This window comes from Pedobacter aquae (assembly GCF_008195825.1).
Taxonomy (GTDB): Bacteria; Bacteroidota; Bacteroidia; order Sphingobacteriales; family Sphingobacteriaceae; genus Pseudopedobacter; species Pseudopedobacter aquae.
Window position 1 is genome coordinate 3747608 of sequence record NZ_CP043329.1, and the last position, 57671, is coordinate 3805278.

General features: G+C 35.2%; 45 protein-coding genes, 2 tRNA genes and 1 pseudogene (2 of these 48 running past the window's edge). 31 read left to right on the forward strand and 17 right to left on the reverse strand.

The window, feature by feature from the left end; all coding sequences use genetic code 11:
• On the reverse strand, window positions 1-3836 hold the 5' portion of the coding sequence (locus FYC62_RS16540) for a two-component regulator propeller domain-containing protein (protein WP_168199468.1). It extends 253 nt beyond the left edge of the window; the window shows 3836 of its 4089 coding nt (coding positions 1-3836); its start codon is at window positions 3834-3836; its stop codon lies beyond the left edge, outside the window.
• Window positions 3837-4259: 423 nt separating this feature from the next.
• Between FYC62_RS16540 and FYC62_RS16545 the strand changes: the two genes are divergently transcribed.
• From FYC62_RS16545 to FYC62_RS16555, 3 genes are read left to right on the forward strand one after another with little or no spacing between them, the layout of a single operon-like run.
• Entirely contained in the window at window positions 4260-5507 is a 1248-nt protein-coding gene (locus tag FYC62_RS16545; RefSeq protein WP_149075743.1) for a sialate O-acetylesterase, read from the forward strand.
• The gene (locus FYC62_RS16550) at window positions 5504-5749 is read left to right on the forward strand and encodes a hypothetical protein (RefSeq protein WP_149075744.1); all 246 of its coding nucleotides are present in this window, start codon (window positions 5504-5506) and stop codon (window positions 5747-5749) included. Before FYC62_RS16545 ends, FYC62_RS16550 begins: the two co-directional genes overlap by 4 nt.
• Before the next feature lie 59 nt (window positions 5750-5808).
• Entirely contained in the window at window positions 5809-7185 is a 1377-nt protein-coding gene (locus FYC62_RS16555; RefSeq protein WP_149075745.1) for a sulfatase-like hydrolase/transferase, read from the forward strand.
• A gap of 310 nt (window positions 7186-7495) precedes the next feature.
• Here FYC62_RS16555 and FYC62_RS16560 read toward each other — a convergent pair whose 3' ends face one another.
• The 3 genes and pseudogenes from FYC62_RS16560 to FYC62_RS16565 form a co-directional block, all read right to left on the reverse strand.
• Window positions 7496-9658, reverse strand: a complete 2163-nt coding sequence (locus FYC62_RS16560; protein WP_394348908.1) for a glycoside hydrolase family 2 TIM barrel-domain containing protein — start codon at window positions 9656-9658, stop codon at window positions 7496-7498.
• A pseudogene (locus FYC62_RS18225) lies at window positions 9650-10470 on the reverse strand (sugar-binding domain-containing protein); the annotation flags it as partial. The pseudogene FYC62_RS18225 and the gene FYC62_RS16560, both read right to left, overlap by 9 nt.
• Window positions 10471-10802: 332 nt before the next feature.
• Window positions 10803-13601 (reverse strand): hybrid sensor histidine kinase/response regulator transcription factor, encoded by a 2799-nt coding sequence (locus tag FYC62_RS16565; RefSeq protein WP_149075746.1) that lies wholly within the window; start codon window positions 13599-13601, stop codon window positions 10803-10805.
• Window positions 13602-14144: 543 nt separating this feature from the next.
• Between FYC62_RS16565 and FYC62_RS16570 the strand changes: the two genes are divergently transcribed.
• From FYC62_RS16570 to FYC62_RS16610, 9 genes are all read left to right on the forward strand, one after another.
• The gene (locus FYC62_RS16570; RefSeq protein WP_149075747.1) at window positions 14145-15467 is read left to right on the forward strand and encodes a sugar porter family MFS transporter; all 1323 of its coding nucleotides are present in this window, start codon (window positions 14145-14147) and stop codon (window positions 15465-15467) included.
• Between the two features lie 17 nt (window positions 15468-15484).
• Entirely contained in the window at window positions 15485-16411 is a 927-nt protein-coding gene (locus FYC62_RS16575; RefSeq protein WP_149075748.1) for a carbohydrate kinase family protein, read from the forward strand.
• Between the two features lie 13 nt (window positions 16412-16424).
• A complete protein-coding gene (locus FYC62_RS16580) occupies window positions 16425-19499 on the forward strand; it encodes a SusC/RagA family TonB-linked outer membrane protein (RefSeq protein WP_149075749.1) in 3075 nt (1024 codons plus the stop codon).
• A 12-nt stretch (window positions 19500-19511) separates the two neighbouring features.
• Window positions 19512-21221, forward strand: coding sequence for a RagB/SusD family nutrient uptake outer membrane protein (locus FYC62_RS16585; protein WP_149075750.1), 1710 nt, complete (start codon window positions 19512-19514; stop codon window positions 21219-21221).
• Between the two features lie 23 nt (window positions 21222-21244).
• Window positions 21245-22642, forward strand: a complete 1398-nt coding sequence (locus FYC62_RS16590; RefSeq protein ID WP_149075751.1) for a DUF4960 domain-containing protein — start codon at window positions 21245-21247, stop codon at window positions 22640-22642.
• A gap of 64 nt (window positions 22643-22706) precedes the next feature.
• A complete protein-coding gene (locus FYC62_RS16595) occupies window positions 22707-24251 on the forward strand; it encodes a glycoside hydrolase family 32 protein (RefSeq protein ID WP_149075752.1) in 1545 nt (514 codons plus the stop codon).
• A 5-nt stretch (window positions 24252-24256) separates the two neighbouring features.
• Window positions 24257-26227: a glycoside hydrolase family 32 protein gene (locus FYC62_RS16600; protein ID WP_149075753.1), complete on the forward strand. Its 1971-nt coding sequence runs from the start codon at window positions 24257-24259 to the stop codon at window positions 26225-26227.
• A 73-nt stretch (window positions 26228-26300) separates the two neighbouring features.
• Complete coding sequence (locus FYC62_RS16605; RefSeq protein WP_149075754.1) at window positions 26301-27827, forward strand: glycoside hydrolase family 32 protein; 1527 nt, start codon at window positions 26301-26303, stop codon at window positions 27825-27827.
• Between the two features lie 66 nt (window positions 27828-27893).
• Window positions 27894-28382: a TlpA family protein disulfide reductase gene (locus tag FYC62_RS16610; protein WP_149075755.1), complete on the forward strand. Its 489-nt coding sequence runs from the start codon at window positions 27894-27896 to the stop codon at window positions 28380-28382.
• Between the two features lie 31 nt (window positions 28383-28413).
• Here the strand turns inward: FYC62_RS16610 and FYC62_RS16615 are convergent, their stop codons facing one another.
• The 3 genes from FYC62_RS16615 to FYC62_RS16625 all read right to left on the reverse strand — a co-directional run bounded on the left by FYC62_RS16615 (window position 28414) and on the right by FYC62_RS16625 (window position 31899).
• A complete protein-coding gene (locus FYC62_RS16615; protein WP_149075756.1) occupies window positions 28414-31293 on the reverse strand; it encodes a class I SAM-dependent DNA methyltransferase in 2880 nt (959 codons plus the stop codon).
• Between the two features lie 152 nt (window positions 31294-31445).
• Window positions 31446-31532: transfer RNA gene (locus tag FYC62_RS16620), tRNA-Ser, on the reverse strand.
• A gap of 1 nt (window position 31533) precedes the next feature.
• Window positions 31534-31899 carry a GIY-YIG nuclease family protein gene (locus tag FYC62_RS16625; protein ID WP_240534768.1) on the reverse strand — a complete coding sequence of 122 codons (366 nt, stop codon included), beginning with the start codon at window positions 31897-31899 and terminating at the stop codon, window positions 31534-31536.
• A 115-nt stretch (window positions 31900-32014) separates the two neighbouring features.
• On the opposite strand from FYC62_RS16625, the gene FYC62_RS16630 reads away from it, so the two are divergent.
• The 4 genes from FYC62_RS16630 (at window position 32015) to araA (ending at window position 36888) form a co-directional block, all read left to right on the forward strand.
• Window positions 32015-32662, forward strand: a complete 648-nt coding sequence (locus FYC62_RS16630) for an HAD family hydrolase (protein ID WP_149075757.1) — start codon at window positions 32015-32017, stop codon at window positions 32660-32662.
• 116 nt (window positions 32663-32778) lie between these two features.
• The gene (locus FYC62_RS16635; protein WP_149075758.1) at window positions 32779-34446 is read left to right on the forward strand and encodes a ribulokinase; all 1668 of its coding nucleotides are present in this window, start codon (window positions 32779-32781) and stop codon (window positions 34444-34446) included.
• Between the two features lie 26 nt (window positions 34447-34472).
• Window positions 34473-35171 (forward strand): L-ribulose-5-phosphate 4-epimerase, encoded by a 699-nt coding sequence (locus FYC62_RS16640; RefSeq protein ID WP_149075759.1) that lies wholly within the window; start codon window positions 34473-34475, stop codon window positions 35169-35171.
• Between the two features lie 226 nt (window positions 35172-35397).
• On the forward strand, window positions 35398-36888 hold the full coding sequence (araA, locus tag FYC62_RS16645) for an L-arabinose isomerase (protein ID WP_149075760.1): 1491 nt from the start codon (window positions 35398-35400) through the stop codon (window positions 36886-36888).
• 65 nt (window positions 36889-36953) lie between these two features.
• Here araA and FYC62_RS17360 read toward each other — a convergent pair whose 3' ends face one another.
• The 5 genes from FYC62_RS17360 to FYC62_RS16665 form a co-directional block, all read right to left on the reverse strand.
• Window positions 36954-37490, reverse strand: a complete 537-nt coding sequence (locus FYC62_RS17360; RefSeq protein WP_205943740.1) for a class I SAM-dependent methyltransferase — start codon at window positions 37488-37490, stop codon at window positions 36954-36956.
• Window positions 37409-38011 (reverse strand): methyltransferase domain-containing protein, encoded by a 603-nt coding sequence (locus FYC62_RS17365; RefSeq protein WP_205943741.1) that lies wholly within the window; start codon window positions 38009-38011, stop codon window positions 37409-37411. Before FYC62_RS17365 ends, FYC62_RS17360 begins: the two co-directional genes overlap by 82 nt.
• A 32-nt stretch (window positions 38012-38043) precedes the next feature.
• Complete coding sequence (gene arsS, locus FYC62_RS16655; protein ID WP_149075761.1) at window positions 38044-39114, reverse strand: arsenosugar biosynthesis radical SAM (seleno)protein ArsS; 1071 nt, start codon at window positions 39112-39114, stop codon at window positions 38044-38046.
• Between the two features lie 2 nt (window positions 39115-39116).
• Window positions 39117-39452 (reverse strand): arsenosugar biosynthesis-associated peroxidase-like protein, encoded by a 336-nt coding sequence (locus FYC62_RS16660; protein WP_039448244.1) that lies wholly within the window; start codon window positions 39450-39452, stop codon window positions 39117-39119.
• Between the two features lie 138 nt (window positions 39453-39590).
• On the reverse strand, window positions 39591-40247 hold the full coding sequence (locus FYC62_RS16665) for a TIGR04282 family arsenosugar biosynthesis glycosyltransferase (protein ID WP_149075762.1): 657 nt from the start codon (window positions 40245-40247) through the stop codon (window positions 39591-39593).
• A gap of 130 nt (window positions 40248-40377) precedes the next feature.
• On the opposite strand from FYC62_RS16665, the gene FYC62_RS17165 reads away from it, so the two are divergent.
• Window positions 40378-40554 carry a hypothetical protein gene (locus FYC62_RS17165; protein ID WP_168199469.1) on the forward strand — a complete coding sequence of 59 codons (177 nt, stop codon included), beginning with the start codon at window positions 40378-40380 and terminating at the stop codon, window positions 40552-40554.
• Window positions 40541-40837 (forward strand): thioredoxin, encoded by a 297-nt coding sequence (gene trxA, locus FYC62_RS16670; RefSeq protein WP_039448250.1) that lies wholly within the window; start codon window positions 40541-40543, stop codon window positions 40835-40837. Before FYC62_RS17165 ends, trxA begins: the two co-directional genes overlap by 14 nt.
• 141 nt (window positions 40838-40978) lie before the next feature.
• Here trxA and trhO read toward each other — a convergent pair whose 3' ends face one another.
• Window positions 40979-41932: an oxygen-dependent tRNA uridine(34) hydroxylase TrhO gene (gene trhO / locus FYC62_RS16675; RefSeq protein WP_149075763.1), complete on the reverse strand. Its 954-nt coding sequence runs from the start codon at window positions 41930-41932 to the stop codon at window positions 40979-40981.
• 106 nt (window positions 41933-42038) lie between these two features.
• The gene (locus FYC62_RS16680) at window positions 42039-44216 is read right to left on the reverse strand and encodes a DUF5686 family protein (RefSeq protein ID WP_149075764.1); all 2178 of its coding nucleotides are present in this window, start codon (window positions 44214-44216) and stop codon (window positions 42039-42041) included.
• 233 nt (window positions 44217-44449) lie between these two features.
• Between FYC62_RS16680 and pheS the strand changes: the two genes are divergently transcribed.
• The 8 genes from pheS (at window position 44450) to FYC62_RS16720 (ending at window position 49475) form a co-directional block, all read left to right on the forward strand.
• Window positions 44450-45484, forward strand: coding sequence for a phenylalanine--tRNA ligase subunit alpha (gene pheS / locus FYC62_RS16685; protein WP_039448258.1), 1035 nt, complete (start codon window positions 44450-44452; stop codon window positions 45482-45484).
• The gene (locus tag FYC62_RS16690) at window positions 45484-45903 is read left to right on the forward strand and encodes a Rieske (2Fe-2S) protein (protein WP_149075765.1); all 420 of its coding nucleotides are present in this window, start codon (window positions 45484-45486) and stop codon (window positions 45901-45903) included. Before pheS ends, FYC62_RS16690 begins: the two co-directional genes overlap by 1 nt.
• The gene (locus FYC62_RS16695) at window positions 45903-46478 is read left to right on the forward strand and encodes a TetR/AcrR family transcriptional regulator (RefSeq protein WP_039448264.1); all 576 of its coding nucleotides are present in this window, start codon (window positions 45903-45905) and stop codon (window positions 46476-46478) included. Before FYC62_RS16690 ends, FYC62_RS16695 begins: the two co-directional genes overlap by 1 nt.
• A gap of 69 nt (window positions 46479-46547) precedes the next feature.
• Window positions 46548-46802: a type II toxin-antitoxin system Phd/YefM family antitoxin gene (locus FYC62_RS16700; protein ID WP_026903980.1), complete on the forward strand. Its 255-nt coding sequence runs from the start codon at window positions 46548-46550 to the stop codon at window positions 46800-46802.
• Window positions 46799-47056: a Txe/YoeB family addiction module toxin gene (locus tag FYC62_RS16705; RefSeq protein ID WP_039448271.1), complete on the forward strand. Its 258-nt coding sequence runs from the start codon at window positions 46799-46801 to the stop codon at window positions 47054-47056. Before FYC62_RS16700 ends, FYC62_RS16705 begins: the two co-directional genes overlap by 4 nt.
• A 98-nt stretch (window positions 47057-47154) precedes the next feature.
• Window positions 47155-47970 (forward strand): serine O-acetyltransferase EpsC, encoded by an 816-nt coding sequence (gene epsC / locus FYC62_RS16710; RefSeq protein WP_149075766.1) that lies wholly within the window; start codon window positions 47155-47157, stop codon window positions 47968-47970.
• A 2-nt stretch (window positions 47971-47972) separates the two neighbouring features.
• The gene (gene cysM, locus FYC62_RS16715) at window positions 47973-48845 is read left to right on the forward strand and encodes a cysteine synthase CysM (protein ID WP_149075767.1); all 873 of its coding nucleotides are present in this window, start codon (window positions 47973-47975) and stop codon (window positions 48843-48845) included.
• Between the two features lie 63 nt (window positions 48846-48908).
• Window positions 48909-49475: a DUF4142 domain-containing protein gene (locus tag FYC62_RS16720; RefSeq protein WP_149075768.1), complete on the forward strand. Its 567-nt coding sequence runs from the start codon at window positions 48909-48911 to the stop codon at window positions 49473-49475.
• Between the two features lie 432 nt (window positions 49476-49907).
• On the opposite strand, the gene purU is transcribed toward FYC62_RS16720, so the two are convergent.
• Window positions 49908-50735: a formyltetrahydrofolate deformylase gene (gene purU, locus FYC62_RS16725; RefSeq protein WP_039448282.1), complete on the reverse strand. Its 828-nt coding sequence runs from the start codon at window positions 50733-50735 to the stop codon at window positions 49908-49910.
• A gap of 254 nt (window positions 50736-50989) precedes the next feature.
• Here purU and msrA point away from each other — a divergent pair, with 254 nt between their 5' ends.
• Window positions 50990-51532 carry a peptide-methionine (S)-S-oxide reductase MsrA gene (msrA, locus tag FYC62_RS16730; protein WP_039448284.1) on the forward strand — a complete coding sequence of 181 codons (543 nt, stop codon included), beginning with the start codon at window positions 50990-50992 and terminating at the stop codon, window positions 51530-51532.
• 159 nt (window positions 51533-51691) lie between these two features.
• A tRNA-Pro gene (locus FYC62_RS16735) sits at window positions 51692-51765 on the forward strand.
• Window positions 51766-51946: 181 nt separating this feature from the next.
• Here FYC62_RS16735 and FYC62_RS16740 read toward each other — a convergent pair.
• Both FYC62_RS16740 and FYC62_RS16745 read right to left on the reverse strand, forming a co-directional pair.
• Window positions 51947-52954: an ISAon1 family transposase gene (locus FYC62_RS16740; RefSeq protein ID WP_449406385.1), complete on the reverse strand. Its 1008-nt coding sequence runs from the start codon at window positions 52952-52954 to the stop codon at window positions 51947-51949.
• Entirely contained in the window at window positions 52905-53267 is a 363-nt protein-coding gene (locus FYC62_RS16745) for an ISAon1 family transposase N-terminal region protein (RefSeq protein ID WP_039455242.1), read from the reverse strand. Before FYC62_RS16745 ends, FYC62_RS16740 begins: the two co-directional genes overlap by 50 nt.
• Window positions 53268-53564: 297 nt before the next feature.
• On the opposite strand from FYC62_RS16745, the gene FYC62_RS18230 reads away from it, so the two are divergent.
• The 3 genes from FYC62_RS18230 to FYC62_RS16760 form a co-directional block, all read left to right on the forward strand.
• Entirely contained in the window at window positions 53565-53699 is a 135-nt protein-coding gene (locus tag FYC62_RS18230; protein WP_149075953.1) for an Arm DNA-binding domain-containing protein, read from the forward strand.
• Window positions 53700-53847: 148 nt separating this feature from the next.
• Window positions 53848-54906, forward strand: coding sequence for a Fic family protein (locus FYC62_RS16755; RefSeq protein ID WP_149075770.1), 1059 nt, complete (start codon window positions 53848-53850; stop codon window positions 54904-54906).
• A 628-nt stretch (window positions 54907-55534) separates the two neighbouring features.
• Window positions 55535-57671 carry the 5' portion of a TonB-dependent receptor domain-containing protein gene (locus tag FYC62_RS16760; RefSeq protein ID WP_149075771.1) on the forward strand. It continues 320 nt past the right edge of the window, so 2137 of the gene's 2457 nt are visible here — the first part of the coding sequence; it begins with the start codon at window positions 55535-55537; its stop codon lies off the right edge, out of view.

A 57671-nucleotide genomic window follows, 5' to 3' on the forward strand; every position in this document is an offset into this window, starting at 1 on the left:
GAACGACTCATATTCATTTCCTCTGCCAATTCATCAATATTAAAGCTAGAATTGCTTAAGTTATCTTCTATTTTAACAATGATTTTCTTGATAAATTCGCCTTCAAAAGAAGTTATCTCTACTTCACTTGGTCCTAAACTTACTTTTTGGGTAAACAGCTCTTTTAATTTCCTTCTAGATTCTAGCACATTTCTTATATGAGAAAGTAGTATAGGCGAATTAAAAGGTTTGGATAAATAAACATCGGCACCTTCATTTACACCTTTTAAATGTGCTGATGAGTCTGATTGAGCAGTAAGCAAAATAACCGGAATATGTGAAGTGCTTAAGGCCGATTTTATCTTATGGCATAACTCATAGCCATCCATTTCGGGCATCATTACATCACTAATCATCACATCCGGTATCATATCTAAAGCTAATTTTAAGCCTTCTTTCCCGTTAAACGCAGAAAATGTTTGGTAATGAGGTTTAAGTAAAGAAACCAAATATTCATTTACTTCGGTATTATCTTCCACAATAAGGGCTATAGGTTTTGTACTTTCATTGGCATGGGTAGCCAATTCTATATCCTCTAAAATATCGTCTTGCGGGTTTAAATCTTCTTCCTCTTCTAAATCTTCATAAACAGGAGCGTCATCTGCAACATGCTTAGCGTGTAGAGGCAATAATATGCGGAAAGAGCTGCCTTTTTGTAGTTCACTATCCACAGTAATACTACCGTTATGCAATAAAACTAGGTCTTTAGTAAAAGCTAAACCAATACCAGTACCCGCAAATTTACCAGCCTCGGCTTTAGCAACCTGGTAAAATCTATCAAATATTTTTTCTTTTTCGCTGTCGCTGATGCCTTTACCTGTATCGCTCACAATGAGCTCGCAAAAAGGATTATTTTGTTGTTCAATAGCATTTACAGTTAAACTTACAGTTCCGTCGGCTTCAGAGAATTTAAATGCATTAGCCAATAAGTTATATAAAATGATAGTCATTTTCTCCTCATCAAAATCAAGCATGATTTGGCTGCTAGAGCTAGAAAAGTTAAATTTTATATTTCTTCTGTTCGCTTCATTCCTGAACGAGTAAAATATTTGCTTGCTGAAAGAAACCATATTCCCTTTACTAGCATTTAGGCTAAGCTTATCGGATTCTGCTTTCTGGAAATCTAATAGTTGATTAACCAAATTTAACAACCTTTTAGCTTGGTCTTGAAGACTTAAAACCACTTTTCTAACGCCAAAGTTTAAGTTGTCTGTTCTAGATAAATCATCAAGCGGACCTATCATTAAGGTTAGCGGTGTTCTAAACTCATGAGAAATATTGGTAAATAATTTCGATTTAATTTCTGTTATCTCACGCTCTCTTTTTAGACTAAGGTTAGCCAGTTCTAATTTGTTTTTTAATTTCAGCCTGTTTAAGCCAATGTATCTAGATAGCCACAGTAGAAATAAGAAAACCGTTACATAAATAAGTTTTGCCCACCAAGTTTTCCATGGTGGTGGCAATATGGTGATTTTTAAAGCAGCGCCTTTATCGTTCCAAATATTATCGCTATTAGATGCTTTTACTTCTAAAGTATAATTGCCTGCAGGTAAATTGGTATAGGTTACATTACGTCTGCGTCCGGCATTCACCCAATCTTTTTCAAAGCCTTTAAGTCGGTAAGAATATTGGTTTTTATCAGATGCATGGTAATCTAAAGCCGCAAAAGAAACAGTTAAGAAATCTTGTTTATAGTTTAAAGTAATGTGTGGTGTTGTTAGTAAAGATTGTTTTAAAACTACATTTCCTTCTATTTCTTCGCCAACAATAACCTGCTTATTATTGATTAATAAATTGGTAAAATATACCGGAGGCAGCATGGTATTAATCTTAATACTATCCGGATTAAAATAAGTGATGCCCTTTATCCCACCAAAATAAAAAATGCCTTTTTGGTCTGCAAAAGCAGCGTTTTCTGCAAAAGCGTTAGACAGTAAACCATCTCTAATATCAAAATTTTTAAATTCTTCTTTTTCAGTATTAAAGCTGGCCAAACCTTTATTGGTACTTATCCAAATTCTTGATTTTTTATCAGGTAAGATGGCGTGTATATAATCGTTAGGAAAATTATCGCCAGCAAAATAATTCTTAAAAGTGATTTTGTTTGGCTGTTCTATCAGCTTATTTAATCCGTTTGGTGTGCCTACCCATAGCGTACCTTTTTGGTCTTGCGCTATACTTAAAACAATACTATTGCTAATAGATGTAGAATCTTTTGTATAATGTTGGAAGTTTTTAAAACCATCTTTAGCGCTATCATAAAGATGTAATCCATTAAATGTACCAATCCATAATCTGCCTTTATCATCATTAAGCATAGCGGTAATACGCTCGCTCTGTAGTTTATCTGGTGATGATGAAAGGGCATATCTTTTCACTAAAGGTTCTCCCGTTTTTTTATAACCAATAACCCTATTGAGTCCGTTACTTTGGGTTCCTAGCCAAATTACACCAGCTTTATCTTTAATAATGGTTGTAATTTTATTTGCACTGATGCTTGTTTTCTCATCAGAGCTGATGTACCTGCTAATCTTACTGTTTGGCTTTAAGCCATCCATGATAAATAAGCCTTCGTTAGTGCCTATCCATAGCTTACTACCATCTTGTAAAACATTATTTACCCTAAAATTTAAGCTAGCTGGCAGGGGTAAATCAACTTTGCTGAAAGTTTTGCCATCAGCAGAATAAACCAAGCCACCATCTTTAGTACCTATCCATAAAGCATGATTGCTGTCTTTTAAAACAGAAACAATGTGTGTGTTAAGTATGCTACCAGGTTTATTATACTGGTGGGTGATGTTGTAAAACTTCTTTTTCTGCGGGTTTATTCTGTAAATACCACCCTCTGTACCAAACCATATTACACCAGAATGATCTTGTTCTATACTTAAAACAACTTTATTGATATAGTTTAAATTATCTGCCGATGAAAAAACATAAGGCGTAAAAGTTTGGGTATTGATATTGAATTTATTTAATCCACCGCCCCAAGTGCCTACCCATAAAGTTCTGTTTTGGTCTAACAAAACCCTGTATGTATTATTATTGCTTAGGCTATTGGGCTTTTTAGGGTTGTTGGTATAATTCTTAAAAGCTTTAGTTAAATAGTTATAAGAAAATAAGCCTTTAGTCCAGCTGCCTATATAAAGCGTATGATTTGTCTTATCTAAAGCTAATGAAGTAAGCGTAACAGAGTTAAGACCAAATTTAATTTCTGAGATGAGTTTTTTGTTTTTACCGTAATTTCTTAAGCCGCTGGTAGTAGCCGTCCAAATAATTCCTCTATCATCAGCCAAGATGCTATTGGCAATACTTTTATCTATTTGATTAAATTTTTGTGTTTTTTGGTTCAGATAATACAGCCCTTTAGAAGAGCCAACAAAAACATCTCCGTTTTTATCTTCATAAACTGCAAATATATCTATAACACCATCTACACCGGGTATGGTATAGCTGGTAATGCTATCTTTTGAAAAATCGTATTTATTTAAGCCGCCTGTTTTAGTACCTATCCACAAATACTCTTTACCAGCATACATGGCTTCTACCGCTTGGCTTGATAAATTATTGGCAGAACTTGATTTATTTCTTAATAATTTAAGATTGTAACCATCATAATGGTTAAGCCCGCCTCTGGTACCAAACCATAAGAAACCGTATTTATCTTGCTTTATAGATGTAACTTCATTATTTACCAGCCCATTATCAATAGATAAATAAGTATAAATATTCTCTTGAGCTTTGGCGCTAAAAGAATAAAATAAGAAGCACAAGCAATAAATTATACGTTTAAACATCATTTTAGATCAAGATAATTACCTTTTGATTCGTATGTGTACACGAGCAGCAATGTGAAGCATTAATAGGTTTATTTAGGTTTAAATAAATATAAAATAATTAGTTAAGAATAATGCATCACTAATCATTTTTACATCATAATTAATAAAAGAAACACTGCTATTAGAGCAAAATATACGGCGTACTCATAGCGATTCAATTTCATCATTTTCTATATTTTTTTGGCAATTACAAATACAATTAGATTTTCTAAATTAACATTAATATGCTTAGGCTGGATATTTAATATTGTTCAAAAGAGGGGGCTATTTGAATCATCTTTATATGTTATTGACTTATAAGAACCCTTATTTTGAACTATTTAAATCAAGGTTTTATAAATCTTATCCAGAACTTTAAAATAAGTTTAAAAGCTCTTGAATATGAATTTTACCAAGCCTAAGTATATTATTTTCTTTTTGTGTTTTGTTGCTTTTAGAGCTATTGCTCAGGATATTAAGGTTGCTAGTATTTTTGGAGATAACATGGTACTGCAACAAGCTATACACATTCCTGTTTGGGGTACAGCAGCAGCAAAGCAAGAAATTAAAATCATTTTTGGAGGTAAAAGCTTCGAAACTATTGCAGATGAAAGTGGGAAATGGTTTGTGAAATTACCCAAAATGCGAGCTAATCGTATTCCGCAAGAACTTAAAATCATTTCAAAAAGTGATACGCTAATTCTAAAGAATATTCTTATTGGTGAAGTTTGGCTAGCTTCCGGACAATCTAATATGCAGATGAAATTATCAGAAACCAACCAAGCTGCTGAGGAAATAAAACATGCAAATTATAATCAGATAAGACTTTTCAACGTTGGCTTGAATATCAGTCATCAACCCTTAAATAATGTTAAAGGAAGCTGGAAAGTGTGTAATCAAACAAATGCGGGAGGCTTTTCTGCCGCAGCTTATTATTTTGCTAAAGATTTACATCAAGATCAAAACGTACCTGTTGGTATTATTTCTGCATCATGGGGGGCAACTCCTGTTGAAGCATGGACATCCGGCGAAAGCCTTCTCCAACATCCAGATTTTAAAGATTCTGTTCTCAAATATCAAAAGCTTGAAGCTAACTGGGACTTACTTTACCGTAATTATTTAAATGAAGTAGAGCTGGCAAAAAAAGCAACGCCCCCTGCTAAAGCGCCAGTACTTCCAAAAGAGAAAAATTACCCAACGGCACTTTTTAATGCCATGATAGCGCCTATTATTCCTTATGAAATTAAAGGTGTTATTTGGTATCAGGGAGAAAATAATGCTAGTAGGGCAGCCCAGTACCATAGCTTATTTCCATTACTGATTAAGGATTGGCGCACCAAATGGCAAAAAGATGAAATGCCTTTTTTATTTGTGCAGCTAGCAAATTTTAGAGCCAAAAATGAAGAACCTGTTTTTACAGACCCTTGGGCTTTATTGAGAGAAGCACAAACGGCTACATTAAAAGTACCGCATACTGCTATGGCTGTTGCTATAGATATTGGTGATGCTAAAGATATTCATCCCAAAAACAAAAAGGATGTAGGAAAAAGACTTTATTTGGCAGCTAGCGCTATAGCTTATGATAAAGCTGTGGTTTACAGCGGGCCTACTTTTGCGTCTTCAGCAACTAAAAAAATGCGGTTATATTGAGTTTTAGCCATGTTGGTAAAGGTTTAACCAGTAAAGGCGAACTCAAATCTTTTGAATTGGCTGGTGCCGATAAGAAATTTTATTGGGCCGATGCTAAGATTGTAGGCAAGAAAATTATCCTAACATCTGCTAAAGTAGCCCAGCCTGTAGCGGTAAGGTATTCATGGTCTAGCAATCCTGAAGCAAATTTATATAATAAAGAAGGGCTGCCCGCAGTACCCTTCAGAACCGATGATTGGTAACATTTAATTCAGCACAAAAATATATACCCTTTCCATTTATAACAGTAATTTAAAGATTTATGAAGTACCTATTCGTTTACCTTATCATTACCCTTATTTCCTATACCACCATAGCGCAGGAAAATGCTTCTAGAAAACCAAATGTCATTGTTATTTTGCTAGATGATGCAGGTTATGCAGATTTTGGCTTTATGGGCTCAAAAGATTTACAAACACCAGAGATTGATAAATTAGCCAATAGCGGAGTAGTTTTTACTGATGCGCATACCAGTTCTACCGTTTGCTCTCCATCCAGAGCCGGTTTAATTACGGGTAGGTATCAACAGCGTTTCGGTTTTGAGTGTAATGGCACAGGCGATAGTTTAGGTTTGGATGCTTCTGAAATAACTTTAGGTGCTGCTTTACAGCAAAAAGGTTATAAAACCATTGCCATAGGTAAATGGCATTTAGGCGATAGAGAAATTTACCAACCCAATGCCCGTGGTTTTGATGAATTTTATGGCTTTTTAAGCGGCTCTAGAAGTTATTTTCCGCATCCGAAGCATGATAAGCCTAGCGATATAAACGCTATCAGAAACAACCAAAAGCATGTAGATTTTAAGGAAGGTTACCTAACCGATGTTTTTGGCGATGCTGCGGTTCATTATATCGATAAATATAAAAACCAACCTTTTTTTATGTACTTGTCTTTTAATGCAGTGCATACCCCTATGCATGCTAAAAAAGAGGATTTGGAAAGGTTTAAAAATCATCCCAGACAATTACTTGCCGCCATGACATGGTCTTTAGATGAAAATATTGGTAAAGTGATGAGGAAACTAGAAGCTGAAAAATTACTAGAAAATACTTTGATATTCTTTTTGAGTGATAATGGTGGCGCAAATAATAACCAATCTACAGTATTTCCTTTAAAGGGATGGAAAGGTAATAAATTTGAAGGCGGACACAGAGTACCTTTCATCATGAGTTGGAAGGGGCAATTACCAGAGGGTATAAAATCTAATAAACTGGTTTCTTCTCTAGATATTTATGCAACTTCTTTGGCTGTTGCAGGTACAAAAAATCCAAGTTATAAACCTACAGATGGTACAAGCTTAGTGCCTTTCCTAGATACAGATAATGGTCATAAGCAGTTGTTTTGGCGCAAAGATGAAGCCGCAGCCGTACGCAAGGGAGATTATAAGCTCATCAGAATTAAAAACGAAGGAAGTGTTTTATATAATTTAAGGTCTGATATTGGAGAAACCAAAGATTTATCTAAACAAGAAAGCAAGAAATATAAATCGCTAAATAAAGCTTTACTTAAATGGGAAAGCGGCTTGGTTAAACCTTTATGGTTAGAGGAGCCAGAGTGGATGCAGATTACAACTGATATTCATAAAGCTTTAATGAATAATGAAAAACCTAAAAAGATTCAGCCAAATGAAGTTAAATAGCTGTTTAGGTTTATGAATGGTAATATTATTTGGAGTAGAAAGTAAAAAGTATAAAGTAAAAAGAACCTAAAGAGTATTTAGCAGCTGCCTTTAATAATTAAACAAAACTTTTCCGAAGAATGAAAGATGGCCTTTGAAGATTTGGAAGTATAGTCAAATAAATGTTTGTTTAAACTTAATAAAGAACCTTCGTAAAGCAAAAATAGTAATCATAAGAAGAGTCGAAACTTATCTGATATACTCAGAAAATGCTTCGACTCCTCCGTCTTATATGAAGTGTTAATTTTGAGACTGAGAGAGCCTCTTTGTATTATTTAGCACTTACAGCTTTCAGTATGTAGCTATAAGCATATTTACTTTCTAGTAATCTGTATGGTTTATGAGGTAAAGCTCCCCAGCTATTATCACCGCCAACACCACGTTGTTTTAAATCTACATGTACGGCTATAGATTTTGCTAGAGGCACATCTACAGGGTGCTGATTTTTCTTGGTTAAACCCGGGTCTAAACTCTCTGTTAGATATGTTAAAGCGCTAAAGCCTAAAGGTTGTAAGCCATTTATTTCTATACCAGTGCCATCTTTGTCTTTTAAAGTAAGCCATCTAGTATCGGTTTTATAACCATTTTCTTGCGGTCTGATGTAGTTTGCTGTAAACTGATGAGCAACATCATCCTGATACAAGCCTAAGAAAGATGAAGTATTTCTGTCGCTATAATTCTCCCATGGGCCACGACCATAATAAGCTAAACGATCAAAGTTAAGCGGAATTTGTAAACGCATACCAAAGCGAGGAAGTTCTGGTAATTTCTTGTCGCCCATATCAATACTAGCATCTATTTTAATAGCACCATCATTTAAAATGGTATAAGTGGTGGTATAAATAGCATCAACATCTGTTAAGCGGAAAACAGCTTTTAAAGTTAAACCTTCAGCAGTTTTTTCGCCTACTTCAACTTTGTTAACTACTTTATTTAGGTGTGCAGTTCTCCAGATATTAGCTGTAGTTTGCATTTTGCTACCAAAGTCGTTATCGGTTGGTGCTCTCCAGAAATAGGGTTCTGGTACAGTGTTTAAAACAGATTTTCCATTTATAGCATACTGCATGAATAAACCTGTTTTGGTATTAAAAGTTCCAGAAATATCGCCAGAGCTAAAGCTTAAAACGGCGCCATTTGTTTTGATACTTAATGTTCCTGCGTTTTTGATATCCTTTTTAAAATAATTAACGGCATCATAACCAAATTGCTCTCTTGCCATCTCAAAATTTGCAGGAACTAAGGCAGAAGCCTGTTTGGTATAAGCATATACGTTTAACAAATATTCATTTCCATCATTAAAATTAATAGATGGTAATTTTATGGCAACCTGTTTCTCTTGTTGTGCATCTACATCGGCATTAAAAGTGCCATTTTTAAAGGGTTCTCCATTTTTGATGATTACCCATTTAAAGTTATAATCGGTTAAATTTTTAAAGCTAAATAGATTCCTTACGGTGATGATACCCTTTTTCCAGTCTTTATCCTTAAATAAAATATCTTGATAAACCTTTTTAACCTCGTATAATCCTGGATGCGGAGTTCTATCGGCAGCTACCAACCCGTTTGCACAAAAGTTCTCATCATTTTGAAGATTTAAACCACCTAAATCGCCACCATAAGCATAATAACTTTGGCCAAGAGCGTTTTTAGCTTTAATACCTTGGTCTACCCAATCCCAAATAAAACCGCCTTGCATATTTTTGCTACTTAAGATAATATCCCAATAGCGTTGGAAATTTCCGGTGCTGTTGCCCATAGCATGGGCATATTCGCACATGATATAAGGTCTGGTTTTGGTATTGTCTGCCGCATAAGATTCCATGTAAGAAATACTTGGGTACATGGGGCTAACAATATCAGTATTAGATTCTTCCATAGCCTGCTCAAACATGATAGGTCTGCTTGGGTCTTTAGCTTTTAACCATTTATAAGCATCAAAAAATACTTGGCCATTACCACACTCGTTACCCATACTCCAGATAACAACCGAGGCGTGATTTTTATCTCTCTCAAACATTCTTTCAATCCTGTCTTGAAAAGACGGAGCCCAAGATTTTAAATATGCAGGATGTACAGATTGATCAAAACTACCCGGTAAAACACCCATACCATGTACTTCAATATTAGCTTCATCAACAATATAAAAACCATATTCATCGGCCAGTTTATAAATAATAGGGTCGTTAGGGTAATGTGCTAATCTTATTGCATTGATGTTGTTTTGCTTCATCAACTGCATATCCTTGATAATGGTTTCTTTGTTAGGAACACGGCCAGTAACATCATCATGCTCATGCCTGTTAACACCATGGAAATAAACTTTTTTACCATTTACCAGAAGTTGCGCATCTTTAATTTCTACCTTTCTAAAGCCAATTTTGTTGCTGGTAGTTTCAATTAATTTTCCTGTTTTATCTTTTAAGCTAATCACCATGGTGTATAGGTATGGTGTTTCTGCTGTCCATTTAAAGGGGGCTTTAATTTTAGTGCTAAAATCAGCTGATAAATTATTGTCTATATTTTTAGATTGTTCTACAACCAATTTCTGCTGGGCATCATACAATTGTACAACCGCCTGATAGTTATTACCAAGCTCCTTTTTAAAAGAAGAGAAAGCTATATTCACGTTTAATAAACCATCTTTGTAGCTATTTTCTAAATCTGCTTTAACAAAAAAATCAGCTATGCTAAGATTATTTTTTGCAAACAGATAAACATCTCTTTCTATCCCAGATAAGCGCCAAAAATCTTGGTCTTCTAGGTAGCTACCATCATGCCATCTAAAAACTTGTGCAGCAATGCTGTTTTTTCCTTTTTAAGAAATTTTGTGATGTTAAACTCCGCCGGGGTTTTACTGGCTTTGGTTAAACCTACTTCTTGCCCGTTAATGTATAAATACATGGCGCCAGAAATAGACCCAAAATGAATATAAGTTTGTTTGCCTTCCCAATTTTCTGGTATTGTAAAGTCTTTTCTGTAAGTACCAACCGGGTTAAAAGCATGGTCTATAAAAGGCGGATTTTTAGGGAACGGATAAATAATATTGGTGTAAATAGGAATACCAAAACCGTTCATTTCCCAATTTCCAGGCACTTTTATGGTTTTCCATTGGCTATCATCAAAATTAGCTTGAAAAAAATCTACAGGGCGTTGCCCTGGTTGGTTAACATGATGAAATTTCCAGTCGCCGTTTAATAATTTGTATTGGTTTGATTTTGAAAAATCATCTTTCAAAGCATCATTCACATTTTGGTAAGCCGTGAAAGTTGCATGAGGTTTCTCTAAATTAATATGGACAATTTTTCATCTTCCCATTCGCGGTAAGTGAAAATTTTGTTTTGTGCAAAAGCATGGTTTGCTATAAGCACAATTGCAAGTGCTAATCTTAGAAATATAAATTTATACATGGATGAAATAAGTTTATCCTTCAAAAGTAGTTATAAGATGTGTGAAGAAGGGGCTTTAACAGATTCAATATAAGGGCAGAATTAATTCAAGTGAGGGTTTTAGAAATCGTATTTGGACGGAGTTAGTTTTTATGAGGCTTATATTTTGAAATAAAAATCTCCTAAATTAAATCAACCAAGTAAATCACTTTTATTCTTTTTATATTCTGATGGCGTACAACCATTTTGAGTTTTAAATACGGTTGAGAAGTATGTTGGAGAAGCAAATCCTACTTGATAAGTGATTTCAGCAATGGTAAGATCTTCGTTTAAAAGCAGGTATTTAGCTCGTTGAAGTCGTCTATTTAAAATATAATCTGTAATGTTTGTATCCATTAAAGCTTTTACTTTTCGGTACAGTTGAACTCTTGAAATACCAATTTGCTTACAGATATCATCTACGTTAAATTTCTCATTAGCTATATTACTTTCTACGATGCTTGCAAACTCACTTAAAAATTTCTTATCCAGTTTATTGGTAACGTTGTGTCTATTGTCTGTAGCAATTTCTGTAGTAAATCTGGTTTTTAGCAAATTACGGTTAAACAAAAGATTTTTTACACTCGCTTTTAAATGTTGTAAATTAAAAGGTTTAGTAATATAGGCGTCGGCCATGGTTTCTATACCTTCAATTCTTTGTTCTATGCTTCCTTTGGCTGTAAGTAAAACAATAGGGATATGAGAGGTTCTCATATCATTTTTTAATGTCTGTACAATTTCAGTCCCAGATTTATTGGGTAATACCACATCAGAAATTATTAAATCTGGAACTTGATCAAAAGCTTCTCTTATTCCTTGTAAGCCATCTGATACAGCATACACCTCGTATTCCGAGGATAATTTCTGAGCTAAAAAGTTTCTTAAATCGTCATTGTCTTCTATAATTAATATAGAAAATTCATGAGGGGCTATATTGTCTTCCTTTTTATGTGTTTCTGAAGATGAAATAGCAATATTTTCTAGCTCTGTGGTATAAATTTTAATATCATCATAGTTAGTGGTTTTATCTGTTTGGTAACTATAAGTTTCATCTATATTAAAATGCTTATCTCCAGTTGGTAGCATAACCGTAAAGGTGGTTCCAAGCCCAAGTTGAGAATTTACCAATATTTTTCCTTTATGAAGTTCTACAATTTCTTTGCTTAAGGTTAGGCCTAAACCAGAACCCTTAGTTTGATGAGTTTTACCTTGATAGAAGAGCTCAAAAGCATGTTTACTATCATCCTCTGCCATACCTAAACCTGTATCTTGGACGACGATTTTAATAAACTCATCATTTTCTAATTCTATGGTAACTTTTATTTTATCGCCACTATTTGTAAATTTAAATGCGTTTGATAACAAGTTGAAGAGCACTTTATCAAGCATATTCACATCAAACCAAACTTCCAAATCATTAACGGTCGATTTGAATTTGAGTTCTATATTTCTTTTTTGGGCTATATCTTTAAAGGCATAGATGATATCCTTACAAAACACAGTAATATTATTTTTACTAGGTTTTATTTTCATGCCATCATATTCTATTTTTCTAAACTCAATCAACTGATTTACGAGTCTTAATAAACGGACTACATTCCTGTTAATTAATTTGAGACTATTACTTACAGCTGGTGGTACGCTTGTATCAGCAATTAATTCTTCTAGCGGGCTGATGATAAGTGTTAACGGAGTTCTAAATTCGTGAGAGATATTGGTAAAGAAATTAAATTTAGCTTCAGAAGCAACTTTCGCTTGGGCAGACATTTTGATAAGTTCTTCTTGTTGAGCTATGATTTCATGATTTTTAGTTTCTAATTTTTTATTGCTCTTCCAATTTTCAGATAAAGCTAAAAATGCTATCCCACCAAAAATTAAAGCAAGTACCAAGCTTATAATCAAAACATTTAAAATGAATTGCTGGTCTTTATAGATTTTATTTTGCTCAGATAACATGTTCTGTTGCCGCTCTATATCTTCCTGCTGATTATCCATTTTTTCAATCTGCATTTTCATCAATTGTACGTTAGTAGCGTCAATAACTACAGATTTTAGGATATTCTCTTTTTCGAAGCTTTCTTTCTTTAATATAGCAAGTGATGTTCTTATGGCTTCTTTACCACCTGTAGGATACAGCATAGATGCAGAAATAATACCATCCCCAACAAACTTTTGACCTCCGTTTGGTAGGGCATCTACTCCAATAATTTTTACAGATTTTTCTAGTTTATTACTTTTAAGTGCATTATAAGCTCCTAGGGCCATTTGGTCGTTGTGTGCAAATATTGCATCAACATCCTTACTTTTGATATTTAAAACTTCTTTTTCGGCTTTATCAAGTAGCCAATTGCCGTAAACCTGCTCCGTAATTTTAACATTAGGGAATTTCTTTATGGCATCATAAAAGCCCCTTTGTCTTTCTATTGCTGGAGAAGAACCTGGAAGTCCCATGACTTCCCAGATTTTTCCTGTTCTATTTAGTCTATTAGCAAGATACTCTCCTGCCATCTTCCCTATCTCATAATTGTCTGCACCTACATAAGCGGTATAAAGGTTTGAGTTTGTTTTTCTATCAATAACAACAACAGGTATACCTTTTTTAAAAACTTCTTCAACAACAGGCGTAAGTGGGTTTGCTTCATTTGGCGAGATGATAAGTAAGTCAATCTTTCTAGCGAGTAAAGATTTTACTTGTTCAATTTGTCTACGACTATCGTTATCTGCATCTTCATAATATAAAGTAATACCGCTTTCAAAAGAAAGTTCGCGTTTAACTTCATCAAGCATCGTTTTCCTCCATTGGTCAGAACCAACACACTGCGAAAACCCGATGACATATTCCTCCCTAGACCCTGGTGATTTGCTTTGAAAACACGAGGTGGTAAGTAATAATAAAAATGATAACAGTGTTATCGTTTTCTTATTAAAGAGGTATAAGTATGAAATATTCATAATTTATAAAGAATCTATGAATTGGCTTAGTATTTAATTCTTTAAATAAGAATCGTTTTGTTTAAAGTTTAAAAGAATTGTCGATAATTCGAGTTCGAGAGTTTATATAGTAAAAGTAGGATAAAACTTTACAAATGGAAATACAATTTTACATTATTATTTAAACAATAACTGCTTACCAGTAAATCTTTCCAATCTTTTAAATAATAAATGGAAATCCCAATATCTAGTTACTTAAGATTCTTCTACTTTAACTTATGAAGCTATAATCTTCATAAGAGGAAATTCTAGTATAAGAAATCTTTTAAGGAGGGCAAATAGTTAAATGGAATAATGAAAATTGATGATATAATTTTTAAGATACCAGATACAATATTTAAGATACGAAAGAATATGAATATAGATTAATGGTACAAATGCTTGTTTTTTAGAGTTTTAAGTGCTAATCTGTAATTGGAACAATAACATATACATTTGATACATAATTGTATGTTATGTTTTGCAAAGTCCAATACTTTAGTCTTTGTAAACCTTACAATTATTATGACAAAAAATTCTGTTATTGCTTGGTCACTAGTAGTGGCTATGGGCGGATTCCTGTTTGGATTTGATACCGCTGTAATCTCTGGAGCGGAAAAATCAATTCAAGCTTATTGGAATCTGAACGTATTTGAACACGGCCTCACAGTTTCTATTGCCTTAATAGGTACCGTATTAGGTTCTTTATTAGGTTCAATCCCGTCTGATAAGTTTGGACGTAAAAACACACTATTTATAGTTGCTATTTTTTATTTAGTTTCTTCTTTAGGTACTGCATTAGCAACAGACTGGACAGTTTTCCTAATATTTAGATTAATTGGAGGATTGGGAGTTGGTATATCATCAGTAACAGCGCCTATTTATATATCAGAAATTTCACCTGCCAATTCCAGAGGGCGTTTAGTAGGTTTGTTTCAATTTAATGTAGTTTTAGGTATATTAATATCTTATTTATCTAACTATATTATTGGACAAGAAGGTGAATCTTCTTGGAGGTGGATGTTAGGTATACAAGCAGTCCCTTCAGTTGTTTTCTTTGCACTAATTTTCATGGTGCCAGAAAGCCCAAGATGGTTAATACTTCATAAAGGAAAAATTCAGGAGGCATTAGCAGTCCTTAAAAAAATTAATCCGCTTAATTGTGATGAACAGTTAAAAGCAATTCAAGAATCTCAGCAAGCTCATGCTTCACAAGAGCAGTTGCTCTCTAAAAAATATAAGCTACCTATAACTTTAGCTATCTTATTTGCAATCTTCAATCAAGTATCGGGTATCAATGCTATTATATACTACGCACCTAGGATATTTGAAATGGCAGGTTTAGGTGCTCATATCTCATTATTATCTACAGTGGGTATTGGTATGGTTAACTTTACTTTCACATTAATAGCTATAGCTTTTATAGATAAAATTGGTCGTCGTACACTAATGCTTATTGGCTCTGTGGGGTTAATACTTTCTTTAGCACTAGTATCTAGCACTTTCTATTCGGGTAATTTTAGCGATTCTGCCATTGTAGTTTATTTAATGTTTTATATCGCCTTCTTTGCTTTTTCTCAAGGCGCAGTTATTTGGGTATTTATTTCTGAAATATTTCCTAATGAAGTACGAGCTAAAGGCCAAACTCTTGGCAGTTTTACCCATTGGATTATGGCTGCTATTGTAGCATTTAGTTTCCCTTATTTCGCAGAGAAACTAGGCGGAGGCACAACCTTTATGTTTTTTAGTGTGATGATGTTCTTGCAATTAATATTTGTTTGGAAAATGATGCCAGAAACAAAAGGAAAGTCTTTAGAGCAAATAGAGACTAGTATGGTAATGCATTAAAGTTAAGATTAACGGGGATGAAAAATATAAAAAGAAAAGTAGTGTGTTACGGTGAAATTCTATGGGATAATCTTCCTACAGGCAAAAAACCTGGCGGAGCTCCTATGAATGTAGCTTATCATCTTAACCAACTAGGTATAGAAAGTAGTCTTATAAGTAAAGTAGGGAACGATAAGAACGGAGAGGAGTTGTTAGCTTTTATTGAGACCAAAGGGCTTTCCAAAAAATATTGTCAAATAGATGAAACTTATCCAACATCAACAGTTGAGGTTTTAATAGGTGATGATAATGAAGTGAAGTACGAAATTGTTAAACCAGTGGCTTGGGATTTTATAGAGGAAAATGAAGAAATTTCTACGCTTACCAAAAACGCTGATGCATTTGTTTTTGGTAGCCTAGCTACTAGAAATGCAACTTCTTACAATACCCTTCTTTCTCTATTAGATAAAGCAACATATAAAGTTTTTGATGTCAATCTAAGAGCTCCGCACTATTCTGAAAGTGGTATTGCAGATCTTTTATACAAAAGCGATTTATTAAAACTTAATATTCATGAATTAAACCTCATTACAAGTTGGTTTTTTTCAAATTGTAAAACAGAATGGGAGAAGATTGAAAACCTTCAGAACAAATTTGGAATTTCCGAAATCGTAGTAACAAAAGGAAGTTCTGGCGCTACTTATTATACTAAAAATGAACAGTATAATTATCCAGCATATAAAGTCATTGTTAATGATACCATAGGAAGCGGAGATTCTTTCTTAGCCGCATTCCTTTTGAAAAAATTAGCACATGCAGATATTAATGATACACTAAGTTATGCCGCCGCTTTAGGCGCATATGTAACCATGCACTCTGGAGCTTGCCCAGAGTATAAGCCAAATGATCTTAATTATTTCATTTGGAAAACCGAACTAGCAACTATTAACCATTTATACACCTAAACAAATTAAAATTATGAAAAGGATTTTACTAATTATTCCTCTTCTCATGGCAGTTTTTAACCTATTAGCACAGGAAAGAAATGTAAAAGGGAAGATTACAGACAAAAGCAACGGAGAACCCATTATAGGAGCCTCTGTGTTTAATGTAGAAACAAAACAATCTGCGGTTGCAGATTTGACAGGAAGTTTTTCAATTGCAATAACAAGCGGACAAACATTAAGGGTTTCTTACTTGGGATACCAAACGTATGAGTATAAGATTACGTCCAATGATAAAATGCTAAATATAATTTTAGAGGAAAGTAATTCCAATTTAAATGAAGTGATCGTAACTGGTTATCAAACTGAAAGAAAAAAGGATATTACTGGTGCGGTAGCAATTGTGGATGTTAATGAACTTAATAAGCAAACTGTAGCAAACGGTATGAGGGCGGTGCAAGGGCAAGTTCCTGGTGTTTATATTACCGGTAGCGGTTCGCCAAGCGCTCCAACAACAGTTAGAATCCGTGGAATAGGTACTTTTAACAACAACGATCCTTTGTATATTATTGATGGAGTACCTACAAAATCAGGATTGCATGAACTTAATCAGGCCGATATCGAATCTATGCAGATTCTAAAAGACGCTGCTTCTGCAAGTGTTTATGGGGCAAGAGCGGCTAATGGTGTAGTAATAATTACAACAAAACGAGCTAAAGGAAGCGGTACACAGGTTAGTGCTAACGCATTTACTGCCCTATCATCGTATCTTAGTAAAATAGAGATGTTAAATGCTAAAGGTTATGGGCAGGCGATGTGGCAGGCTCATGTCAATAACGGGATTAATCCAAATTTAAACTCTATTCAATATTCTTATGACTGGTCTGTAGATCCCGTAACTAGCCAACCTGTGCTACGTAATATTACTGTACCAGAGTATCTTAATCCCCAACAAACCATCAAATCTGCTAATACTAACTGGTTCAATGAAATCTCTCGTATGGGGGTTGTGCAAAATTATGATGCACAGGTTTCTAACGCAGGAACAACAGGTAACCAACTTTTATCTATTGGATATTATGATAATAAGGGCATTATAAATACTACTGGATTTAACAGGATATCTGTTCGATTAAATACAGATTATAAATTATTTGGAGGTGCTGTTGTTGTTGGACAAAATTTAAGTTTAACCAAAACAAAAGAAGTACAAGCGGATATTATCAATTCGGCTTTACAGGCACTCCCAATTATACCAGTTCGTACAGTTGATGGAATTGGTTGGGGCGGCCCAGTTGCCGGAATGAATGATAGACAAAACCCAGTACGTGTTTTGGAAGATAATAAACAAAACCATTATGATTTTTTTCGTTTGTTTGGTAATTTCTTTGCTGAAGTAAACTTAGGTCGTGGGTTTTCGCTTAAATCAAATTTCGGGATAGATTATGGTGATTTTTCTTCAAGAAACTGGGACAAAAGATATGTTAGTGGATATCTTGTTAATAATACCAATAGACTTACAAATTCACAATCAGACAATCTAAGACAAACTTGGACCAACAGTATAAACTACAAGCTAGAGAATAATAAACATCGTCTTGATGTTTTTGCAGGTACAGAGTATGTTTCTGAGAATGTTAGCTCATTTAACGCCTCAATAACAGATTTTGTAATTGAAGATTCAGATTATCTTTACCTAGACGCAGGAGTAGGCACTCAAAATAACAGTGGCTCAGGTGCAAGAAACGCTTTGTTTTCTTATTTTACAAGAGCTAGCTACAGTTTTTTAGATAGATATTTGTTTTCTGCTACCATTAGAAGGGATGGATCTTCTAGATTTGGCAGCAACAATAAATACGGAATATTTCCTGCCTTATCAGCCGGTTGGAGAATTAGTGAGGAACCATTTTTTAAAAATAAGATAAATTTCTTTGACGATTTAAAATTAAGAGCAAGTTGGGGATTAAATGGTAACCAAGAGATTGCTAATAACGCAATTTTTAATATTTATTTGCCAAATTATAATATAACCGCTTATGATATTAGCGGGAGAAAATCAGGTACACTTCCATCCGGTTACTACCTTTCTCAAAACGAAAATCCAAATCTAAGATGGGAGCAAACTATGCAAACGGATTTAGGAATTGATTATTCCATCTTAAATCAAAAAGTTTATGGTAGTTTAGGCTATTTTGTAAAGAAAACATCAGACATACTTATATTACCACCTTATGCTGCAGTATTGGGCGAGGGGGGTAACAGATGGGTAAATGGTGCATCTATGGCAAACCGTGGGTTTGAATTCCAAATTGGGCATAGGAGCAATATCTCAAATGACCTTAGTTTAGACCTTAGTGGTAATTTTGACATAATAAGGAGTAAAGTTACAGAATTACCAGAGGAAGTTATCAATTCTTATGGTGGTAATGGACGAGATTTAAATATACTTGGTCGTACCGTTGGATCTTTTTTTGGATACGTTGCTGATGGGCTATTTAATTCACAAGCCGAGGTTGACGCTCATGCAATCCAACCGGGTAAGGATTTGGGTAGAATTCGCTACAGAGATATTACACAGGACGGTGTGATTGATATTAACGATCAAACTTGGATAGGCAACCCACTACCAAAAATGACTTACGGCTTTAATGCCAATGTTAAATATAAAGCGTTTGATATTTCGTTTTTGTTACAAGGTCTTGGATCTGTTGATGTTTATAACTCTGCTAAAATGCATACCGACTTTTGGAGCGTTGTAGAATCTTCATCAAATAAGGGTGTTAGGGTACTTGATGCATGGACACCACTTAATTCAAACTCAACAATACCTGCATTAACGCTTACTGATGGTAATTCCGAAAACAGAAGTTCTACTTATTTTATAGAAAATGGTTCTTATTTAAAACTTAGAAACTTACAGATAGGTTACACGGTTGATGCTAAGAAATTAGCAGCCTTAAAAATAAAATCATTAAGGTTTTATGTTGGAGGTGATAATCTTGCTATTCTTTGGAAATCAAAATCATTTACTGGGTTAGACCCTGAGAATGCAGGGTTTGGTTATCCTAACCCAACGATATTTACAGGTGGTTTAAATTTGAAATTTTAAAATAATAAAATCATGAAATTTTTTAGCAAAAAATATATATACATGGTGTTCATTGGCACCACCATAACACTTGGGGCTTGTAATAAGGCACTTGATGTGGGCCCAAAAGGATCTTTAAATGAAGAGCAAGTAGCAACGCCTGAACGGGCAGATGGTTTTGTTATTGCCGCTTATTCTCAATTAGGAAATGATGAAATTAACAGAGCGTTTAGTATGTACCAGTATGGTGATATTAGATCTGATGATGCTTACAAAGGAGGAGGTGGCATAAATGATGGCGATGTGTTTCATAGAATGGAAACTTTTGTATCATCACGCCCAGACCAATGGAATTATGATGCGATTTGGTTTAATATTTATGTAGGAATCAGAAGAGCTAACGAAGGCCTTCGTATCTTAAATAAATTTAATAAAGACGAGTTTCCTCTTTTAGAAACCCGTAAAGCAGAACTACGTTTTTTACGCGGTTATTGGTACCTAATGCTAGAAAATTTATTCAAAAATATCCCATATATTGATGAAACTGTAGCGCCAGAAGATTACCAAGCGATTGGAAACGATGTATTTACTAGAGATCAGATTTTAGAAAAAATCGCATTAGATTTTGAGTTTGCAGCTAATACATTACCTGCCGAGCAACCGCAAATAGGAAGAGCAAATAAGTATGCAGCTTATGCGTTTCTTGCAAAAACAAGGTTGTTTCAAGCTTATAAACAAGATGCAGCTCACCAAGTAACCAATGTTGATTTAGCTATTTTGGAAAAAGTAGTAAAAGCAGCTGATGAGGCTTTAAATTCTAGTTACAAACTTGAACCAGATTTCGCCAATAATTTTTTGCCTGGTAGCTTTGAAAATGGCAGAGAAGCATTTATGTCTGTTCAGTTTTCTCTTAATGATGGCGCAGGATTAGGACGTGTAAATTTTGGCGATATGTTAACAGTACCACAAGGTATTGGATGTTGCGATTTTAAGAAGCCATCACAGTCGCTTGTGAATTCATTTAAAACAAATGGAGGCGTTCCTCTATTTGATATTTACAATAATCAGGATGTAAACTTTAATAGCAATACCGTTGATCCTAGACTTGACCATACCATATCAAGACCAGATGCACCTTGGAAGTATGAGCCTACCCGTGTAGTTACAGAAAGCTGGGCAAGAAACCCTGCCTTATATGGTTATTACAATTCTATGAAAGAGAATGTTTCTCCTGATTGTGATTGCTTTATTAACCTTGCTCCTTTTTTCGGGAATTCAAAAACCAGAATACTTATTAGGGTAGCAGATGTAATATTGTTTAAAGCAGAGGCTCTTATAGAATTAGGTAGACAAAATGAAGCACTCCCGTTAATTAATCAGATTAGAACAAGGGCGGCAAGCAGTGTTTCTAAATTACGCAAAGCTAACGGGCAACTAACTTCACTTTATGCAGTTTCTAATTATGTTCCCGGGGTAAATGTTGTATGGAATCAGTTAAATGCAAGAAAGGCACTTAGATTTGAACGCCGTTTAGAGATGGCCTTAGAAGGAGGAAGATTTTTCGACTTGATAAGATGGGGTGTAGCAGAACAAGAAATGAACGCATTTTTTCAGAAAGAAAAAGTTAACCGTTCAATTTACCAAAGTGCACAGTTTACCAAAGGGCGTGATGAGTATCTTCCGATTCCTCAAAATCAAATCTTCTTTAGTAAAAACCTATACAAGCAAAATCCTAAATATTAATCATCAATTAAAAATTAAATGAAATGAGCAAGTATAAACAACTTTTAAAAAGTGTCGGTTTTTCCATACTATGTTTTGCAATATTGGCTGGTTGTAAAAAAGATAATAATCCCGATCTTGATCTAACAGGTAATGTAACCCTATCTAATTTTACTATAAATGGTACAGTTGCCGATATTGACCAGAAAACAAACAAGATTAATGTAGTTGTACCTTTCGGTGCAGATATAACCTCGCTTGTACCCAATATAGATTTACCCGAAGGTGCCGTAGTTAGTCCAGCACCCGGAACCCCAATTAATTTTAATGGTTTAGTTAAATTTAGGGTTACAAATAAAAATAAATTTAGAGAATATCTAGCAGAAGTAAAGGTAGCATCGCCGTTTGTATCTTTTAAAATCAATGGTACTGCTGGTGTTATTAATGATGAAGAGAAAACCATTACTGTTATTTTACAAGAAGGTACCGTATTAAACAACCTCTCACCAGAAATTGTGATGGCATCTGGTGTTAGTATTTCGCCTGGTTCTAGAACTCCAAGAAACTTCACAAACGAGGTAAAATATATTGTAACTAAAGGAAGTAAAAATGTTGAATACAGCGCAAGGGTAATTATTGATTCAGAAAATGAATATGCTTTTATTGGTGTTGCAACTTCTAGAAGTGCAATTACCAATGCTGACGAAAAAGCTGCTGCAGATTGGTTTTTCTCAACTTATCCGGCATCAGATTACGTGTCATTCCAAAGTATAGCCAACGGTCGTATTATGACTGGTTACAAGGTAATGTGGTGGCATTATGATACAACACAAAGCCTTCCAAATGCAGCAATAGCACCTGCTGTAATTGAAGCTTTAAAGCTTTACAGAGCCTCGGGTGGTAATTTACTACTTACAGGATTTGCTGGCAGGTATGTTGAAGCGCTTAACGTTGTGCCTGCGGGACGTGGGCCAAATAATGTATTTGGTGATATGGATGTAGATCCAAACGATGCGAATGGTTTTGTTGAAACAAATAATGATTGGGGAATATCTTTTAGAGGAAGAGAGAACCATCCGATATTTAGTGGCTTAGAAACCTATGAACCAGGGAAAGCAAATTTGCTACAAAAGGGAACATATAGAACTAACCATACCGCTTGGTGGTTTCTTCCTGATTGGGGCGGCTATGTAAATGCAGCAGGTTGGCGAGAAGCTACAGGTGGTATAAATTTAGCATCTGAGAGCTGGGATAACGAACTTAACGGCAGAGTGGGTATTGCCGAGTGGCAAACGAATGGAAATGCAAATGTTGTAATCATTACATTTGGAGCTTATGATTGGTTTACCGAAACAAAAAAAGGAGGAAGCCCAACTAATGGTTTCTTAAAAAATATCAAAACTCTTACCAAAAATTCTATTGATTATTTAAAGAATTTTTAATGCTTTTATACTGTTACTGCATTTAAGTGCAGTAACAGTTTTTTATTTTAAAATAAACTGTAAGATGATGAAGAAAGTAAAGTTGACCATGATTTTAACTGGTATTGCTCTATTAACAAGCTGTGCTAAACAAAAAGAATCAGCTCCGGTGATAACTAACCCAGTGGTAGCAGATGAAGTTACAATTTTCCCAAAACCAACCCCCGCAAAATCAAGTACTGAAACTGGTTATGTAGGGTGGATAGGAGACGTAATGCCTTACTACTTCAACAATCAGTTTGAGATATTTTTCTTACATGATGCAACAGATCAGGTAAAGCAATTGAGTAAAGGCCAGCATCCAATCCATAGGTTTACAACAAAAGACTTTTTGAAATTCAATTACGAAGGCGAGGCTATTGCCTACAGTACCGCTGACCAGCAAGACCAACTAATTGGCACTGGTTCAATTGTGAAACACAATCAACTTTATTACTGTTATTATACTGGTCATAATGGAAGCGTTAACTGGATTTCATCAAACCCTAGAGAAGCAGTAATGTATGCTACCAGCACAGACCTTAAGACTTGGACAAAAAAAAATACATTTAAGCTTGTTGCGCCAATAGGCTATAGCAGTTTCGATTTCCGAGATCCATCTGTATTTTACAATGAAGAATTTAAAGAATATTGGATGATGGTAAGTACCCAAAAATCTAATAAAGCGGTAATATTGGTATTTACTACTAAAGATTTGGCTTCAGATAACTGGGCTATTAGAGGAACACTTCCGATTGATAATGATAATTATTTGATGATGGAGTGTGCTGAGATTTTTAAATCTGGCAGCAAGTACTATTTGCTATTTGCTGAAAACTGGAGTGCAACTCCCGGAACAAGATATAGGGTAGCAAACTCTACCGAAGGCCCGTGGACAATGCCAGTAGCAGGTAATGATATGTTTGATGGTCATCAATTTTACGCCGGACGCTCCGTATCAAATGGGACTCAAATATACACTATGGGATGGGCTCATCGCCGTAATCCTGAAACCAACACAGGAACTTTGACTTGGGGAGGAAACTTAGTTACTCATGAATTATATACACTATCAAATGGAAATCTTGCGGTTAAATTACCTGCTTCTGTATTGAACTATTTTAATAGCGAAACGGATGCGGTAGTAAAAAACAAAAGTGGAAATGCAGTGCATACTGGAACTGATTTCATGTTTAATGGAACAGGTTCTATAATGAGGTTTAATGCGTTGAATAAAACGACCATGATCAAAGGGAGTATTAAGCTTGCAGAGCTCAATGGATCTTTAATTTTTGGTTTAAATGCAAAAGACGACAATACTGGAAGTTATACGATCAAAATAGAACCACAAAAGAACCGTATAGCAGGATATAATAATAACTTGGAAATTACCCGAGTATCTTTTAAGTTCACTGCAAACACAGTGTATAATTTCAAATTGGTAATGGAAAAATCAGTTGCGATTTTATACATCAATGATGAAGTAGCACTTACCAATCGGGTATATAACTTAAATAATAATCTTTGGACAATTTCTGCAGAAGGTATCAACGCAACTGTTAGAAACATAAAAATAGCAACTCATAAATAATTATTATGAAAACAATCGTTTTTAGTGTTCTAGTTATGTTCTTTTTCCTTGCATTTAATGCCTTAGCACAGGACACAACATCTTACGTTTCACAGAAGTACAGACCTTTATATCATTTTAGCCCAGCAAAAGGATGGATTGGAGATCCGGATGGACTAGTATATAAAAACGGATATTTTCACTTATACTGGTGGGGTCATGCCATTTCAAAGGATCTTGTACATTGGTCAGAACAGCCAAGACCAATGAAACAGAATAAGAATTTTTCATTCTTTAGTGGTTCTGTGGTTGTTGATAACAATAATACATCCGGCTTTGGAAAGGAAAGTTTCATCGCGGTTTTTACGAGACATTTTAGAGGAGATTCACTACCTGAAACACAAATTCTTGCTGTAAGTCAGGATTCAGGAAAATCCTACAGTCTTTTTGAAGGAAATCCGGTTTTAGATGTAAATAAAGTATATTTTAGAGACCCACAAGTTTTTTGGCATGAGCCGTCATCTTCCTGGAAAATGGTGGTGGCCGTACCAGATATTCAGCAAATACAGATTTTTGAATCTAAAGACCTTAAAAATTGGAAATTTTGTAGTTCTTTCGAAGGGCTGGGTGCGCAAAATTCTTTTTGGGAGTGCCCAGATCTTTTCGAAGTACCTGTTGCTGGCTCTACAATAAAAAAATGGGCAATGATTATCGGGAGAGGACCGAATAGGGTGCAGTATTTCATTGGAGAGTTTGACGGAAAAAAATTCACAGCCGATACTGATTTTACAGATTACCTCCGCTTTGGAAAAGGTATAGATGGGGAGGTTTTTGATGATTTTGAATCTGGAACAAAAGAATGGGTGGTTAAAAACTCAGCTTTTTTCGGACTTAGTCCTCGCCATATTAGTGGTTATTTGGGGAATAGTTTTGTAGGCACCGCAACAGATAAGCATTCCACTGGCATTATGAAATCTAAAACTTTCAAAATTAATCATAACGCGATAAATTTTTTAATTGCTGGCGGATTGCATCCAGATACCACTTGTATTAAACTAGTAGTTGATGGTAAAACTGTTAGGATGACTTCTGGCGATAACACCAATGTTTTCAAATGGCATGGATGGGACGTCCGAGATTTAAAAGGGAAAAACGCTTTTATAGAAATAGTTGACCGTGACACCACAAGCAAGCTCGGGTTTATCGCAGTTGATCACATTTTGTTTAGCGATAAATTGTACGACCAAGGTTTAGAACATGCTTTATGGCTGGATTACGGACCAGACTATTACGCCACAAGAACTTGGCGAAATTATGATAATAACCGTTCTTTCCGAGATACTGTATTTAGTATTGGTTGGATGGGAAATTGGGATTATGCTAATAAAGTTCCTACAACTTGGGGAAAAGGGTTTGAATCTCTACCTCGGACTTTAACGTTAAAGAAGAGTGATTACGGCTACAGGCTAATTCAGATGCCGGTTACTGCATTAAACCAGTTACGTAGTAATTTGTTTAGCGGAAGTGCCATAAAGCTTAAAAAAAATCAAAACTGGAAAAAGGTTAAGCCAAAGCGAAATTCTTACGAAATTGATCTTGAGGTAAATCCAGGTAACGATATCTTCGGGATAAACCTGCTGGTAGGAGATGGTCGAAAGCTGGTGCTTAGTTACGATCCTTCAATCGCTGTGTTGACGCTTGATAGATCAAATTGCACCGATTACTTATCAGATAAGGAATTTACCAAGTTATTTGCAAAAAAGATACAATCTCCTTTAAATATGCATAATGAAAAATTAAGGATGAGGATATTTGTAGATCAATCATCCATTGAGATATTCAATAACGACGGAGAATCTGTGATTAGCGCAGTAACTTTTCCCGCAACAGACCAAACAGGAGTTGAATTTTTTACAGAGGGCAATGATGCTATTTTGAATACACTAAATGTTTGGAACCTCAACACTATTTGGAAGGGTAGTGTGACTAGTAAATAGACTTAAGAATATTAAGCGTTTAAATCAACGAACTTTACAGTTCTAGTAATCATTTTTAAAAACCATAAAAGCTATGAAAGAAAATATTAAGTACCTGATTTTTTGTTTTCTAATTTCTGCATGTTCTGTAAAGAAAAGTGCATCAGAAAATACAACCACTTATAAAGAAGCATATCGCCCACAGTTTCATTTTACACCCAAATCTAGTTGGATGAATGATCCAAATGGGTTAATTTATCTTAATGGCAATTATCATATGTTCTTTCAGCACAATCCTGATAGTACAGTTTGGGGGCCTATGCATTGGGGGCATGCAATAAGTAAAGATTTGATTCATTGGGATGAGCAACCAATTGCATTATTTCCAGATAGTTTGGGTTGGATATTTTCTGGAAGTGCCGTATATGACGAAAATAACACATCCGGATTGGGTAAAGAAGGTAAAATGCCCTTAGTCGCAATTTTTACCCATCACAATCGAAAGTTAGAAAGCGAAGGTCGTAAAGATTATCAGTACCAAAGTTTAGCATATAGTTTAGATGAAGGGAAAAGCTGGGAAAAGTACGAAGGAAATCCAGTATTAAAAAACCCTGGAATAGTGGATTTTAGAGACCCGAAAGTACGTTGGAACGTTGAAGTGAAAAAATGGATAATGACCCTTGCTACAAAAGATAGAATTACATTTTACTCTTCGCCGAATTTAATTGATTGGACTAAAGAAAGTGAATTTGGAGAAAAGGTAGGCGCTCACGGAGGTGTTTGGGAATGTCCTGACTTGTTTCCAATGAAGGTTGATGGAAAAGAAGTGTGGGTTTTATTGGTAAGTATTAATCCGGGTGCTCCAAACGGCGGGTCTGGTACGCAATATTTTATTGGGGACTTTGATGGTAAGAGTTTTAAACCTTTCAATACCAAAACAAAATGGATTGATTATGGAACAGACGATTATGCAGGTGTAACTTTCTCAAATACCGATCGACTGATTTTCTTGGGATGGATGAGTAATTGGCAATATGCAGAAAAAGTACCCACAGAAAAATGGAGAAGCGCCATGACTTTGCCTCGAGAATTAAGCTTAGAAATTGTTGATGATGAGTTTTTATTGGTTAACAAGCCTGTTAAAGAGTTAAAGAAGATTATTGGTAAAAGTAAGTCTAGCAAGAATATTCAAATAACAGACGCTTTAGATTTATCAGCAGATATTGCCCAGGCTGAAGGGAAATTCCAACTCAAGTTTAATTCGGCTACTATTCAAGATTATAAAATTGTATTATCTAATGACAACAATGAAGAATTAATTATTGGATACAATAAAAAAGACAACCAATATTTTATTGATAGGCAAAATGCAAGAAAGGAAATCTTCGAAAAAGGATTTGGAGCGGTGCATACAGCGCCACGTTTGTCGCGTTCAACTTCAACAGATATAGAGCTTCTATTTGACGCTGCATCGGTAGAATTTTTTGCTGATGGAGGCCTTACTGCCATGACAGATATCTTTTTCCCAACGCAGCCTTTTAATAAATTACAAATTAAGTCTAAAGAAGGAATGTTATTAAGAACCTTAGAGATAGCAAGTGTCCAAAGTATTTGGAATTAAGTGTAAGTTAGAGTGTTTATTCTCCCTGACTAAACAGTGTTTGTCAGGGAGTTTTTATTTTATAGTATGAAATTTTTTTGGAGCATCATTTTAAGTGTTTTCTTAAGTATTGGTATGCTAAACGCACAAGAGCCAGTACGCACAATACCATCTTTTAAGTTCTTCCAATTAAGTGGAACTTCTTTAACCGATAAGAATATCCCTCTGGGGAAACTTTCCATTTTTAGCTTTTTTGATATTACCTGTTCGCACTGCCAAGAAACCATGCAGCTTTTAGCTAAAGAGCACCCAAACTTGTCTCATGTTAACCTATACCTAGTAACCATGGATAGGAAAGATGGTATACTAAAATTCATGAACGTTTTTGGTGCTAATCTTCTAAACAAAAAGAATGTAACTATACTACAAGATCTTAATCAAGAGTTTATCGCTAAGTTTTATCCCAGAAAATACCCTTCTGTTTTTCTGTTCGATAAAAATAAAAAGCTTCTAATGTACCAAGATGAAGAGGCTAAAATCATCAATCTTATTGCTAAGGCTAAGGCCTATAAATAAGTATAAGTAGTATTAAAGCGCTTTTAAAACATTAAGCTGTTTTCTTTACTCTTTTAGGTTTCTCTTTAGTAAATAAATCTGCGGTGTATTTCTCGTACAATTCAAATAGAAATTCCATGCGTTTGGCTTCGCTTAAAAAGGGCTGCGGGCGGTACGCCAAATCAACTGCTTTATCTAACTCGTTATGCGCTTTTACTAAAGCTGGAGGCATAGTTAATGGGTTGTATAAATTTGCTAAAGAACTGTTAGGAAATTCTGCTCTTACATCTAAAACCTTTTGTGCTTTTTCTTCTATTTGTTGAATTTGTTTTTCACTTGGATTTTCTGGCCAAGGATAATTATTATAAACAATATCTTTTGAATACCTGTAATCACTTTTTAATCTACCACAAGTTGTTTTGACCCAAGCCATATGCATTAAAGACATCAATATTCCAAAGTGATACAAGTTTCCATCTGGTAATATATGACAGCTATTATGTGGTATATTATCTTTTTTAAAGAATGCAAATGGAATATATTTTCTATTTTCCGATGTTGTGCTGGGTATTAAAATATAACTTTCGGGATTTCTTATATCTCGAAATTGAGTTGGTTTGAGGGCTAATTTTCTTGCTCCCTCATCAATACTATTCTCTCGTATTTTTTTTACATTCTTAATTCTATCTAAAACATAAGGCATTTGTTTTATTTCTTCTGGCGAAGCATCAACTAACCAAATACACCATCTTTTTTCACCATTAAGAAATTCTTTAGCGCTAATTAATGGTTTAATAAACTTTGATGCTTTTGGTTCCAGTGTTAGAAATGCACCTAAATCTTTATCGGAAATTATGAGATTACCTCCATCAACTGGTTTATTCCCCCATGCAATTTTCGGAACATCACATATAGTTTTTTCATTTAATGATAATGTGAAATCTTTTCCCTCTACTAAATAAGGATTGATATTTTTAACTCTGATTTCATGAGGCTCACCCTTTATATTCTCATATTCAAATATTCTTTTATTATTGGTATCAAAGTTTGCAAAGCCAATGATAACACAATGTACAGCTGCATTTCCTCTCGCTTCATTATTCCAACTGAATGTTCTATGTGCAAAATGTATTTTAATATTGTATTTACGGAATAGTAGTTCCCAAAGTATTCCTACTTGTTCTCCTTGAGATATAGAATTTGTAGAAACAAAAGCTACCTTGGTTTTGGTGTTTTGTATAAACTGTGCCGCTTTTAAATACCAAGCGCAAACATAATCTAAAACTCCAGCACCATTTACACCATTAAAAAGAATAGACATTTCTGCTTTTTGGTTAACATTCTGATTACTCTTCCCTAAAAATGGAGGGTTTCCTAATATAAAATCAAAGCTGCTATCCTCATTGCCTTTTATACTGCTTAATTTATGTTCTTGAGACTTATTTGTGAGGATGTTTACCGTATTATATTCGTGTATAGGCTCTTCTAGTATAAAAATATTAGTCTGTTCAGCAATAACATTAATATGGTCTAGAGGAAAAAGCAAACTATGCCAATTAGTGGTTAATGCATTACCATGTACAATTTTTGCAGCTTTCTCCAATGGCAATCTCGCAAAATACTCCCCAAACTCATTGCTTATCAGCATATTCATTTGGTGGTCCATCAGCCACATGGCAACTTCGGCAATACGGGCAGGGAATTCTTCGTATTCTATGCCGTACATCATATCTACATTTAACCAAATAATTGATGCTATACTTGTAGCTAGTTGGTTTTTGTATTGCTCTCTTAAAATTTCTATTTCTAACAGGCGTAACTCTCTATAAGTAATCACTAAAAAATTACCACAACCACAAGCAGGGTCTAAAAATTTAAGCTGGCTTATCTTTTTATGAAACTCTTGTAGCTTAGGCCTATTCTTTTTTACAGCTTCAAACTCTGCGTATAAATCGTCTAGAAAGAGTGGTTTTATCAGCTTAAGGATATTCTTTTCGCTGGTATAATGTGCGCCTAAGTTTCTGCGTTCTTGCGGATTCATCACACTTTGAAACATAGAGCCAAATATGGCTGGCGAAATCTTACTCCAATCTATATAACAACATTCTAGTAAGCTATTACGCATAGCACTGTCAAAACTTGCAGAGGGTAGTATTTCTTCAAACAGTTTACCGTTTACATAAGGGAAAGCATTTAGCTGTTCATCAAGATTTTTAAAGCGGTTGGCATGTGGTGTATTTAAAACCTGAAAGAGTTCTTGAATTTTGGCTGCTAAATCGCTTCCATCTTCATTAGTTCTATCCTCTATAAAGTGTTGGAACTGGTGTTTATCAAAAATGGTGGTATCTTCTGCAAACAAGCAAAATAATATCCTAACCAAATAAACCTCTAGCGGGTGCCCAGTATAACCAATTTCCTCTAACCTATCATGCAGCTTACCCATTAATTCGGCTGCTTTAATATTTACAGGGTCTTGCTCTTTATAAATACGTTTTTGGTAACCTGCTATAAATCCAAAATGCTGTACATAGTTTACAAGTTCATTAAGTTTAAATTCTAGCGTTTTATTTTCTTCGGTATCAAATAACCTAAAATTCTCAAAGTCTGATACTAAAATGTATTTAGGTAATTCATGCTCTTTTAAGCCATGTATATAATCTTTTGCTTGTATAAATGCTTTATCTAAGTTTTTGCCCTTAGATTTCATTTCTATTAAGATGGTACCTTTCCAAAGCAAATCTATATAACCATCCGCATCATTTAGTTTTTTAACCCGATGCTCAAAAGTTCCTACTCTTTTACGAGTAATGCCAAATACATTAAAAAATGCTTCAATAAAAGATTTTGCCTCGGCTTCTTCATTAAATGTATCAGCCCATTCTTTAGAGAATAGAACGGCTCTTTCTTTAATTTCATTCCAGCTTAATGCCATGGTAGATAAGAATATTTTATTTCGAGAAAGATAAGAAATCTGTTAAAATTATAAATCTAATTTTAAAGATAATTATTTGGTCTCTTTTACTATCCTCTGTAATAAAAAATCCTTGCAAATTTATCATCTACAAGGATTTATAAGATATTTTGCGGAGAAAGAGGGATTCGAACCCTCGGTACCGTTGCCAGTACACCAGCTTTCCAAGCTGGCTCATTCGACCACTCTGACATCTCTCCGTTAAATAATACCATTTTGTTTAAGGTAATGGTAACCTTCAATTGATTTGTAAAACATTTCTCTTTTAAATGCTTCACTTCTTGTGTTATGCACTTCAAAAAAGTGTAACTCTAAAGGTCTTCTATTTTTTGTAGACTTAACATCTCCTTTATTATGCTTGATTAACCTATTACTCAAATTTATAGTACTTCCATAATAGTACCGGTTATCTTTAAAGCTCTTAAGAATATAACTATAAAACACTTTAATTATAAATTTATTCGAACCCTCGGTACCGTTGCTCCTAAGGAGCCCTGCGGGCCAGTACACAAGCTTTCTCCAAAGGAGTCCTTCGGACCAAGCTGGCTCATTCGACCACTCTGACATCTCTCCGGTTTCCCCTTTCGGGGGATGCAAAACTAACTAATTCTTTCAATTTTACAGAACAATATCTCCTAATTTAAACGTTAAGCTTAAATTAGCTTTCTAAAATTTTCAAGATATGGATTATCAGGCTTATTTATTCGATTTAAACGGAACCATTATAGATGATATGCAGTTTCATGCCAGAGCATGGTATGATATTTTAAGTAACGATTTAAAATCAGATATCACTTTTGACGAGACCGTTTTACAGATGTACGGCAAAAACCAGGAATTGCTAGAGCGTGTTTTTGGTAAAGGTTATTTCACTCAAGAACAAATTGATAAGCTTTCTATGGAAAAAGAACAGCGTTACCAAGCCGAGTATAAAGCCCACATGAAACTTATTGATGGTTTAGGCGATTATTTAGAAAATGCTAAATCCAAAGGTATAAAAATGGCTATAGGCTCGGCCGCTATTCCATTTAATATTGATTTTATTTTGGATAACCTACACATCCGCGAATATTTCCCTGTTATTGTAAGTGCAAATGATGTTGCATTAAGTAAACCACACCCAGAAACATTTTTAAAAGGAGCAGAGCTTCTAGGGGTAGCCCCAAGCGCCTGCGTAGTTTTTGAAGATGCACCAAAAGGAGTAGAAGCAGCACAAAATGCCAATATGAAAAGTGTTGTACTCACCACCCTACATGAACCTGCTGATTTTAACGCTTACAGTAACATTTTAACTTTTACAGCTAACTATCAAAACCTAAATATTTTTTAAAAAATTAATTTTTCAATCATGAGCAATCTTTTATAAAAATAAATAAATGTTATATTTACACTTAATAAAATAAATTGTATTTTGCAGCGCAATTATAAATCTCAAATTCTTTAATAATGAGTCAAGGTAAATATGTTATAGGGGTAGATTACGGGACAGATTCTGTACGTTCTGTATTGGTAGATGCCTCAAATGGTGCAATTGCTGCTACTTCGGTTTTTTATTATCCCCGTTGGAAAAAAGGATTATACTGTAACCCTGGTCAAAATCAATTTAGACAACACCCCTTAGATTATGTTGAAGGCTTAGAACAAACCATAAAAGCTTGTTTAGAGCAAGTAGGTGCAAACATAGCGCAACAAGTAAAAGCTATTTCTATAGATACAACAGGCTCTACCCCGGTAGCGGTTAATGAGCAAGGTGTACCTTTGGCTTTAACGCCAGAGTTTGCAGAAAACCCTCATGCTATGTTTATCCTATGGAAAGACCACACCGCATTAAAGGAAGCTGCCGAGATTAATAAACACGCAGAAAAGTTTGACGATAATTACCTAAAATACGTTGGCGGAATTTACTCTTCAGAATGGTTTTGGGCAAAAATATTAAGAACCCTCAGGGTTGATGAAAGCGTTAAAAAGGCTGCTTTTTCTTGGGTAGAGCATTGCGATTGGATTCCGTTTTTACTAACCGGGGCTCAGCATGTTTCAGAGTTAAAAAGAGGGGTTTGCGCTGCCGGTCATAAAGCCCTATGGGCGGAGGAGTTTAACGGTTTCCCTCCAGAAGATTTCTTTAACTCTTTAGATCCTCTTTTAAAAGGTCTAAGAGAAAGAGTTTCTCAGGAAGTTCTACCAGCTTCAGAAGCTGCGGGTACATTGAGTGCAGAGTGGGCGCAAAAACTAGGCTTAAATACCGATGTGAAAATAGGAATTGGTGCTTTTGATGCACACATGGGCGCTGTTGGTGGCCAAATAGAGCCTTACCATTTAAGTAAAGTAATGGGTACTTCTACCTGCGATATGTTGGTAGCACCTTCTGCAGAAATGACAGGTAAATTGGTTAAAGGTATTTGCGGACAAGTAAATGGTTCTATCATACCGGGTATGAGTGGTTTAGAAGCTGGTCAGTCTGCCTTTGGCGATGCTTATGCATGGTTCCAAAAAATGTTAAAATGGCCTCTTGAGCAAATTCTAGCCGATTCTAATGCTATTTCTGAGGAACAAAAGGAGAAATTAAGAGAAGAATATAACGAGCAAATCATCATTAAACTTAGTAAAGCAGCGGCAGCACTGCCGCTGGATGTAAAAGATGAATTAGCTATAGATTGGTTAAACGGAAGAAGAACGCCAGACGCTAATCAAGAATTAAAAGGTGCTTTTTGGGGTTTAGATTTAGGTACCGATGCACCTGCTATGTTTAAAGCCTTGGTTGAGGCTACTTGTTTTGGCGCAAAGAAAATTGTGGATCGTTTTATAGAGCAAGGCATCCCTGTTAAAGGTTTAATTGGTTTAGGTGGTGTGGCTAAAAAATCTGCTTATATTATGCAGGTGATGGCCGATGTGATGAATATGCCTATCAGGATTCATCAATCAGATCAAACTTGTGCTTTAGGTGCTGCTATGTTTGCCGCAACTGTAGCAGGTTTTTATCCAACTGTAGAAAATGCCATGGAAGCTATGGGACATGGTTTTAGTGATGAGTATTTCCCTAATCAAGAAAATGTTGCGCTTTACCAAGCTCGATACGAAAAATACAAAGCTATGGGAGCTTTTATAGAGAACAACTGATAACCTATAACTGTAAACTGAAAAAAATGAATAAATATAGAAAAATACAAGAAGAAGCTTATGCAGCTAATATGCGTTTACCAGAGTTAAATCTGGTGATTTTTACCTTCGGAAATGTAAGTGTTGCTGATAGAGATTTGGGTGTTTTTGCGATTAAGCCTAGCGGAGTAGATTATACCAAACTTCAGGTAGAGCAAATGGTAATTGTAGATTTTGATGGAAATACCGTTGCCGGAGATTTAAGACCTTCATCAGACACTAAAACGCATGCTGTTTTATATAAGCATTGGGATAATATCAATAGCGTGGTGCATACACACTCCACTTATGCCACGGCTTGGGCGCAATCTCAAAGAGATATTCCTATTTACGGTACTACACATGCAGATTATACCACTTGTGATATTCCTTGCGCTCCGCCAATGAGCGATGAAATGATAAAAGGTAATTACGAATATGAAACTGGCTTCCAAATCATCAATTGCTTAAAAGAAAGAGGTTTAAGTAATAGCGATGTAGAGATGATTTTAGTAGGTAACCATGCACCTTTTACTTGGGGTAAAACGGCTGATAAAGCAGTACATAATAGTGCTGTTTTAGAAGAAATAGCCCGTATGGCATATTTAACTGAGCAAATTAATCCGCAAGTGCCCAAATTAAAAGACGCTTTAATTAATAAGCATTACGATAGAAAACATGGCGAAGGCTCTTATTATGGGCAGTAATTAGACGCTAGATTTTAGATAATAGAAAATAGAGGTTATTAATCAATTTATAAACATTATACAAGCCTTGTAGGGAGTCTGTCTCAAGTCACCATTTCGTGTGTCAGGCTGAGCGGAGTCGAAGCCTTTTCTGAGTGAATATCAGAGAACATTTTGACTCTGTTCAATATGATAAATATAATTTTTGAGACATCCTCTTTAAGATAAGGCATAAAAAACATCAAAAATGATAGATTTAAAGAAATTTGAACTTTGGTTTATTACAGGTAGCCAAGATTTATATGGCGAAGAAACGCTAAAGCAAGTAGCACAGCATTCGCAAATTATTGCAGAATCATTAAACAAAGCAAGTGCTATCCCGGTAAGGGTAGTATTTAAGCCAACTGTAAAATCTCCTGATGAGATTTTTAACATCTGCCAACAGGCAAACGTAACTGATAATTGTATTGGTATTATTGCGTGGATGCATACTTTCTCGCCAGCTAAAATGTGGATTGGTGGTTTAAAAGTATTGCAAAAACCTATGCTACACTTGCATACGCAGTTTAATCGTGATATTCCTTGGGCTAACATAGATATGGATTTCATGAACCTTAACCAAAGCGCCCATGGCGATAGGGAGTTTGGTTTCATGGTATCGCGTATGCGTATTAACCGTAAGGTAGTAGTTGGCCATTGGGAAGATGAAAATGTCATCTCTCAAATTGGCGATTGGGCTCGTGTTGCAGCAGCTTGGAAAGACTCTAACCAAACTAAAGTTGCTCGTTTTGGCGATAATATGCGTTACGTAGCCGTTACAGATGGTGATAAAGTTGAGGCAGAAATTAAGTTTGGTTACCAAGTAAATGGTTATGGTATTGGCGATTTGGTAAAAGTTATTGATACCGTTTCTGATGCAGAGGTTGATAAATTAATCCAAGAATATGGCGATAGCTACCAATTGATGGAGAGCCTACTTAAAGGTGGTGCACAACATCAATCTTTAAGAGATGCCGCTAAAATAGAATTAGGTTTAGAGCGCTTTTTAACCGATGGTGGCTTTACCGCCTTTACAGATACTTTCGAAGATTTACATGGTATGAAACAATTGCCGGGTATTGCTTCTCAAAGGTTAATGGCCAAAGGTTTTGGTTTTGCTGGTGAGGGCGATTGGAAAACAGCAGCTTTGGTACGCACCATGAAAGTAATGGGTACTGGTTTAAAAGGTGGTAACTCTTTTATGGAAGATTATACTTACCATTTCGACCCAGCTAACCCTCAGGTTTTAGGCTCTCACATGTTAGAGATTTGTCCTTCTATTGCTGATGCTAAACCAAAATGCGAGATTCATCCATTAGGAATTGGTGGTAAGGCAGATCCTGTACGTTTGGTATTTAACTCGGCAGCAGGCCCTGCTATTAACGTTTCTGTTGTAGATATGGGTAATCGTTTTAGAATTTTGGTGAACGAGGTTGATGCTATAGCACCACAACATGATTTACCAAAATTACCTGTAGCAAGAGTTTTATGGAAACCACAGCCAGATATGTACACAGGTTGTGCTGCATGGATTTTAGCTGGAGGTGCACACCATACTTGCTATAGCCAAAACTTAACGGCAGCGCAAATCCAAAGTTTTGCAGAAATTGCTGATGTTGAGTTTGTTTTAATAGGTAAAGACACCAACTTATATCAATTCAAAAATGAATTGAGATGGAATGAGGTTTATTATAAATAGGTGATTATTTATTGTAAGAATCAGGCCTTGTAGTTTTGCTACAAGGCCTTTTCTATAAGGACTTTTTAACAACAAGAAACCCCTGGCGAGCTACTATCTAATGTTGTAGTAAAAGGGATATTACCACCGCAACCCTCAAATATTCCATAATGGGTATCCCAGGTTCCGTAAAAGTCAAAAGCATCCCGGTAACGGGTATCATGAAGCATTTTGTAGGTATTTCCGCACACACTTACCAGTTTGCCTTTAGGGAAATGGTGGTGATTATCTAAATCAAAAGCATGTGGAGCGCCTTCAACCGTACCTTTATAAGCAACGGCCTGTCCGTAATCTTCACAATCACTTTCTAAACCATCAATTTTGAATAAACGATAAGTTACAGAGTATACTTTTATCTCGCCCATTAAAGCCTCAATTTCTTCGTTATTTACCGCAATAGGCTTGTCTTCTACAACGCGTGGGTCTGTAAAACCTGCTTTTTTAGCAAAATTTAGAAAATCATTCCAGTAAAGAGCGCCACTTAAGCATTCTCCCCAAAGTATAGGGTTATTTTGTAAAGTTTTAGGGAAGCGTCTATCTGCATAAACGTCAGAAAAATACATTTCGCCACCTTTTTTAAGAGCTTATAAGCATCGTTAAGTACTTTTTGCTTATCTGTAGCCAGGTTTATCACACAGTTAGAAATAATTAAATCAAAGCTCTCAGGCTCAAATCCAAGCTTGTCTAATTGCTCTATATTTCCCTTAACAAAAGTTACATTAGATTTCTGGTAACCAAATTGTTCACGGTGGTATTCTAGATGTTTATTGGCAACTTCTAGTTGTTCTGGTGTCATATCCACACCCACAACTTGCCCTTCTTCGCCAACCAGTTGTGCAGCAATGTAGCAATCTCTACCACTTCCCGAACCTAAATCTAATATTTTGAGTCCTTTTAACTGATTAGGAATGGTTAATCCGCAACCGTAATATTTAATAACTACCTCATCATGAATAAGTTTTAAAGCTTCTTGTATGTGTTTAGGGGGTGGCGCCAATGTACAGCAGGCACTTGTTTTTAAATCAGAACTTTGCTGTAATTCTTTACCATAATAATGTTGTACTTCTTCGTGTATGTTAGACATTCTTATTTTTTGTTTGATATTTATACTAACCTTTAAGATGCAATTTCGCCTCCACAGCTACTTCCCGAGCCAGCGGTACAGCCATAGCAATGGTTATTTACAATAATATTTCTATTTAAAACCTCATCCATATCAAAATCATTGATATGTTTGGCTTTGCCGGTAAATTTTAAATCAAGCATTTGGTTAAAGTCACAATCGTACATATAACCTTCCCAGCTAATGCTGATGGTGTTTCTACACATCAAGCCGTTTAAAGTTGCTGGGTTAAAAGCATCTACCAGTTGATGCATGTAATCTAAATATTTGCCCGTTTCTAATAAATAATCTAAAAACCTACTGATAGGCAGATTGGTAATAGCATACAGATTATTAAAAACGATATCAAATTTACGTTTCAGCTGTCTTTTAAACTCGGCTTCTAACGTTGTTTGGTCGCCTGGTAAAAAAGCTCCTGAAGGATTATAAACTAAATCTATAACCAAACCAGCATCTTCTTTTCCATAGCCTACTTCATTCAGCATTTTTAAGGCAGCAATAGAATCTTCAAAAACCCCATCTCCACGTTGTGCATCAGTTCTTGAAGCAGAAAAATGAGGTAAAGAAGATACCACATGAACTTTATTGGTCGCAAAGAATTGAGGTAAATCAGCATATTTCTGATTAGCCATAATGATGGTGAGGTTGCATCTTACCATCACTTTAACCCCTAAGGCACTACAGTTTTCTACAAACCACCTAAAATGTGGGTTCATCTCTGGTGCGCCACCAGTAATGTCTACGGTCTTAAATCCGTATGTTTTAATAAGGTATAAACATCTTTCTAATGTCTCAAAAGACATGTTTTCTTCCTTACGGTCTGGTCCAGCATCTACATGGCAATGGGCACAAGTTTGGTTACATAATTTTCCTATGTTAAGCTGAAATATTTCTAGTTCACTAGGCTTAATAACAGGTACACCAGCTGTATTTATTTTATGGTTAAAATGCTCAAAACGACCATCTTCTATCTCTTTTTGTGAGAGCACTTTTAGTTGATAAAAATGATCACCAAGAGCGTTGCCTGATGCTTTAAGCGATTTTGAAATTTGTTTTACACCCATAATTACATGGTTTGTTCCTTAACATGATTCATCATTTGTACACCAAAAACCAGTGTAGCACCACCTTTTATGGCGGCCGCTACATGTACTGCTTCCATCATTTGTTCTTCATCTGCACCTTTTTGTAAGCAATCTGTAGAGTAAGCATCAATACAATAAGGACATTGTACGGCATGTGCAACAGCTAAAGCAATAAGAGATTTTTCTCTAGCCGTTAACGCACCTTCTTTAAAGACTTCTCCGTAATAATCGAAGAATTTTTTACCTAGCACTTCTTGGAAATCAGTAATGTTTCCAAATTTTTTTAAATCTTCCGGATTGAAATAGTTCTTAGCCATAATATTGTTTGTAGCTTTTTATGAGTTCTTGTTTGTATAGAAAGAAATTGCCCTCAAAGCAGCAATGCTTTTACAAAATAGAACCCTTTAAATAAGTTAGTTGGTTTTAAATTGAAAAAATGTTTGAATGGTATATGCCTAATTGATAACAGGCGGAGCTTTGAAATCGTAATTTCTTATGCTTTTTTGAGTATAAAAAGTTTGATGAAATATACTTTTTGAAACAGGATGAATAAATTCAAGAGCTGTAGCAACAAGTTTGTTTTCTTTTAACTGATAAAAATCAGCCAAATAATCTAAATCTTGAAGCTCTTTCAATTCAAGCAACTCTTCATCTTGGAACAGAGCTTTTAAATCTTTATAGGTACAGCTACTTTGCCATTTCACCTGCAAAAAATGCTTTTTATGAAATGCTTTTTTGGGGATAGCAATTAAATAGGCACCTGCATCAGTAGTTGGCCCTAAAACTGTTTTTCCGTTTTCAATTGCTTTAAGGGCTTTTTGAAGCGTATGCTCTTGAAGTTCTGGACAATCATTACCGATACACACTACAGCATCATAACCTTTAGCATACATACTTTCAAAAGCATTAGCCAAACGTTCACCAAAGTTTTTGCCTTCTTGTACCAAACTGTTGTGCCAAAAAGTATCAGTATGGGTGTTTTTTGCTAGCTCTATAAAATGTTTAGTAAAAAGTGCAGATACTCTTCTGGTATTTTTAAAACCTGCAAAATCTTTTATCCTAGCCTCTATTTCTGGCACATGGGAAAAAATGATAATGGCGGTTTTAGACATGCTGATGTTTTTATGCTTAAATACGGTGTATCGGTTAAACCGGATTTATATCTTTTACAATAAATATAATAAATAGTTTTAGTAAGCCTCCCTTTTTAACTGATATTTGCATTTGGTAATTTGATACACATTGGGAAAGTTTAAATTCTACAGACATATTATTGCACTTAGTTTCTTAATTTTATTAGGCTTAAGGCTGGGTAAAATGAAAGGGGTATTAATGGTGTTGGTGGTTTATTTAGCTTTAAATATGGCAACTATTGTAAGATATATTAGAGAAAGGAGCGTAAGAAATGGCAAATTTTAAAGAAATTATAAATTCTGGTAAACCCGTATTGGTAGATTTTTTTGCTACTTGGTGCGGCCCTTGCAAAATGATGTCGCCCATGCTAGACGAATTGAAAAAGCAAGTAGGAGATAGCGCAACCATCATTAAAATTGATGTTGATAAGAACCCACAAGCGGCAGCAGCCTATCATGTACAAGGTGTGCCAACTTTAATTTTATTTAAAGATGGCGAAGTGAAGTGGAGGCAATCCGGTGTTGTACCTGTAAATGAATTGAAAAGAATAATTTCTAGTAATAGCTAGCTCATAAAAAAGAAGAGGCTGTCTCAAAAATAGTATCTGTCACATTGAGCGGAGTCGAAATGTTCTCTGATATGCTTAGAAAAGGCTTCGACTCCGCTCAGCCTGACACAAAATGGTAATTTGAGAAAGCTTCTTATTTGCTTATAAACTTGTTAACGTTACTTTCTTTTTATTAATCGGTTGAGGAACTTTTACATAATAACCAGTACCATCATAGGGGCGCTTACGCGGATGTTCTTTGCATGCTGTAGAGCAAGCTCCATCTAATTCCCAGCCGCATTCATCGCATTGGGTAAAGTGCTCATTACATTCTGGATTGGCGCAGTTAATCATTTTAGGTGTGGTTTTGCCACAATTTCTACAAGTAGAAACGACTACGGGGTTAACCGAGTTTACATCAACAGCTATACGGTTATCAAAAACATAACATTTACCTTCAAAATCTTTACCGCCAGCTTCTTTACCATATTTAATAATGCCGCCATGTAATTGGTAAACATCTTTAAAACCCTCATGAAGTAATAAAGCAGAAGCTTTTTCACATTTAATACCACCGGTACAATAAGTCAGTATTTTTTTGTCTTTATATTGTGCGAGCTCATTTATCATGGCAGGGAAATCCCTAAAATTATCTATATCAAGCGTAATGGCATTTTTAAACTTACCTAAGTTATGTTCATAATTAGAACGAACATCTAAAATAACCACATCATCACGGTCTTTCATTTCCATGAATTCTGTTGGTTCTAGATGTTTTCCTGTTTTCTTGGTAGGGTCTATAACATGAGGGTCTTTTAAGCCAGAATGTACAATTTCAGATTTATAGCGGCAATGCATTTTCATGAAAGAAGGCTCATCTACATCGTCAATTTTAAATTCTGTAGCATTAAAACGGCCATCGGCATAAATATAATCCATGTAAGCTTTACACTGCTCACGTGTACCAGATACGGTTCCGTTTAGGCCTTCATCCGCAACAATAATTCTACCGGTTAAGCCTAAATCTTTACAAAATTTTAAATGGTCTGCTGCGTACTGCTCCGCATCCTGGATGTGGCTATAACAGTAATAAAGAAGTGTTTGGTATGCTTTCATGATTCATTGATACTGCTGTAAACAGTGTTAAATGAGCTGCAAAGGTATGTTTTTTAGGGAGATAATAAAAATGATATACATCACAAATAGCAGTTACCTAGATGTTTTAGAAAGAGTAAGCTAGTTTAAAACCTTGGTTTAATCGCCCATTTTCTCCAAAAGAAATAGCATAATCTGCTCTTACAGTTAATCGGCTTAAGCCGATATAAAATTCATAATAGCTCCCTCTATCTGGGCTTCCTAGGTAAGCCGCACCCGCCAGTTCCTGAAGTTTTAATTTTCTTAATAAAGGTAATCTTCCAATAAATTTCGAATTGAAATTATGCTCATAATGAGCCTCAATAAATTGTTTATCAGTACTGTAAGCATAAAAATCTAAGAAGTGAAAACTTTTAAGCCCACTATTAAATACCAAGGCATTATTACCTAAAAAGTGTTTCCAATCTGGGTAATAATTGATGCTGTTATTCAAAAATTTACCGGTAGAGAATGAAAAGGATGAAAAACCCCAAAGGCCTAAATTTAAGCGCTCTTGCTGTATCTCTAATTCAACAAAATCATAATCAGTTTCAGAACCTAATATATTGGGGATGCCTTTACGGTAAGAAGCAATGATTCTCGGGTTTTTAGGTATCTGATAAATTTTAATGCCTTCTTTGGTGATATAATGGTGATGAAAATTATAAATCAAAGAACCCGAAAGTCTAAACGTAGTATGGTCTGGAAATAGCTTGCCACCTGTAATGGGGTCAAAAGGGTTGTTTGAGGTGAAGTTTCTAGTTTTAATATCTCTAAGCGAATATTCAAAATTATTAGAAACAGATATATTTTTAGACAGCTCTAAACCTCCAGAAAAATAAAGACCATTTGCCAATTCTCTACCAGATGAAATGCTTACATATTCTTTACGGTATAATTTCAGGAAATTTTGCTCAAATAATAGGGTGTTTAAAGAGTTGTTTAAGGTGCTTAAAGTGCCATTAGGATTTAAATCTCGGTAAGTACTTCCTAAACTTAAGTTTACAGCGGCTCTGTTTTTAAGATCGTACAACCAAGAAAAAGATAAGTCAGAATTAAGTTCGTTATTTTTAAAACCATATCGTATCTCGGGTCTAATATGCCAATAACTACCATTGTTGGCGTATTTGAAAAATTCTATACCATACTTTATACCAGGCCCTTCTACGGTATTATAAAATAAAGAAGGTGCAACGGCATCCATATATAAAGTATATTTTCTATAAGAGTTTTGGAACTTAAATCTGCTAAAAAGTAAAGGATAAAGTCTTTGTTTTAGGGTAAGCCTGTCTAAAGAATCTAAATACTTTCGTTCACTTTGGCTATTTTTTAAACTATCATGTTTAAAACTGGCTTTTTGTTCTAAAGGACTAAGCGGAACAGTTCTTTTATTAACAACATAGTTATTTGAACTACTATCCTGAGCTTGAATTTTTTGTACTTCTAAAGGAGCAAAAGTTTTAGCAAAAACAGTATTGTGCATGTAGCGATAAGTTGCTACACAAGTGCCGCTAAAGTAAAAACCAGCTAGGTTACCCTGGTAGGTGATTTTTGTTTCTGTAGGATAATAAGTGCTATCTATCTGTAATAAATTTTGCTCTATCTTAATTTGGTTTACAAAGCTTATTCCTGCATTGTTCCCCAATGTTAAAGAGAGCTTACAAATTTGTTGGGTAGTGGTATTTATATGGATATAACCATTAAAAGTAGGTGAAAACTTGTTTTTTGGGATGATTTTTATAATATCCGTTTTGATACCATTTTTATCGGTTTCGGTTTTTTCTAATTCGTAACGGTAAAATTTAAAAGCATTTTTAGCAATAGGCGAAACAAATTTTTTAGGAGTTAAAACCTCTAGAGTGATATAGTTTTTGTTAAAGTTGAGTTGTAAATCTGCGGCATGTTTAAATTCCCAGGTTCTGTATTTGCCTAAAGTTTTGTAGGCTTTTATATCTTCTTTTATTTCTCCTGTTTTAGAAAAATACAACTTTGAACTAGCTTCATAAAGCGATAAAATTTGCTCTTTATTGGATTCTAGCTTTAATAGAGAGGTTACTTTTTTTCCCAAAAATCTTTTTGGACCTTTATTTAAAACATGCGAATTTTTAAGATAAGCTTCTGCCTCTAGGGTAAGGTAACTGTCAACTTTATTTCTTTCTATTACCTTTCTGATAATACTGTCTGCTATACCTGTAGCTTTCCCTTTTGGATTAGAAAATCCATATAAGTTGCACAAAATCAATAGCAATACCAGTGTACTTTTCATATTTGGTACAGCGAAACAAATTACCCCGCTAAAATCTTTCTTAAGTTAAAAGGTTGTTCTAAAGCCTTGTAATGGCTTTTACCACAGCATTTCTTCCACGCTGCATCATCTCTATAAATATAGCATAAACGTGTAAAATTCTAAAGTTCTTATCTCTAAAATAAAAATGTTTTTTAGGGCCGAGTTTACACATGCTTCAAATGCCTCAATTATTTTTATTAAATTTGTGACCTATGCAGTCTAAAATCAGTCAGTACACTAGTGAAATAGAGGTTTTTGAACCCAAAACAGCAGAAGAGCTTGAGAATTTCAGAATAAAGTTTTTAGGTACAAAAGGTATTGTAAAAGACCTTTTTGAAGAGTTTAAAACCGTTTCTGCGGAAGAGAAGCGTGTTTTAGGAAAAGTATTAAACCAATTTAAGCAGCTTGCAGAAGCTAAGTTTAATGATTTTAAAGATGCTTTTTCTACCCAAAAAGGTCAAAAAGATATCCCTAATGATTTAACCTTACCTGGTTTTGGTGTAGAAACTGGTGGCAGACATCCGCTTTCTTTAGTGAGGAAAGAGATTGTAGAAATCTTTAAAAGACTAGGTTTTATTGTTGCAGAAGGACCAGAAATTGAGGATGATTGGCATAACTTCTCGGCACTTAACTTCCCAGAAGAGCATCCGGCTAGAGATATGCAGGACACCTTTTTTATCAAGAAAAATAGCGGGCAAGATGATATCGCTTTAAGAACGCATACTTCATCTGTGCAGGTACGTTTAATGGAAGCTGGTAAACCGCCTTTTAGAGCATTAATGCCGGGTAGGGTGTATAGAAATGAAGCTATATCTGCCAGAGCACATTGCTTCTTCCATCAGGTAGAAGGTTTATATGTTGATGAAAATGTATCTTTTGCAGATTTGAAACAAACCTTATATTACTTCGTTCAAGAACTTTACGGCGAGGGTACAAAAGTACGTTTCCGTCCGTCTTATTTTCCTTTTACAGAGCCATCAGCAGAAATGGATATTTCTTGTACCATTTGCAAAGGTGATGGTTGCCAAATGTGTAAACAAAGCGGATGGGTAGAGATTTTAGGTTGCGGAATGATAGATCCAAACGTATTAGAAAATGTAGGTATTGATAGCCAAAAATATTCGGGCTTTGCATTTGGAATGGGTATAGAGCGTATCACCAATTTAAAATATCAAATCAGAGATTTACGTTTGTTTTCTGAGAACGATATCCGTTTCTTAAAACAATTTCAATCAGAAATCATCTAATGATACTTAAAAAATTAACAGCAATTCTCATAGGATTTGTTTTCTTAAGCGCTTGTGGCAATAAAGAAAACTTAATTCCTGATGTGCCTGTTAATTATAATGGCTCTTTAATAGGTGGCGAATTAGAAGGCATCACGAGTCCAGGTAATGTAAGAATAGTATCTAACACAGCTGTAGGTGTCGCTGGACTAATTTTATACAATCATGCTGGAAATATAAGAGCTTATGACCGTTGCAGTACAGTTAACCCAGCTCAAAAAAATGCTGTAGTGCCTATTGGCGGCAATTTAGCAGAAGATAAAGTGAGTGGCGCATTATTTAATTTACAAGATGGCTCGCCTGCTAAAGCGCCAGCTACCATGCCTTTAAAGAGATATAGAGTCTCTATAAATGGAAACCTCATATCGATAACAAACTAATGGAGATAGATAAAATCAAGGAAAGCATCAAAAAAGCAGCTCAGGATTTATTTCGTAAATACGGGTATCATAAAACCAGTGTAAACGAAATTGCTAAGAGAGCTAAAATCGCGAAAGCTACTATTTATAAGTATTTCGAGAGTAAAGAGCTTGTTTTACATGCCATTTTGATGGATTATCTTAAAATAAGCGTTAACGATGTAGTGCATCAAAACACATCAGGAATCTCTAAAGAAGAGCATCTTAAAAGCTTAATTTTAAAGGTTAGCAGGTTGTCTTATACCGTTTGTAACGAGTTTATTGGATGGGATTTTATCCGTGAGTCTACCAACTCTCAAGAGTTTTTGAAAAAACTATCAGACGAGTTAGAGAATTTATTGTATAACGAGTTTATCGCCATTGAAAAATTTAACGATGGTAATAACTATGCAGAGCGTTTAAGGTTTTTAATTAAAGCCAGCAAAAGCATTATTTTTTCTTTTGCTTTTACCTCTGTTAGCGATGCCGATGTGCGTAAAAATTTTATATCCTTCCAAAAAGAAATATTACCCTATTTGGTTAAGGCGGCTTTGTAATTACTTATAAAAAAATTAAAAAATATAATATAGAATAGTCATATATTTGTACATCTAATTGTACAAAATATGTTAACTACCACTATCTCCGATTTTAGGAAAGACATTAAAAATTATTTCGATAAGGTTTCTAAAAACTTTGAGACTTTAATTATCAACAGAGGTAAAGATAATGGTGTTGTTATCATGTCTTTAGATGAGTATAATTCTTTACTGGCTACTAAACATGAATTAAGTTCTAGGATAAATGAGAAACGTTTAGATAATGCCATTGAAAAGATAGAAAATAGGCAGTCTTTCCAAAAGGATTTAATTGAATCATGAAATACATTTTTGTAGATGAGTCTTGGGAAGATTATCTGTACTGGCAAAAAGTTGATAAAAAGTTATTATCAAAAATTAACGATTTATTAAAAGATATATCAAGAACACCTTTTCACGGTTTAGGTAAGCCAGAACCATTGAAATTTAAATATAAAGGATATTGGTCTAGAAGAATAAATGATGAGCATAGGTTGATATACCAAGTACAAGATGATGAAATTTTAATAGTTAAATGTAGGTTTCATTACGATTAATTATTATTGTATCAACACAGTTATAAAACTTAGGCTTTTTTACATAGATTAAACATAAAAATCCATAAAATTGTAAATCAAACCCAGCGATTATACAAATGGATAATTCCTTTTATCAATACATTTTTAACAAGCATCAGCAAACAGAAAATGTACCGCCAAATTCTGATATTGCCCATTGGGCTATTAAGCTTATCAGTTTATTGTTTCCACAATACACCAATTTTTCTTTCGCTCAGGAAGCTGATGTAAAAGTATCATTTGATGAATTGGAAACCGAGCTATTAAGTTTGCTTAATGCCACTCAAGCTTGCAAAGAATGCAATAATGAGGAAATTGCTCAAACCTTCATCAATAGCATTCCTAAACTTTACCAAACTTTGCAAACAGATGTTTCTGCTATGTTAGCCGGAGACCCTGCTGCTAATAACGAATTTGAGGTGATTAGAACTTATCCAGGTTTTATCGCTATCTCATTTTACAGAATTGCAAACCTCTTGTTAAAATTAAAAACGCCGCTTATTCCTCGTATTTTAACAGAATATGCACATTCTAAAACAGGTATTGATATTCACCCTGGTGCAGAAATAGGAGATTATTTATACATAGACCACGGTACAGGCATCGTTATTGGTGAAACAGCCATTATTGGAAACCATGTTAAATTGTATCAAGGTATTACTCTTGGTGCTTTAAGTGTAGAAAAACACATGGCGGGTATCAAAAGGCATCCAACAGTAGAAGACCATGTGGTGATTTATTCTGGCGCAACCATTTTAGGTGGCGAAACGGTAATAGGTAAAAATAGTATCATTGGAGGTAATGTTTGGCTTACCAAAAGTGTTCCAGAAAACTCTATTGTTTATCATTTATCATCGGTACAAGTAGCAGAAAAAAGTAAGTCGAAGTTTTAATTATGGCAGGCATTATAGATTTAGTTGGTAATACCCCTTTAGTAGAAATTCAGCGTTTAAACCCAAACTCGAACGTTAAAATATATGCCAAATTAGAAGGTAATAACCCTGGCGGAAGCGTAAAAGATAGGGCTGCCCTCAATATGATTAAAAGTGCGGTGGAGCGTGGCGATATTAAACCGGGTATGCGTTTGGTAGAAGCTACAAGTGGTAATACAGGAATAGCCTTAGCCATGATTGCGAGGTTATTTGATATTGAAATTGAATTGGTGATGCCTGCAAATTCTACCAGAGAGCGTACTTTAACCATGGAAGCTTTGGGTGCTAAAGTAGTTTTACTAGAGGATATAGAAAAGTGTAGAGATTATGCGGAGGAAAAAGGAGCTAGTGGCGATTACTTGCTTTTAAACCAGTTCGCTAACGCGGATAATTACTTAGCGCATTATAAAAGTACCGGGCCAGAAATTTGGCGTGATACGCAGCATCATGTGACACATTTTGTAAGTTCTATGGGTACAACCGGAACCATTATGGGCACATCCATGTATCTTAAAGAACAAAATCCTGATATACAAATTGTAGGTTGCCAACCTACCGAAGGTTCTTCTATACCGGGTATTAGAAGATGGCCAGAGGCGTATTTGCCTAAGATATTTAACCCAGAAAGGGTGGATAGGGTGATAGATGTTTCTCAAGAAAATGCTACCTTAACCACCAGGAAATTAGCTAAAGTAGAAGGCATATTTGCCGGAATGAGCTCTGGAGGCGCTTGCTATGCTGCTTTAAAACTTGCTGCCGAGTTAGAAAGTGGTACTATCGTATTTATAGCTTGTGATAGGGGAGACCGCTACTTAAGTAGCGATTTATTTGGTTAAATAAGCAAAAAATATTTGGTCTGGTTTTTGGGTTGTTGTGCTAAATTTAAAAAACACATCACCATGAAAAAATCATTTTATTTAGCAAGTGTACTTGCAGCAGGTATCGCTTTGCAGGCATGCAATAATCAACAATCTAGTCAAGACAGTGTAGACAGTGCAGAAGCTGTTAACGATTCTACACTCACCAACCAACAAGACGACCCCGCAGAGTTTATGGTAGAAGCCGCTAGCGGAGGTATGATGGAAGTTGAACTAGGCAAACTAGCCCAAGCTAACGCTAATCATCCACGTGTTAAAAGCTTTGCGCAAATGATGGTTGCAGACCATACCGCAGCCAATACCGAGCTGATGACTTTAGCTCAATCTAAAAATGTAACGCTTCCGCAAACCATGGGAGAAGATCATCAGAAAATGATAGATGATTTAAAAAACAAAAAAGGTGCTGATTTTGATAAAGCTTATATGGACATGATGGTTGATGACCATAAAGAAGGTGTTAACCTTTTTGAAGAAGCGGCTACCAGTAACGATGTAGAAGTGAGTGCTTTTGCAGGTAAAATATTACCTAAGCTAAAAATACATTTAGATTCTGCACAAGCTATACACGATGCCGTAAAGCAGAAATAATTATTTAAATATCTTAAGATAGGCAGTCTTAAAGTCACTTTTGTCTACCAAAGTTATCGTACACTCATTGTCATCCTGAGCGGAGTCGAAGGATTAGAAGAGAATTTGTTTATGCTTAGTTTAACAGAAAATTGTGATTTTAAGACAGCCTCTTTTTTTATTCAAAATAAAATATATACCATTTTGGTTTTTGGTATAAAAATTGCTATTTTGGAATAAATAGATTAATTAGCCATGAGAAAGGAATTATTAGATTTTTCTTTATTGATAGATGAACGCTTTGAAATTGCTGATGAACCACAAGTAAGTTGGTTTGCCTTTTTACTAGCTTTGTTTAAGTAGTTGCCGTTTGTATCTAGCAATTTTACCATTTGTTAGCCTACTTAATTTCTACAAAAGTTATTAAAATGGGCGCTTTATGTCCTTTTCTATCTAATCAAAAACAACCGTTTTATTGTCTAAAACAAAAACTCGGTCGTCAAAAACTAGCTGAATAGCTTTAATTAAAACAGCTTTTTCTATTTCTTTTCCGGCTTTAACCATGTCTGCCACGCTAAATGTATGGTTTACAGGAATGGTTTGTTGGGCAATGATTGGTCCTTCATCTAATTGGTTGGTTACAAAATGTGCGGTAGCGCCTATCAGTTTCACACCTCTATTAAAAGCTTGTCGGTATGGGCTAGCTCCTATAAAAGCAGGTAAAAAAGAATGGTGGATATTGATGATACGGTCTGGAAAATCAGCTATAAAAGTTGGCGATAGGATACGCATGAATTTAGCTAAAATCAGATAATCAAAATGGTATTGATGAATTTGCTGTTTAATTTCTTCCTCAAAAGCCAATTTGTCTTTCCCTTCATGATTGATGAAATGAAAAGGAACCTCAAACCTTTGGCAAATATTTGCTAAATCTGGATGATTTCCGATAACGGCTTCAACACTAGCGCCTAAAGTTTTAAAATGATTTCTGATAAGGATATCGCTTAAGCAATGGTATTCTTTGGTAACCAGTAAGATAACTTTCTTAACAGGATTTGGATTAACTTTTATACTTGCATCCTCCGGAAGTACAATTTTTAAAGCTTCCTGTAAATCAGCTGCATGCTCATGAGCATCAACTACTAAGCGAGCGAAAAATACACTTGCTGAAGTGTCTACAAACTCCCTCATAGATAAGATATTGATGCTATGTTTGGCCAATACGCCCGATATCAAAGCAACCAATCCAATTCTATCTTTACACTGTATAACAATAACCATATCTTTAAACTAAAATCCGAAAATAGCGATTATCTTCTAAACAGCTTCCTAAAATAGTTGTAAAAAGCTCCTTATTTATCATCACTAAACTCATGATGCTATTTGTAGCAGCTCATACAATTATCATTTATTCATTCAAATAATGGCTTATCACATAAAGTATGTAAGGAACATTTTAATGAATTACTTGTTAAGTCTAGTAGTAGCTATGAAAAAAAGTATTTTTATTGAACAGAAATAAGTTAAAAACAAAAATGACAAGAATAATAACATTGGGCGGAGGGTGCTTTTGGTGTACCGAGGCCGTGTTTATCGCTATAAACGGAATCACAGATGTAAAACCTGGCTATATGGGCGGAGAGCGAGAAAACCCAAGCTATGAGCAGGTTTGTAGTGGTGCTACAGGGCATGCAGAGGTTATTCAAATTACTTATGATGATGAAGTGTTAAGCTTAGAAGAATTGTTGTACGTGTTTTTTTATACACATAATCCAACAACTTTAAATAGGCAAGGTGCTGATGTTGGTACACAATACCGCTCTGTAATTTTTTATGAAGATGCGCAGCAAGCAGAAATAGCTCATCAGGTTATTGCTAAAATTAATGAAGAAGAAGTTTATACAGATAAAATTGTAACAGAAGTTAGTTTGGCTTCAGTATTTTATGTAGCAGAAGATTATCATCATCAATATTTTATCAGAAATAGAAATCAGCCTTATTGCATGGCCGTTATAGAGCCCAAGCTGGTTAAGCTTTTGAAGAGTTTTAAAGATAAAATAAAGCCAGAATTGCTATAATTAAAAGTACAAATAGGCTTATTTAAAAATAAAGTGCTGTTTATGAATAAGTTTACAGTATTTTTTAATTTTAATTTGCAGGAGATATAATTAAAACCTACATTTGTGCCACTTTAGAAAAAAGACACGGGTTCTAAAGTTGTTATCAAAAACCCTCATCGGGGTGTAGCGTAGCCCGGTATCGCGCCACATTTGGGATGTGGAGGTCGTAGGTTCGAATCCTGCCACCCCGACTCAACTCAGTACAAATGAGTTCAAAAGCCTCTAAATATCATGTTTAGAGGCTTTTTTGTTTTCTAAATAGTCTACCTGAATACGATTTAATCGGATCAAGCGTAAAAGTTGGGGAGGAGACATTAAGCGTATATTTTAGCTAGTCTAAAGGGATCAAGCGTAAAAGTTGGGGAGGAGACATTAAGCGTATATTTTAGCTAGTCTAAAGAGGAAGAACTTCACATTTCTTACGCCTCTGAACTGCGATCGGAAAGCTTTTATCTTGGCATTGAAAGATTCTGCGGATGCATTTGTGCTTCTGTTATCAAAATAGTTCAATATGGTTTCATAATTGTTCTGAATGGTTCTAGCTATGGTATTGAAGGGTTTATAACCTAGTTTTTCTATCTTATTATACCATATTGCCAACTTTTTGAAAGCTATTCTTCTGTCTTTTGAACGGCTAAATATAGAGGACAACTCCTGGGAGATTTCATAGGCTTTCTTTAAATCTGGATATCGTTTAAACAACAGTTCTGCTCTATGATTTTGGGACGATGTCCAATTCACCTCTTTCTTAAACAGTAAATACCTGCTCCTTGCCAATAATTGCTTTAAGGTATCTCCATTTTCTAATAATTCTGGAATCCAAGGCTTCTTTATTTCTTTAGCAAGATCCATTTCCTTGTTTTCCTGTTCAATAGCATCCCATCTATGTTTTATCCTGATTTCCTGAACAGCTTCGCTGGCTAGCTGTTGCACATGGAATCTATCGGAGACAAGCTTTGCTTTTGGAAAGCTCCTTCGTACGATCTTAGCCATGGTGGGAGCTAGATCAAGAGTGACCTCTTTTACCTTTTTTCTCGCCCATTCTTTTATACGGCACAGAACTTTTATAACCGTTTCACTTTCTGTGCCTTTTACAATAGCAACCAAAGCACCTTTTTTGCCTTTTGCTGCTTTATTGGTAACAATGGTATATAGTTCCCCTTGTGAAAGGCTGGTCTCATCAATAGATAGATATTCACCAAGGTTGTCTGGAAAAAGCAACCAGTCCTGAGCATGTTCAGCTTGATCCCAACTCATAAAGTCACTCAAATGGCTTACATACTGTTCTTGCAGTCGTTTACCCTCAACTCCAAAGAATCTTCCAAGTGTTTTACAGCTTATTGGGCTTGAATCCAAATAGTCTCTCAAAAAAAAAGGCAAACTCCTGAGTCATTTTTGTCCCTTCTGCTACCAAATTCCAATCTCTAAATACGATTTCTCCTGTCTCTACGATCATCCATTTCCGCCTTTTAAGCTTTAAAAAACAAGGTTTTCCGCGTAAGGGAAAGTCTCTGACAGAAATCTCTTCGAAAAAACCCTTAGAAATTAACTTTTGAGCGGTGAACTCTTTGGGTTGTATATTCCTTTCTTTAAGATAGATGTAATAAGAATCCGATACAGTCTCTACTTTGTCCAGTTCAAAGTATTCGCTAAGACCTTCGGGTAAGATTAATGATAGTAAGGTAGAATCCAAAACATTGATTTTCTACAAAAATAATCAAATCTGTAATCCTCCCCAACTTTTACGCTTGATCCATTTAATCTACCTGTCTTGTGAACAAAAAGGTGAACAGATTTATAATTTATACTTGTTCACCAGAAAGGGTTTAACGTATTGATATTCTGGTAATTGAGAGTATTATACTTAGATTCAAATGTATTCATATGAATCACTTTTTTGGTTTTCATGCGAGCAGTTTTGATAAATAAGTTCAAAACAATCAATGTATCACTAAAAATTAAACTAATGAGAACAAGCAACACCTTCTGAATTCACTTCGTCCTTCGGGCAAATCGAGGTAAAAATGGGAAAGCAGCAATTTATGTAAGAATTGTTGTTAATAAAACGAGAAGTGAAATCGCATTAAAAAAGTCTGTTGCATTTGATGAATTTAATAGCACTTAACTCTACCCTAGTCTGCAATCTTTATTATGGATAAATTTGGATACGTTTTGGATATGTCTATAGTGTAGAGTCAGAACTTAAAATATATAAAGTCCAAAAAATATGGATACATTTGGATACATTTTGGATATATCCAAAAAATAAAGACATGGATAAGAAGTTAGAATTTGGTGGTGCTGCTTTTCAGCAGATCATGAAGCAGCTGAGCATCATAGATAGCTTTAAAGGCAATTGGCAGGCTATTGAATTAAAAAACAGCAAACATCTTAAAGAGCTTAGGAAGATAGCAACTATAGAAAGTATTGGATCGTCTACCCGTATAGAAGGAGCAACCTTAACAGATGCCGAAGTAGAGAAATTGTTGAAATCCGTAAAAATTACAAAACTTACTACACGTGAACAGCAGGAGGTTGTTGGCTATTATGATACCTTGCAGATTATACTTGAAAATTATCAGGATTTAGAACTTACGGAAAGATATATTCATCAGCTACATGGTATCTTATTGAAGCATAGCGGAAAAGATCAGAGCCATAAAGGGAAATATAAAGCACTTTCCAACCAGGTGGTTGCCAATTATCCCGACGGTACACAGCGAACAATCTTCAGGACTACAGAACCAGCTATGACTGCAAAAGAAATGGAAGAATTGCTGAGATGGGTAAATGAACGGTTTGAAAAAGCAGATATGCATCCCGTGATGATTACAGCAGCTTTTGTGTATGAGTTTTTGTCCATTCACCCTTACCAGAATGGCAATGGCCGGTTATCCCGTTTGATGACCACGTTGTTGTTGATGCAGCAAGGCTATGAATTTACGCAATATGTATCTTTTGAACATATCATAGAAGAACGTAAAGACGACTACTATAGAGCCTTGATGGAAGGTCAGAAGAACCGGTATAACCCAGATGAAAGGATAGACCAATGGGTATTATTCTTTTTGGATTGTTTGGTGACACTCATCAGGCGATTGGAAGCCAAATATCAGATTTACAGCAAGCTATCAAAAGAGTTGAACGATAGACAGCAATCTGTACTTGAATTTGTGAAGAAACAGAAAAAGGTACAGATAAGCGAGATAGAAGAAGCTTTACAAGGTCATTCAAGAAATACCCTGAAAAAAGATATGGCTTACCTTGTTAATGAGGGTTTGGTGCTGAAAACCGGCGAAGGAAAAGGAACCAGATATCATTACCAAGAGTAGATATTATATCTAACGCTTTTGATATTTTTGATTTAACCTGTAAAAATTTTTAAATTTACCAAGCAAACGGGATGATAACCAATAAGTTACTCGACAACCCTCACTGGCGCAAGTCTTAACGAGTAGGGGTAAAGAGCGAGAGCCTGACTTGTGCTTATGCAATAAAAGCACTAAATAAAAATGAGTCCAAAGTATAAGTTTAACAATTTCTATTCAGTGCCATCTTAGGGGTTTAATAGAAATAGATGTATTACAGTGATACAAGCACAAGTCGGGCTTTTGCTCTGTCTAGCCCGCTAAGACTTGCGCTAGTAAGGTCATGCCGCCCCGACTCAACTTTCAAACCAATGAATTCTAAAGTTTCTCAATATTGCCTGGGAGGCTTTTTTGTTTTCTAAATAATCTATTTCAATATATTTATCACTTGTGAAATTAACTCCATGAGCTCGTTCCACCTCTCATTTGATTCATTTTCATCCGTTTTTAAGCTTAAACTTCTGGAAATTTACATCATGTATTTTAAACAATTGATGTTCTTCAATCCCATAGCGTTTGAATGCTAATTACCTGTCATGACTTTAATACCTTACAGTAGAGGGGAATCTTTATCTTTACCCAATTTTAAAAAATGAAAAAGAAAATATTTGCGTTAGTACTATTTCTAGGACTTGTTTCTACCAGTTTTGCTCAATATCAAATTAAAGGTCGGGTTTTAGATTCCTTAACTAAAACACCTATAGAATATGCCAGTATTGGTGTGTTTAGTGCTGCTGATGCTAAAGTTGTAAACGGTAAAATTAGCGATGAAAAAGGCGCTTTTAACATCACAGGCTTAAAAGCTGGTGTATATAACCTTAAAATAGACTTCATCGGCTATCAATCAAAAAGCATTAATAACATCAAGCTTGAAGCTGATAAAACTATAGATTTCGGCATCATCTTACTTAAAGGTACAGCGCAATTACTTAGCGAGGTAAAAATAGAAAGTAACCGCAACAACCCTATCAATAAAATAGATAAGCAGGTTTTTAAGGCAGACCAATTTGAATCTGCTAAAGGAGGCACAGCTATAGATGTGATTAGAAATATGCCATCTATTACAGTTAATGGTGAGGGAGATATCAGATTAAGAGGCTCAACCGGTTTTCTTATTTTATTAAATGGCAAGCCTGTACAGACAGATGCCGCAACATTGCTGAATCAAATTCCAGCAAATGCCATAGAAAATATAGAAATTATTACGGCGCCATCTGCTAAATATGATGCCGATGGTAAATCTGGTATCATCAATATCACCACCAAAAGAGGTGCGGGCGATGGTTTATCTTATGTAGTGAACGTAAATGGAGGATTGCCCAGCGTTAGTAATTACGATAATAAAGAAACACCCAAAAGATACGGCGCCGATGCAACCATCAACTATCAAAAGAATGAATGGGAATTATCTTTTGGAGGCAGTTATCAGCAAAATGATTTGGCTGGTAAAAGGGTAGGAGATGTAAATACAACTATCGGGAATAGGTTTACGTCATTCCCATCAACCGGAGAGCGTAGTTTTGATAGAACCAATTACTCAGCAAGAGCGTCTTTAACCTATACTCCTGATAAAGCAAATACTTTTAATGCTGGTTTTTATGCTGGCCAAAGGAAACAATTTAGGCAGGCTGATATCAATTATAATAATCGTACTACAGATATCAATACAGGAAATATCATCAATGAGTTAGCTTATTATAATGCCAATTTGGTGCTTAGGCAAGGGAATTTTGTTTTAGGTAACCTAGATTATACACATAGCTTCAAAAATAAATCAACCTTAACTTTATCTGGTTTGTATGAGCATGCCAAACTTGAAGGCTTCACCAAAAACAACAACCTCAATATTAATGATGATACCGATACCATACAGTACGTTTTAAATACAGGAACCAGTCCTTTAAATGCGGTAAGGTTGAAATTAGATTATGCTATTAACCTAGGTAAAGGGAAATTAGAAAGTGGTTATCAGTTAAGGTATCAAGAGCAAACAGGTAGTTTCTTATACCAAGAAGCTATTTTAGGAACAGGCAGATTTACCACTGTGCCCGAGTTTAGTGATGATATCAATGTCGTCAACAACATCAATGCTTTTTACACGCAATACGCAGCAAAAGCAGGTAAATTAGAATATACCGGCGGTTTACGTTACGAGTATGCCACACGTAGTTTTAAAGCCAATAAAATTGCAAACCCTATCGATTTAAATTTGTCTAACCTTTTTCCATCTCTAAACTTACTTTACACGTTTGATAAAGGCTATAAATTAAAAGGTGGTTTTAGTAGAAGGGTGCAAAGGTCTACCAATAACGAGTTAAACCCTTATGCAGAGAGAGAACATTCTGAAACATTAGAACAGGGCGACCCTACTATCCTTCCAGAGTTTATCAATTTAACAGAGTTAGGTTTGATAAAAGATTTTACTAAAGGCTCTGTTTTTGCTACTTTATACAACCAGCAAATTAGCAATGTGGTAAACCGCGTGAATAGTGTGTATGCTGATACTGTTTTAAACAGAATTTATACCAATGCTGGCGATGCTAGCCTTTGGGGGATAGAAACAGGGCTGAATGTGAAACCTATAAAATGGTGGTCGGCCTATGTTGGCGTAAATATTTACGATTACCAAATAAAAGGGGCGCTGTTTAATAATACAGTAGCTGTAAATAATTCTGGTTTGGCCTATTCTATCAATACCAACCATAGTTTTAGTGCAGGAAAAAATACCA

Coding starts and splice junctions, on each gene's coding strand:
- FYC62_RS16635 (WP_149075758.1), top strand. CDS start 32,779: ATGAGTCAAGGTAAATATGTTATAGGGGTAGATTACGGGACAGATTCT.
- FYC62_RS16545 (WP_149075743.1), top strand. CDS start 4,260: ATGAATTTTACCAAGCCTAAGTATATTATTTTCTTTTTGTGTTTTGTT.
- cysM (WP_149075767.1), top strand. CDS start 47,973: ATGGCAGGCATTATAGATTTAGTTGGTAATACCCCTTTAGTAGAAATT.
- FYC62_RS16680 (WP_149075764.1), bottom strand. CDS start 44,216: ATGAAAAGTACACTGGTATTGCTATTGATTTTGTGCAACTTATATGGA.
- FYC62_RS16640 (WP_149075759.1), top strand. CDS start 34,473: ATGAATAAATATAGAAAAATACAAGAAGAAGCTTATGCAGCTAATATG.
- FYC62_RS16570 (WP_149075747.1), top strand. CDS start 14,145: ATGACAAAAAATTCTGTTATTGCTTGGTCACTAGTAGTGGCTATGGGC.
- FYC62_RS16660 (WP_039448244.1), bottom strand. CDS start 39,452: ATGGCTAAGAACTATTTCAATCCGGAAGATTTAAAAAAATTTGGAAAC.
- FYC62_RS16665 (WP_149075762.1), bottom strand. CDS start 40,247: ATGTCTAAAACCGCCATTATCATTTTTTCCCATGTGCCAGAAATAGAG.
- FYC62_RS16565 (WP_149075746.1), bottom strand. CDS start 13,601: ATGAATATTTCATACTTATACCTCTTTAATAAGAAAACGATAACACTG.
- FYC62_RS16610 (WP_149075755.1), top strand. CDS start 27,894: ATGAAATTTTTTTGGAGCATCATTTTAAGTGTTTTCTTAAGTATTGGT.
- trxA (WP_039448250.1), top strand. CDS start 40,541: ATGGCAAATTTTAAAGAAATTATAAATTCTGGTAAACCCGTATTGGTA.
- FYC62_RS16600 (WP_149075753.1), top strand. CDS start 24,257: ATGAAAACAATCGTTTTTAGTGTTCTAGTTATGTTCTTTTTCCTTGCA.
- FYC62_RS16705 (WP_039448271.1), top strand. CDS start 46,799: ATGAAATACATTTTTGTAGATGAGTCTTGGGAAGATTATCTGTACTGG.
- FYC62_RS16560 (WP_394348908.1), bottom strand. CDS start 9,658: ATGGTGATTAGCTTAAAAGATAAAACAGGAAAATTAATTGAAACTACC.
- FYC62_RS16755 (WP_149075770.1), top strand. CDS start 53,848: ATGGATAAGAAGTTAGAATTTGGTGGTGCTGCTTTTCAGCAGATCATG.
- trhO (WP_149075763.1), bottom strand. CDS start 41,932: ATGAAAGCATACCAAACACTTCTTTATTACTGTTATAGCCACATCCAG.
- pheS (WP_039448258.1), top strand. CDS start 44,450: ATGCAGTCTAAAATCAGTCAGTACACTAGTGAAATAGAGGTTTTTGAA.
- FYC62_RS16580 (WP_149075749.1), top strand. CDS start 16,425: ATGAAAAGGATTTTACTAATTATTCCTCTTCTCATGGCAGTTTTTAAC.
- FYC62_RS16615 (WP_149075756.1), bottom strand. CDS start 31,293: ATGGCATTAAGCTGGAATGAAATTAAAGAAAGAGCCGTTCTATTCTCT.
- FYC62_RS16595 (WP_149075752.1), top strand. CDS start 22,707: ATGATGAAGAAAGTAAAGTTGACCATGATTTTAACTGGTATTGCTCTA.
- FYC62_RS16720 (WP_149075768.1), top strand. CDS start 48,909: ATGAAAAAATCATTTTATTTAGCAAGTGTACTTGCAGCAGGTATCGCT.
- msrA (WP_039448284.1), top strand. CDS start 50,990: ATGACAAGAATAATAACATTGGGCGGAGGGTGCTTTTGGTGTACCGAG.
- FYC62_RS16590 (WP_149075751.1), top strand. CDS start 21,245: ATGAGCAAGTATAAACAACTTTTAAAAAGTGTCGGTTTTTCCATACTA.
- FYC62_RS16690 (WP_149075765.1), top strand. CDS start 45,484: ATGATACTTAAAAAATTAACAGCAATTCTCATAGGATTTGTTTTCTTA.
- FYC62_RS17360 (WP_205943740.1), bottom strand. CDS start 37,490: ATGTATTTTTCTGACGTTTATGCAGATAGACGCTTCCCTAAAACTTTA.
- FYC62_RS16575 (WP_149075748.1), top strand. CDS start 15,485: ATGAAAAATATAAAAAGAAAAGTAGTGTGTTACGGTGAAATTCTATGG.
- epsC (WP_149075766.1), top strand. CDS start 47,155: ATGGATAATTCCTTTTATCAATACATTTTTAACAAGCATCAGCAAACA.
- FYC62_RS16695 (WP_039448264.1), top strand. CDS start 45,903: ATGGAGATAGATAAAATCAAGGAAAGCATCAAAAAAGCAGCTCAGGAT.
- FYC62_RS16630 (WP_149075757.1), top strand. CDS start 32,015: ATGGATTATCAGGCTTATTTATTCGATTTAAACGGAACCATTATAGAT.
- FYC62_RS16605 (WP_149075754.1), top strand. CDS start 26,301: ATGAAAGAAAATATTAAGTACCTGATTTTTTGTTTTCTAATTTCTGCA.
- purU (WP_039448282.1), bottom strand. CDS start 50,735: ATGGTTATTGTTATACAGTGTAAAGATAGAATTGGATTGGTTGCTTTG.
- FYC62_RS16585 (WP_149075750.1), top strand. CDS start 19,512: ATGAAATTTTTTAGCAAAAAATATATATACATGGTGTTCATTGGCACC.
- arsS (WP_149075761.1), bottom strand. CDS start 39,114: ATGGGTGTAAAACAAATTTCAAAATCGCTTAAAGCATCAGGCAACGCT.
- FYC62_RS16625 (WP_240534768.1), bottom strand. CDS start 31,899: ATGTCAGAGTGGTCGAATGAGCCAGCTTGGTCCGAAGGACTCCTTTGG.
- FYC62_RS17365 (WP_205943741.1), bottom strand. CDS start 38,011: ATGTCTAACATACACGAAGAAGTACAACATTATTATGGTAAAGAATTA.
- FYC62_RS16555 (WP_149075745.1), top strand. CDS start 5,809: ATGAAGTACCTATTCGTTTACCTTATCATTACCCTTATTTCCTATACC.
- FYC62_RS16700 (WP_026903980.1), top strand. CDS start 46,548: ATGTTAACTACCACTATCTCCGATTTTAGGAAAGACATTAAAAATTAT.
- araA (WP_149075760.1), top strand. CDS start 35,398: ATGATAGATTTAAAGAAATTTGAACTTTGGTTTATTACAGGTAGCCAA.